The sequence below is a fragment of the Corynebacterium sp. ES2730-CONJ genome (assembly GCF_024834055.1).
GTDB lineage: Bacteria > Actinomycetota > Actinomycetes > Mycobacteriales > Mycobacteriaceae > Corynebacterium.
This window is the reverse complement of sequence record NZ_JANUXZ010000007.1, coordinates 1-57671: the sequence shown is the minus strand read 5'-3', so window position 1 is coordinate 57671 and position 57671 is coordinate 1. Positions and strand designations below refer to the sequence as shown.

The following is a 57671-nucleotide window of genomic DNA, read 5'->3' as shown; positions in this document are numbered from 1 at the left end:
GCGGCTGTCACCCGTCACAGTGCCCATACCGGCCTTATCTCCGAGGGAGAACAAGGCCCAATGCTTGCCATTTCAGGAGTGAACCACGCGCAGTTGTCTCAGATCATAGACCAGAGCTGCCACGATATCCCACTGCATGAGCGGCCTCATATCGGGTTGAAAAATTCCCGCGATTCCTTCGTGCTCGTCGGACGCCCCGAGGATAATCAGCGAGTCAGGAACGCTATTATTCAAGAGGCTCAGGCCCAGGCGCAGGCCCGCGACAATAAGGAAACTGGCGGCGCTGTTTTGCAGCCGCAGATCACCGTGCTGCCGATTCTTGCCGGTTTTCACCATCCGCTTTTAGCCCCAGGTGTGGAGGACGTTGCCCAGTGGGCTGCACTTTGTGGCCTCGATGCGCAACGCGCCCGGGACATCGCGAGGCAGATTATGGTCGATCCTATTGATTGGCCCCATGTGGTGCTTGCTGCCTATGACCAGGGTGCGCGTTGGTTTCTCGATATCGGCCCCGATAGCGGCATGGTGCCCATGACCGAGAAAATCCTCGAAGGATTGTCGGCGCGCAGTTTCGCGGTTGCGCCTGTTCACGGTCAAGCTTTACTTTTTGATGCCGGTGCCGATATTCACCTCCCGCAGCCTTATTCCGACTTCGCCCCGCAGCTTGTCGAGCGCAATGGCACGCTGTGTGTGTCCACTAAATTTACTCGTCTTACGGGCTATTCACCCACCCTTCTAGCCGGAATGACACCGACAACAGTAGATCCAGAGATCGTGGCAGCCGCAGCAAATGCGGGTCACTGGGCGGAATGGGCTGGTGGTGGTCAGGTGACCGAGGAGATCTTTGCAAGCAATTTAGCTAAGCTTACAGCGCTCCTAGAGCCTGGGATCAACGCACAATTTAATGCTATGTTCTTGGATCCGAAGCTGTGGCGACTCCATGTGGCAGGTAAGGGGCTCCTTCTCAAGGCCCGTGCCGCCGGCGCTCCGCTCGATGGCATTACCATCTCCGCTGGAATACCAGAACCAGATGAGGCGGTGGAGGTGATCGCACAACTGCGTGCGGCAGGCTTGCCGTGGATTTCCTTCAAGCCAGGAGCCGTCAGGCATATACGCAAGATCCTCCAGATTGCTCGGATGGTCCCGGACACCGATATCATCATGCAAATTGAAGGAGGTAAAGCAGGCGGACACCACTCGTGGGAAGACCTCGATGATTTGCTCATGACAACCTATGCTGAGATCCGCCAGACTCCTAATATCACCCTCTGTGTAGGTGGCGGCATTGGTACTCCGGAACGCGCCGCGGAATACCTGACCGGCTCGTGGGCACGCGCTTATGATCTTCCCCTTATGCCTGTCGACGGTATTCTCATCGGTACCGCTGCGATGGCCACCTTAGAGGCTAAAACCAGCCAAGCGGTCAAGGAACTATTGGTGGCAACCCCTGGTATTTCAGGCTGGGTGGGGGCAGGCGACGCCCGGGACGGTATGGCCTCAGGTCGCTCGCAACTAGGTGCTGATATCCACGAAATTGATAATTCCTTCGCCCGCACCGCCAGGTTGCTCGACGAAGTCGCTGGTAATGAAGAGCTCTGCCAGGAGCGTCGTGAAGAAATTATCGCCGCACTCAACCGAACAGCAAAACCCTATTTCGGCGATGTGGAAGACATGACCTATGCGGCGTGGCTTAATCGATATTGTGATCTATCGGGGCCCTATCAGGGGCGCTGGGTTGACCACACATGGTTTAGCCGTTTCGCGCAGATGCTCAGTCGCACCGAGGCCAGACTCAGCCCCGTCGAGCATGGGGAATTCACCCCAACGATTACTGCAGACGCGGACCAAGACCCGCGAGAACTCATTGAACAACTGCTGAGCACCTACCCAATCGCCACCACCGAACTGCTGCATCCTGCGGACTGTGCATGGTTCTTTGACCTATGCGCTGGGCGCGGAAAGCCAGTAAATTTCGTTCCGCGCATTGACGCGGAGGTGCGACGCTGGTGGCGTTCGGATTCGCTCTGGCAAGCCCAGGATGAACGATACCCAGCCGACCAAGTAGCCATCATTCCAGGTATTAGCTCTGTAGCTGGGATCACCGCACTCAATGAGCCCGTTGCCCGTCTACTTGCCCGCTTTAATGCCACCACCATCGATCAGCTCCAAGCAGCAGGTGTTGCCGCCCAGCCGGATAATACCTGTGTGGTTGAGAAGGTACTGCGAAGCCCTGGTATTTTCTGGGCAGGGCACCACCATATTTCCCTCATCGAGCGCCTTGGCAACCGCGACCAGTGGGTGATGGGAGCAGATAGCGCTTACCACGAACCCTCCGGCGCCCACCTCGTGGCACTCGATCCTGAGCTTGCTCACCTGCGGATCCCCCTGGACACCAGCGGTACGCTGCGCCAAGAACTCGCCATTCGGATCACCGTTCCTAAAAACGCACCAGCGAGCAGCCTTCCCATAGTGGAATATGCTGACGCCGAAGCGGCTATGGAGCACCTCGCCAAGATTGCCTCCGGTGGGTTGTGGGGCGAGAAGATCGGCGAGACCTACCACCACCACGCACGCCTGAGTGCCCTAGACTGTACTGACTACCTCACCATCACCGCAGGGCATATCCGATCGCAGGTGAAATCGGGGGATATCCCAGGCACCATCAGTGGTACCCATCTTAATCCCGATATCCTAGTCGGCCCCGCATGGCCAGCTATTTTCCGGGCTTTGAGTGAAGCTAAAGTCCCCGATCATCCCTTATGGCGGGCAGTCGAGGGGCTGCTCAACCTCGTTCACCTCGACCACCATATTGAACTGCACAGAGAGTTAGTTCCCCCTACTGCAGGAGAGCACGTAGACCTCGATATATCGGCCACAATCCTCTCTGTGTCTGACACCACCAGTGGGCGCGTGATTGAAGTGCGCGCTGAGATTACTGAGCAGGGGCGCATACTTGCGACTCTGAGGGAACGCTTTGCAATTCAGGGCCGCACAGGTTCGCAGCCCCTGAGCCTCTCGCAGCCGGCTTTCCACCCCACCCCCTCTTCCTTCAGGGCCCATGCCCGTATTGTCGCTCCGCACTCTATGGAAGCTTTCGCAAAGGTGACTGGGGACCATAACCCGATCCACCTAAGTGATACCGCCGCCAAGCTCGCAGGCCTTCATAAGGGCGTCATCGTCCACGGTATGTGGACCTCAGCGATTGCGCAGCACATAGCGAGCGCGCAATTTACCGAAGGAAGTATTTCTACGCCCGCAGCAGAGATCCTGGACTACCACGTCTTTATGCAAAGCCCCCTCCTCCCCGGTGAAACCGTAGACTTCACCGTTGTACGCATCGGGGTCGATGAACGCGACGGTTATGGGGAAGTGCGAGAAATTACCGCCAGCGTTAACGATCGCCCCGTGCTCAAAGCTACGGCCACGATGAAGTCGCCGAGCACCTTCTATGCTTTTCCCGGCCAAGGCATCCAGAGCGTTGGTATGGGCATGGTTCAACGGCAAAAATCGGCAGCAGCCCGTCGCATCTGGGATCGCGCGGACCATCATACGCGCACCCAATTAGGGTTCTCGATTCTAGAAATTGTGCGCAATAACCCCCCTGCCATATCAGTGGGTAACGAGGTATTCACCCACCCTGAGGGCGTTCTCTATCTCACGCAGTTCACCCAGGTTGCTATGGCTTGTTTAGCAGTAGCGCAGATCGCAGAGTTGGACGAGGCGCACACCTTAGAAAATAACGCCTATTTTGCTGGGCACTCGGTTGGGGAATACACTGCGCTCGCTGCCTATTCCCATGTCATTACCCTCGAGAATGTTGTCGAGATTGTATATCAACGAGGCCTCACCATGCACCGCCTGGTGGAAAGAGACGAAAAAGGTAATTCCCAGTACGGATTAGCGGCTTTACGGCCTCATAAGATGGGGTTGAGTGAAGAAACGGTCTTTGACTATATCTCCACCCTGTCGCAGTCGTCAGGTGAGTTTCTTGAGATCGTGAACTACAACCTCGCTGGTAAACAATATGCCGTCGCCGGCACCATGAAGGGCTTGCATATCCTGGCAGCGGATGCGGAGCAAAAGGCCCCAGGCCAGCGGGCTCTAATTATCATCCCGGGCATTGATGTCCCCTTCCACTCCACGCATCTTCTCAACGGGGTAGCTGATTTCCGTGAGCATTTAGAGAGCCTCCTGCCTGAGGTGATTAATACTGAGGTGTTGGTAGGCAAATATATTCCCAACCTCGTTGCCCGTCCCTTTGAACTCACTCAAGAATTTGTGGGCGCCATATTAGATGTGGTGGATGCTCCAATTTTGCACACTGTCCTAGAACAGTGGGAGGATCGCATACACAATCCTGGGGCCTTAGCGCGCACCATTCTGGTGGAGCTCTTGGCCTGGCAATTCGCCTCTCCGGTGCGTTGGATTGAAACCCAAGATCTCATTCTGCGCCCCAAAAAGGCCCACGGCCTAGGCATCCAGCGGTTCATCGAAGTTGGAGTTGGCCATGCGCCCACCCTGGCTAATCTCATGGCGCAAACCGCAGCGATGGATAAATATCAGCCCACACACGTTGATATCCTCAACGTCGAACGTGACGCGGCGCAGGTTTTTGCCCGGGAAGAATACCCCGCACCAGCCATATTTACCGATGCTTCAGTAGAGGACAAACCAGAGACAGAAGCACCACAGCCTGCTGTCATCCCCGCGCCGCAAGCAGCCATCCCGGCGCATTCCACGCAGCCGCGCCCTGAGGATTTGAATTTCGGTGCCGCAGAAGCAACGAGAACGCTCATTGCCTTATGGGCTAAGGTCCGCCCCGATCAAATGGCAGCAACCGATACCATCGAGCAACTCGTTGAGGGTGTCTCCTCGCGCCGTAACCAGCTTCTTCTCGATCTCGGCCTGGAGTGCAACTTAGGTTCCATTGATGGGGCCGCAGACTCAGAGCTCAGTGACCTCTATGCCACCACAACGAGACTGAGCAAGAATTACCAGCCCTTCGGTCCAGTGCTCTCAACCGCGATCGAGGATGCCCTCAGGCGGCTGACCGGTCCCGCATCCCAGCGTCCAAGCTATATATCCGAGCGGATTACCAAAGTCTGGGAGCTGGGGCCAGGGTGGGTTTACCACGCCACCGCCGCCTTAGTACTAGGCGCCCGCGACGGTTCATCTATACGCGGCGGAGATCTAGCCACTCTTAAGCCCAGCTCGCCCAATTCCAGCAGCGAACTCGATCAGCTTATCGACGCTGCCGTGCAATCAGTGGCCACAGATCACGGCCTCACCGTGAGCATTGCACAATCGGATAATACCGCTGGGGCAGGAGTTAACCAGGAAGCAGTGCGAGAATTCACCGAGAGTATCACCGGAGATTCCGGGGTACTCGCCGCCACTGCACGCACTATCTTGACGCATCTGGGTCTAGAGGATCATTCCCACAGAGTCGACCTTTCAGCAGACGCGACTGATCAAGAGCTTTTCGATCTAGTAGCCAGCGAGCTAGGCTCGGATTGGCCGCGCACGGTGGCTCCCCGCTTTGATCCTGCCACCGCCGTGCTCATCGACGACCGCTGGGCATCAGCTCGCGAAGATATAAGCCGCGTTCATTTGGGTCATATATCAGCCGAAGACCTCGATCTTCGGGGCGCCGGCGAGAGCGTTGCGCAGCAAGCCGAATATTTCGGCCTCGATGAGCTCGCTGCTCAAGCGCGCGATATGCGACCCCTACAGTGGGAAACCGACATTGCCGTGGTCACTGGTGCCTCCCCGCAATCAATAGCCGCGCGTGTGCTGGAAGGCCTCTTGCACCACGGGGCCACAGTTATCGCGACGACCTCCTCGCTCGATCACCAGCGCTTGGAGTTTTACAAAGAGTTGTATGCGCGCTCCGCGCGGGGGAGTGCGGCGTTGTGGGTAGTGCCAGCCAACTTGAGTAGTTTCAGCGATATCGACCAATTATCAGAATGGATCGCTACTCAGCGTACCGCCCAAGTCAACGGCGAAACGAAGGTAATCAAACCAGCCTATAAGCCCACCGTGCTCTTCCCCTTCGCTGCCCCGCGGGTGAGCGGAACCGTAGCAGACGCAGGCCCCGAAACGGAGAAGCAAATGCGTCTCTTATTATGGTCCGTCGAGCGACTGATAGCCACGCTATCGCGCATTGGGATTGACACCCATATCGGTCAGCGCATGCACATCGTGCTGCCAGGATCGCCCAACCGCGGCATCTTCGGAGCTGATGGTGCCTACGGAGAAGCCAAGGCAGCTCTCGATGCACTGGTGAACCGGTGGGTAGTGGAAGATAACTGGAAAAATCACACCTCCCTCGCTCATGTCCTTATTGGCTGGGTACGCGGAACTGGGCTCATGGCACACAACGATCCACTGGTCAGCGAGGTGGAGCGCGCCGGGGTTAGCACATTTAGCACCACCGAAATCGCGTCCATTCTCCTCGACGCGATCAGTACACCAATCCGAGATAAAGCCTGCCACGCTCCCCAAATCATCGACGCGACTGGAGGTTTGAGCGATGCTAACCTGGATCTCGCAGCTCTGGCACGCGCTCAGCAACGCGAGGACAAGCAGGAGATAAGTGATACGCCCTCCACGATCAAGGCGCTGCCTAGCCCCTATCGACCACTGGGAGCAATCCATCCCGACTTCACCAACCAAGTGAGCCAGAATCTTGATGAGATGGTTGTCATTGTGGGTGCGGGTGAATTAGGGCCCTTGGGCAGTTCCCGAACGCGTTTCGACGCTGAAATTTCCGGTGATCTCTCCGCTGCAGGAGTCGTCGAACTAGCGTGGTCACTCGGACTCATCCATTGGGATCACGGCTGGCTTGACCAGGATGATCACGAGGTTGATGAGGCTGAGATCTACGAGCGTTATCACGACGAAGTCCTCGCACGCATTGGCATTCGTCGCTTCTACGACGATTTCGGAATGGTGGATAACCTCGCCCCCGAGCTCACCACCATCCACCTTGACTCCGATGTGAGTTTCCACGTTGCCGATGCTGCTACAGCTAAAACCTACGTTGACTCAGCGCCAGAGACGACCAGTGCAGAATGTGATCCTGAAACAGGGGAGTGGCGCATTGTTCGCCACTCCGGATCGCCTATCTACGTGCCGCGGCGTATGGCGATGTCACGCTTCGTGGGCGGCCAAATCCCTGAAGGCTTTGATCCTGCCACCTACGGTATCCCCGCAGATATGATCGATAACCTCGATCGCGTGGCGGTGTGGAATCTCGTTGCCACCATTGATGCCTTCTTATCATCTGGATTTAGCCCAGCAGAGCTCCTCGGATCCCTCCACCCAGCTCGAGTCTCTTCCACCCAGGGAACGGGATTGGGCGGAATGCAGGCAATGCGCTCACTCTATATTGATGGGCTCCTAGCACAACCCCGAGCCAACGATATTTTGCAAGAGGCACTGCCCAATGTGATGGCCGCGCATGTGATGCAGGGATATGTTGGCGGATATGGGCAGATGATCCACCCCGTTGCGGCCTGCGCCACGGCAGCTGTTTCGGTGGAAGAGGGCGTGGACAAGATCAAACTCGGCAAGAGTGATTTCGTTGTTGCCGGCGGATATGATGATCTCTCGATTGAAGGCATCACCGGTTTCGGGGATATGGCAGCCACCGCCAATAGCAAAGACATGGTGGCTCAAGGTATAGAAGAGCGTTTCTTCTCCCGAGCTAATGATCGTCGCCGTGGGGGATTCGTGGAATCCGCAGGAGGCGGCACCATCCTTCTTGCTCGTGCTAGCTTGGCCTATGAGATGGGCCTGCCGGTTCTCGGTGTTGTAGGCTTCGCAGAATCCTTCGCCGATGGTGCTCATACCTCCATCCCCGCTCCAGGACTGGGAGCGCTAGGTGCCGCCCGAGGTTCACAGGAATCTCGTCTGGTTACACAGCTTGCCGCAGTGGGAGTGAGTGCAGATGATATCCGCATTATTTCCAAGCACGATACATCCACCCACGCCAATGATCCGAATGAGTCCGATCTGCATGAAAAAATCGCTCATGCCATCGGCCGCAGTCCAGGCAATCCCCTCTACGTGATCTCGCAGAAGAGTCTCACCGGGCACGCTAAAGGTGGAGCCGCTGCATTCCAAATTATTGGGCTCACCCAGACGCTGCGCACGGGCATTATTCCGGCCAACCGCAGTCTCGACTGCGTAGATCCGGTCCTGCGCCAGCATCAACACCTAGTATGGTTGCGCTCTCCTCTTGATCTCAGCGAGCAGCCTGCTAAGGCAGGACTTGTGACCTCGCTCGGATTCGGGCACGTCTCGGCACTGATCGCTATTGTCCACCCCGCAGCCTTCGTGGAAGCGGTGCGACGACAGTATGGTGAAGATCGAGCAGAGCACTGGCAAGAAATATCCGAGGAACGAGAGATAATGGGCTTACGCCGGATACTCAATGCGATGCACGGAGGCAAGAAGCTCTACGAGAGGCCAGTTGACCGCAATCTAGGCGCCACCGGAGAGCACGCTAAACAGCGTGAGGCAGCGGTTTTGCTGAGTCCAACGGCGCGTCTTGTTAATGGAATTTTGGAGGTCTAGAAATGGGTAGCGGGTTTATTGGAGTCGATATGGTGCACATTCCGGGCTTTTCGGAACAGCTGCACACAGTCGGTTCGCAGTTTTCCCGCAGCTTTTCACCGAGGGAATTACGTATTGCCTCCACCAAACCACTACGAGACGCCCATCTGGCGGGGCGGTATGCGGTGAAAGAAGCTTTTATCAAAGCGTGGTCGCAGTCGAATTATGGGCAACCCCCCACCATCGATTCCCTCGACTTCTCAGATATCGAAGTTGTTGTCGATGTTTGGGGGCGGCCTCGTCTCGAGCTGCAAGGCCGAGTCGCTGAGGTTTTCCCCTCTAGTGATATCCAAATCAGTATCAGCCACGATGGAGATTATGCGACGGCAATATGTCTCATTAACTTGTAGCAACCGCAAAGAGGTAGGCCACCGCCATGCGCTTAATCTCCCCTACAGTGCGATCAAAATCGGCTTCGGACACGTGGGGATCGTGGACCGCATAGTTGAGCAGCGATACCAACATATGCATGAGCAGCGCGGCAATGACGTGGCGTTCCTCAGCGGTGGCTGTGGGAGCCAAGGGCTTTAATACGGTTGCTAAAATATCCAAGATGGGCCGCTCCGTTTCAGCTGCGGTCGCACGCGTGGCTGGTGTGGATTGCACGGCGTGCCAAACGGCACGCCGAGAGGGGTCGGCGCGCCATAAATCTGCGAGGTGACCGATGAGCTCATTGAGGATATCGGGCCACTGCAAAGCGGGAATTTGTTCGGCAAATTTCTTTAATTCCACCACGCTTTTGGCGGTATCTTCTCGATCTAATTCGCAGATGAGGACATATTTGTTGGCAAAGAATTGATAGAGCGTACCAATGGGGACCTCGGCGCGCCGGGCAACTTCGTCAAAGGTAAAGGACTCGAAGCCGTATTCCACCAGAACAGTTCGTGCTACCTCCAAAATTCGAGAATATCGCTCCTTGGAGCGTTGCTGAGCCGGCCTTCGTCTAGGCTGCAGGATAGGGCCAGTGGGTGCGGGGGAGGAATCATTCATTGCGTAATTCCTTGAGTACTCGGGCGGCGTGTCCTTTAGCCCGCACATTGTACATGGCCTTTTCAATACGACGATCAGGCCCGATGATCAGGGTGGACCTGATCACGCCTTCGACGATTTTCCCGTAATTATTTTTCTCCCCATAAGCCCCGTATTGGCGCATCACCGTGGTGCTGGGATCCGAGAGGAGAGGGAAGTTGAGATTGTGGGAGGCTTTGAAAGAGCGCAGCTTATCAATGGAATCGGGAGAGACGCCCACCACAACGACGTCATCGAGATCAGCGACGAGATCGCGAAAATGTGTTGCCTCCACTGTGCATCCTGGAGTATCGGCTTTGGGGTAGAAGTAGAGGACCACCCGTAACCCCACAAAGTCCGACAGGCTGATCGTGACGCCTTCGTCGCTGGGGAGGGAAAAATCAGGAGCGAGGTCGCCTTCATTCAAACGGTTGTGGGTATCCATAGTTTTTAAGTTTACCTACTTCTCTGCAAAGCGAATAAGCTTAAAGCACGATATAGTGAGAATATAGTTATTAAATAGCAATAACCCCGATCAACGAGGAGTTTAGAAAAACCGTGGCTCGAAATATTGATGATATCCAGCGGGAAATCGAGCGTAGCCGGCGCCAGCTTGCCGCTACTCTTGACGAAATCGCCAACCGCACCAAGCCCGCCCACTTGGTCGAAGATGCAAAGCAGTCCCTGAGCGCGCGCCTCAATGATCCGCAAGTACAAAAAGTTCTCGGCGTTGCCGGTGCAGTTGTGTGCGGCATCGTCGTTGTGAGCTTTGTTGCAAAACGCCGGCGGAAAGCAGAAATTCGCGAGCTCAAGGAACTCCTTGCCACCCGCTAAAGATTAAAAACCCTGCCGGAACCGGCAGGGTTTTATTTCTTTGCCAGGGAGCACCCCAGGTGATGGCGATGTGCGGCAATAAAACGATATCCCGCCCCGGCGAAAGGGGTGTGGTCGACCACAGGGGCGAGATGCGGCCACGGGAAAACCATATGGCGCATCAACGCGGCGATAGCGTGGTTTTCTACTAGTTCGGCACCACCAGGCTCGGCTATATAAATGGCGGTCTGGCTGGGATCAGCGTTGAGGGGGTGGGGCCACGTGGTAGCAGGGATGAGAGCCATATCGTTTCTTGCGATGCGCTGGCGGGCGAAGTGAGCGAGCCGAGTGCACAATCTGCAGTCGGGATCATATAAAAAGCTAGCGGTCATTACACTAACTGAGCCCCGCGCGAGAGCATTTCTTTATAGGCGGCTGCCCCAGATTCTTCGCTCACAGGGGCACAGAGATCACTCAGGACGCGCACCTCGAAGTCGTGCGATAGAGCATCTAAGACCGTCGCTTTAACGCAGTAATCGGTGGCAATGCCGCAAATATCGAGGATCTCAATATCACGCTCGCGCAACCACTGCGCTAATGGCTGAGAGGTATCATGAGATTGGCCCTCAAAACCGGAATAAGCAGGCTCATACTGGCCCTTGAGAAAAACCTCATGAAGGTAGATCAGTACCGAATCGAGAGCCGGGTGAAATTCCGCTCCCTCGGTACCAGCCAAGCAGTGCACCGGCCACGTTTGCTCAAAATCGGGCTCGGCGGCGAAGTGTCCCGCGGGTTCAATATGCCAATCTTTGGTGGCAACCACCGCATCGTAAGTGCGGTGGCGCTCAGCGAGATGATCTGCAATGGCTTCTGCTACCAGCTCCCCCCGGGCGGTAGCTAAACTACCACCGGGGCAAAAGTCATTTTGAACGTCAACAATAATGAGGGCTCGTTTCATATCCCCCACTCTAGGTCAAAAGTCCCAGCTGGGGGTAAAAAAACTAAGGAAGTTGGCAGAGAGGGGTAGTATCGGCTCGCCCGTTGATCGTCGGGGTAGTCAGGAATGCACACGACCACCAACCACGCTGCTCAATCAATTGACGAACCTCACGCCACTTCTCATCACTGATATGGGGGGTGCGCGAAAGAACGAAGCCAGAACTACGGTTCGGGCTACCGACAATAGCCATAGAATAATCAGGGGCTAAATAGGTTATCCGGTAATTCCCGGGACGATTGGGCCGCTGGAAGGGGATGCCACGGAAATCCACCCGGAGGGTGGCGTCGCTACGAATTTCGGCAGAGCCATCAACAATCGAGGGCCCGAAAACGGTCGAGCAGCGATTAACCACACTGACGGCATCCTCACGGATACGCTCATATGTGGCCGTGGTATCAGTCAGGCACATGATCGTATACGGCTGTGGAATGGCGGCTAGCTGATACCACGTTCCCTGATAGCGGTCGAGATCTACAGTGCCTCCAAATTCCGGTAGCGGGGGGCCGGGTGCGGGGAAGAGCTGCGCATAGAGATCGGAGGAGCCACCGGCGAAACGGCCCCCATTAAAAATGTCTTGAGCATGAGTTGGTGTGATTAGACCTGCGCTCATCACGAGGGCGGCACAGATACTCAGTAGGCGACGCTTCATAGAAAATCCTTTCGAAGGGAAAAGCTTATAAACCTTAAGCTTACACAAGATATGAGAGAAGACTCGTGCGTTAAACTGGCCACATGACTGTGACAATAGCGAGTGTGAACGTCAACGGAATCCGTGCAGCGAGTAAAAAACGCAATGAGTCCAATCACGGCATCAACCCATGGTTGAATGACACTGAGGCCGATATCGTCCTCATCCAAGAAGTACGCGCAACCGAGGCTCAAACCCGTGCGGCTCTCGCCCCAGCCCTCGAATCGGGATGGAATCTAGTTATGGCGGAATCCCTCCTACCCGGCACCAAGGGGCGCGCTGGGGTGGGTATACTCTCCCGCGGCGAGCTTACTAATACCTCGATCGGATTCGGAAACTTTAGTGAGGCGGGTCGCTGGATCGAGGCCGATACTCTGGGCATTCATATTGCTTCGCTCTATCTCCCATCCGGCGAAACCAACTCCCCGAAATTAGATGAGAAATACACTTTCCTTGATGAGTTTGCCGATATTCTCAGCGAGCGGGCCAAGAGCCACCCAAATATGGTGATCGGTGGGGACTGGAATATCTGCCACCGTTCAGAAGATCTCAAAAATAATAAGCCCAATGAGAAAGTATCCGGCCACCTCCCCGAGGAGCGCGCTTTTCTTGATCATGTATTTGGTTCCTTCCCCGATGCCACCCCTCAAAATAAAGAGCGACTATGGCAATGGCAAGGAACTGTGAATTACAGCGCAAAAACTATGTGGCAACCAGCACAGGATCCGCAATGGTTTGATATCAGTCGCCGCCTGGCTCCTGAGGTGCCAGGCCCATATACCTGGTGGACATACCGCGGCCAAGCGTTTAATAACGACGCCGGGTGGCGCATCGACTACCAAGCAGCAACGAAGGCAATGCTCGACCGAGCAGAAAAATGTTGGGTAGAGAAGGCCCCCAGCGTCGAGCAACGTTGGTCCGATCACGCACCCTTGCTGGTGCGATACGCATAAGGGCGACATAAAGAAGTCCGCTCGGGCTCCAACCCAGCGGACTGTTTCTTTGGTGCGCCATCAGGGACTTGAACCCCGAACCCACTGATTAAGAGTCAGTTGCTCTGCCAATTGAGCTAATGGCGCAAGAGTGCGTAATTAAACACGCAACGAAGAAAGACGCTACACCACATATTTTTAATTAGGCAAATCCTCAAGATCGTCTCGGGCTGAATATAATGAAGACCTCGTTGGATTCATATCCAACGAGGTCTTGACGTATCTGGTGCGCCATCAGGGACTTGAACCCCGAACCCACTGATTAAGAGTCAGTTGCTCTGCCAATTGAGCTAATGGCGCAAGGTTGCGCTAAGCAACGAAGAAAAATATAACAGTTTCTTCCATTCCGCGCAAAAGTGCTCGTCAGAGGCGGTATTAGAGATAAGAGCGATAGCGGCTGGAAATGGGCCAGGGACTTAGAAGCTGCTATCGCCTCAACCTCGGTGTGCTTGTCCATCTTCACACCAGAGTAGTGGATAATAATAAAGTGCAGTTCATTGTTTAGGATGTTTAGGATGGATATCTAAATCAATAATCCACCTATAAACGCACTCTATTCGTCCAGTAAGTCCCACGTCGTCGAAGGAATCCCGCATTTTTATGGCTTTTACGCGCGCATTTTCCACCCTCTTATTAGCAGGATTGGTGATGGTTCAGATCACTGCGTGCACCATTGATCAAAAGACCGATGGTGCAGCCCAGTCCGTCGCGCCCACCACGTCTGTCGTTGTCGCCCAAGCGCCCCAAGCGAGCGTTAAGGACGGAGCGAGTAAGGTCCCGCCCAATAAGCCCGTGTTAGTGAAATCACTCGGTGACGGACTCTCGTCGGTAACTATGACCAATGAAGAGGGGTATCAGGTCAAAGGCGAGATGGATGCAGATATGATGGGGTGGACCACAGCCGAAGATCTCGGATTCAACCGCGAATATACACTGGTTGCTACTGATAAAAATGGAGAAAAAACAACAGCTGCTTTCTCCACCATCAAACCCAACTCCCTGGTGAACACCTCTCTGGCCCCGCTCGACGGCGCCGAGGTGGGCGTGGGGCAAACAATCGCCGTCATTTTTGATTCCTACGTGGAAAACCGCAAGGCTGTGCAGGACGCTATTCGTATTACGACCGAGCCAAAGGTTGACGGGGCATTTTATTGGATCTCTAATCAACAAGTGCGCTGGCGACCCGAAACATTCTGGGAACCAGGAACCAAAGTGTCGGTGGATGCGAATCTCTACGGTATTGAGCTTGCCGATGGTGTCTATGCCAATAATGGCAATAAGGCTGACTTCACCATTGGTTCCCGAGTCGAAGCCATTGTCGATGATTCAACGAAGGCGATGACCATTTTCAAGGACGGTGAGGCTGTAAAGACGATGCCCGTCTCCTTGGGCTCCGATAAATGGCCGACCCCCAATGGCATCTATATCATCGGAGATCAGTATGAATCCTTGTTAATGGATTCATCAACGTTCGGATTATCAGTCGCAGACGGGGGATACCGCACCCCGGTATCCTATGCCACCCAAATGTCCTATTCGGGTATCTTCGTCCACGCCGCCCCCTGGTCACTTGGGGCTCAGGGAAATTCCAATGTTTCTCACGGCTGCGTGAATGTCAGTACCGAGAACGCTGCGTGGTTCCAGAACTTTGTTAAGCGTGGCGATATAGTCACGGTGAAAAATACCAAAGGCGGTATCCTCTCCGTCTACGACGGTCTGGGTGATTGGAATATCGAGTGGGAGCAGTGGAAGGCTGGCAACGCCTCCATCTCCTAGTACAAAACTCCCCCTTTAGAGATGAGGGGGAGTACAAAAGTGGCCCCCGTGCATATACGGAGGCCACTTCTATCTATTGGGGGTGGCTGACGGGGCTCGAACCCGCGACACCCAGGATCACAACCTGGTGCTCTACCAGCTGAACTACAGCCACCACGCTACCGTTTAAAGCAGCGAGGACTATATTAACCCGAGCCTTCTATTTTTCCAAAAATGACTGGTAGCGTGCGGTGGCAGCCTCCTGTGCGGCTGAGATATCCGGTGACGATAGATCGGTGCTCATCAAGCTGCGGCGGTAGTAATCTAGTTCTCGAATAGACTCCACGATATCGGCCAACGCGCGGTGCGCGAGCCCCTTTTTCGGCTGATGAAAATATACCGGCGGGGCCCAGCGACGGGAGAGCTCTTTGAGAGTTGAGACATCAATCATCCGGTAGTGCAGAGCTTTATCTAAGCGCGGCATATAGGCGCGAATAAAACTGCGATCGGTGGCAATCGAGTTTCCCGCAAGAGGTGCTGGGTGCTCTGGATCGCAGTGCTGAGCAATAAGGTCGAGGATGGCCTCCTCAGCTTCGGCCATCGTCACAGGGGAGTCCATGATGTCCTGAAGCAGCCCCGACTCGGTATGCATAGTGCGTACAAAATCATCCATATGCGCCAGTTGAGCGGAATCGGCGTGAACAACGATATCGACGCCGTCGCCGATGATATTGAGCTCGGCATCGGTGATGATCGCTCCAACTTCAACGATAGTGTGAAGGTTAGGGTCGAGCCCGGTCATCTCCAGATCGATCCACACCAAGCGGTTATTTTTCGCAGCTATTTCACTCATACTTTTCTACCTTAGTAACTTTGCCAGACAACAATGACATAGACAGCCGTTTCTTCGGCAACGAAGCAGGTAGGCTTAGGCAATGAGATTCCCATTGGCAAGAACCAAAAACCAAGAATCTAGAACCAAGAGCCAAGAACTCTGACACGTAGCGACACGTAGCTACGCGTAGTGACAAATAGCCGAGACACCATATCAAGACCTCAAGGAGAATATAATGAGCTTACCTGCACCCACCTTAGAATCTCGGGCGCTCATCACCGGCGCAAGCCAAGGGATTGGGCGTCAGATGGCCAAAGATCTGGCCGCGCGGGGCTATAATCTCATCTTGGTTGCCCGGCGCTCAGATGTTCTGGAAGAACTAGCGGAATCTTTGCGTAAACAACACGCGATTACTGCAGAGGTCTATCCCTGCGATCTCTCCGATACCGCCCAGCGCGCCCAGATGATCGAAGACGTATTCACCCAGCCTATATCTATCGTGATTAACTCTGCTGGCATCGCCAGTTTTGGCCCTTTTATCTACCAGGATTGGGAATACGAGACTGCGCAATTTGAGCTCAACGCCCGAGCAGTATTCGAGATCACTAAGGCCGCCGTAGACAATATGCTCAAGCGCGGATCCGGAGCTATCTGCAATGTAGGCTCCGCGGCCGGCAATATCGCCATTCCCAATAATGCCACCTACGTATTCACTAAAGCGGGTGTGAATGCATTCACCGAGGCTCTTCACTATGAGCTTAAACCTCTTGGCATAAGCTGCACACTTCTTGCCCCTGGGCCGGTGCGGGAGGCCACTATTGATCCTAGTGAGCAGTCGATTGTGGACAAGGTCGTCCCCGATTTTCTGTGGACCACCTATGAATCGTGTTCGGAGGAGACCTTGGAGGCAATGGCGAACAATAAGCGTCGCGTTGTCCCGGGACCGCTATCTAAGGCTATGAATACGCTGTCTCAGATTATCCCGGGGGCAGTTCTTAGCCCCGTAATGGGATGGTTCTATTCCAAGATGGCTTAGCTTGAGACAAAAAATCCCGTGGGCTGAACCCACGGGATTTTTCTATGGTGCCCCCAGAGGGACTCGAACCCCCGACCAATCGGGTAGAAGCCGACCGCTCTAATCCACTGAGCTATGGAGGCAAACTCTGCTAGCTAGACTAACCCACAACCCGTGCGGAACAAAAACTTCCCAGCCCTAGATACCTAAAGCCACTCATTGAGATTAGGGTGTTAAGCATGCAGGAACAGAAATCGGGGGCACAGGTGCGCCCCATGTGGCCACTGTATGTGTTGTGCTTCTCTGTGGCGGGCCTCATTGGGGCGGTAATCGCTTGGGGGTTTCTTTCGGAATCGCTCGCGGCCCTCGGCATTCCGGATCCAGGCCCCGCCACCACAGCAGGATTTCCTTTCTTAAGGGCAGCGGCATGGTTTCTCGCGGCCCTAAGCTCTGGATCCTTCCTTTTCTCGGCCTTTTTACTCAGTCCCAGAAAGCACGATCTCTACCAAGCTCCGCTTACTGTAGACGGTGTAATCGCAGCCCGTACCGGCATGGTGGCGGCGTGGTGTTTTAGCGCTGTTGCTTTAGTGATGGTGCCCATGGTGCTCTCCGATATTTCGGGGCAACCCTTTATTGAGGCGCTACGCCCTGCTAACTGGCCAGTGGCAATTTCCCAAGTAGCGGAATCCCAAGCGTGGTTGGGTTCAGCCGTTATTGCAGCGCTGGTGGGGATAGCAGCATTCTTCTCCAAGAATTGGCGCTCTCAACCGCTTTTATGCGCCGGAGCTCTCTTGATTGTCTTGCCACTCGGTTTGGAAGGGCACTCGGCCGCGGGCGGAGATCATGACTACGGTACTAACTCATTGCTGTGGCATTTGCTTTTTATGCAGCTCTGGGTGGGCGGGCTCATGGCACTCATAGCCCACGGCCGCAGACTGGGGCCCCAGATGGTCCAAGTAGTAGGTCGCTATTCCCATATCGCCCTCGTCTCGGTGATCATGTTGGCACTATCAGGCTTTATCAATGCCGCTATCCGGGTACGCCCTGAGCACCTTCTCACCACCGGCTATGGGCGTGTCATAGTAGCTAAGGCGGTATTAATAATCGCCCTCGCACTGTTCGGTTTCTGGCATCGTCAGCGCACCATACCTGCTTTAAGAAGTGGGGATCACACCCCGTTTCTGCGTGTGGCTATCGGTGAGGCAGTAGTCATGGCGGCCACCATCGGGGTGGCAATCTCACTAGGCCGAACGCCACCCCCGCCACCACGTGTTTTCGATCTCAGCCCTATGGCCTTGGAGATGGGCTACGACCTCACCGTCAAACCCACCATCATCTCCATCTGGACGGTCTGGCGTTTCGATATTATGTTCTCCTTCTTCGGCCTGGTGCTCATTGGCCTCTACCTCTGGGGTCTGGTTCGAGCCAAAAAGAAGCAGATTCGATGGTCAAAATTCCGCACCATGTGGTGGATGCTGGGCGCAGGAGCTCTGGTGATCTGCATGAGTTCTGGAATAGGGCTCTATATGCCGGCGCTCTTCTCCATGCATATGGTGACCCATATGTTGTTGTCCATGGTGATTCCTGTATGTCTAGTTCTGGGCGCTCCTTTGCGCCTGTTAATGAGTGTCACCGAGCCAGGGCACGGGGGAGTGCGAGAATGGGTTGAAGCGTTACTGCAATCACGTATTCTCACCGTAATCATGTACCCAGCCGTCAATACCATTCAGTTCACTGGATTCTTCTACGTGCTTTATATCACCCCGTGGTACGACTATGTGGTATCCGAACACGCCGGCCACCTATTGATGAACTGGGTCTTTCTCATCTCTGGCTATATTTTCTACTGGGAGATGATCGGTGAGGATCCCAAGCCGCGTGAAAATTCTGTGCTCTCGCGGCTCTTGTGGCTGGTTTTTGCGATGCCCTTCGATCTCTACTTCGGGGTATACCTCATGCAGCTATCGACCATTCTGGCCGAGGACTTTTATGCATCACTTAATCTTCCTTGGGGCGTGGACTTGATGCACGATCAGAATGTAGGTGGCGGTATCGCGTGGGGTTCCGGTGCCTTCCCGCTCATTATTGTTTTCGGAGCATTGTTTAGACAATGGCTCAAAGAAGACCGCAAGCAGCAGCATATCTACGACGAAAAGGCGGATCAAGATGATGACGCTGATTTAGAGGCCTATAACCAGATGCTGGCGTCGATACGCACGAACGACGGGAAACCCCAAGGCTAGGAAAATCTCAAGCTGGCATATTATCCACAGGATCCAGTCACACCTACTGACTCGCCGCGACGTGGGGATCACAATCAACGACACTGAGGGTATCGAAAACTCTGCTCAATCAGCAGCTCACGCAAGGGATGGCGCTGGGCAGTGTGGAAACGGGCAGGGACGGTGATCCACTATTCGTATCCCATGAAAGGGGATTAGATCCTTATGCTCAGCACAACCACTATCGTTGGAAATCTCACCAGCGATCCCACTGTCTATCATTTCCCGTCCGGCGCAATGCTCACCAAATTCCGCATTGCTTCCTCTCGGTATCGTCGCGACCCACACCACGCCGATACCGGCAACTCCGAGACCGCTAGAGATTCTGCTCAATCCGATCACAGCCGGGTCGAGAATTCTGGGTTTATCAGCTATAACCAGCTCTATATTGATGTAGAGTGCTGGGGGAACTTGGCCCATAACGCTCATCTCGCCCTAGGGGAGGGTGGTAAGGGCACTCAGGTGATTGTACTCGGGGATCTCATCCACAAAGAATGGGAGCGGGAAGGCAAGACCGAATCTCGGATTGTGGTTCGAGCAACGCATATCGGGGTGGATATGCGCAAATATGCCTGTCGCTATCACCGCAGTGAGTTGGATAAAGCCCGGAGAGCCGAAACCGTGAGCATTGAGCCAGAGAGCGAACAGATTGTGCGCGACGTCATTCAGCTCGATGAGGTTAACGCTAAGGAAATCACAACCCCTACGAGTAAAGGGAGAGCTCATACGCCAACCGTTGTGAGTGCCTAGGCATTGCCCATCTATAAGACCGACATGAGGTATCGGTCTTATAGATGATGTGGTGCGCTTTTTTTTGTAGTGATGTACTGTTTTGGGTGATCTGATAGTTATAAAACGATTGACATATAAGGGGCAGATAACGTGGGTGAATTCATCTATACGATGAAGAATGTGCGCAAAGCCATTGGCGATAAAGTCATCTTGGACAATGTGACCATGGCTTTCTACCCAGGCGCAAAGATCGGTGTGGTAGGACCTAATGGTGCCGGTAAATCCTCCATCTTAAAAATCATGGCCGGGCTCGACCAGCCCTCCAATGGTGAGGCATTCCTCGACCCAGGTGCGACCGTTGGTATCCTCCTGCAGGAACCACCCCTGAACGAAGAAAAGACCGTCCGCGAGAATGTGGAAGAGGGTCTGGGCGAGATCTTTGAAAAGAAAAATCGTTTCGAGGCCATCGCCGAAGAAATGGCCACTAATTACACTGATGAGCTCATGGAAGAGATGGGTAAACTCCAGGAAGCTCTCGACGCTGCCGATGCCTGGGAAATCGATTCTAAAATCGAGCAAGCTATGGAAGCTCTGCGCTGTCCTCCCTCTGATGCGCCCGTCACCCACCTCTCCGGTGGTGAAAGGCGCCGTGTTGCTCTAGCCAAGCTGCTCCTCTCTGAGCCAGACCTGCTGCTTCTCGACGAGCCCACTAACCACCTCGACGCTGAATCCGTTCTGTGGCTCGAGCAGCATTTGGCCAAATACCCAGGGGCCGTTTTGGCGGTTACCCACGATCGGTACTTCCTAGATCACGTAGCTGGGTGGATTTGTGAGGTCGACCGCGGCAAGCTCTACCCCTATGAAGGTAACTATTCCACTTACCTCGAGAAGAAAGCTGAGCGCTTAGAAGTTGCTGGTCAAAAGGACCGTAAGCTGCAAAAGCGCCTGAAAGAAGAGCTTGCTTGGGTACGTTCTGGTGCGAAAGCTCGTCAGGCGAAGAATAAAGCGCGTTTGGCTCGCTATGAGGAAATGGCTGCTGAGGCCGAGCAATATAAGAAGCTCGACTTTGAAGAGATTCAGATTCCTACTCCACCCCGCCTGGGTGCCCAGGTGGTGGAGGTCAAGGACCTAGTCAAGGGCTTCGATGGTCGCACCTTGATTAAGGATCTCTCTTTCACGCTTCCGCGCAACGGTATCGTGGGTGTTATCGGCCCCAATGGTGTGGGTAAGACTACTCTCTTTAAAACTATCGTGGGCCTCGAGAGCCCCGATGCTGGTGAAGTAAACGTGGGCTCCACCGTGCAGCTGTCCTATGTGGACCAGGGACGTGAAAATATCGATCCAGAGAAAACCGTATGGGAAGTAGTCTCGGATGGTTTGGACTATATCCACGTAGGCCAGAACGAGATGCCCTCACGAGCCTATCTCTCCGCATTTGGTTTCAAGGGCGCCGACCAGCAAAAACCTTCTAAGGTTCTCTCCGGCGGTGAGCGCAACCGTCTCAATCTAGCGTTGACTCTTAAGCAGGGCGGGAACCTGATTCTGCTCGACGAGCCCACCAACGACCTCGACGTTGAAACCCTGTCCTCTCTGGAAAATGCTCTCCAGCAATTCCCAGGCTGCGCCGTGGTGATTTCGCACGACCGCTGGTTCCTAGATCGCACCTGTACCCATATTCTTGCCTGGGAAGGCAATGTTGCCGAAGGCCAGTGGTTCTGGTTCGAAGGTAACTTCGAAGATTACGAAAAGAATAAGGTGGAACGCCTCGGCCCCGAGGCCGCCCGCCCTTCGCGGGTAACGCACCGCAAGCTTACCCGCTAATGGATAACCGCCGTGAACACCCACGGCGGTTCTTTTTAAACCCAATCAGCCTCAACACTGTTAGCCTAGAGAGAGATTAATAACAGATGAGAAAGGCTCCACCTACGTTATGACCAGTGATAGTCACCACGGTGTACATATTGAAAAAATACCCACAAGATGGGGCGATTTTGATCAATTCCACCACATCACAAACTCTGCCTATATTGAATTGGCTCAAGAGGCTCGCCTCATTTACGCACAACGCGAATTTGGCAAGCGCGGACTCGATATTCCAGCTGCATTTGTGCGCAAGATTGAAGCTGAATACCTCCGACCCATCCTTTCCAATACCAAAGAGGTGACAGTAGAAACTCAGGTCATCGAGATTGGGAATACCTCCTTTTGTACTCGGCAAGTCATTAGAGATGCCGATGGGACAGTGGCATGCACCATCGACGTTGTTCAAGTGGCCGTCGATATTGTCACGGGGAGCCCGCGTCAGCTTAAAGATAGCGAAGTTAAGGTTCTTTCTCTTGCATAACAGCAATATATCCCTCGTTGTTACCGGAGGTTTAGGGGGACTTCGGTCCCTCATTGAGCGAGCGATACTTTTTGATGAGCACACATTCGTACGTCTTCAGCAAGTTGAATCAGGTGTCGAAGCTTTTGTACCCACGGGTTTTGGGGTACTTATCTCCAGAAGGGTGTCGGGCAGTATTAGCCGGAGTGGGGCGGTACTGCGCGCTGCTGACCTTTTCGGGCAAGGACCATACCCTACTCACGATGCCTCCTGGTCCGCGGGTGCGCTGCCTCGCGTCGAGGATTTTCAGCTGATCGACGAGATCCCCGCCGCTGCGGTTTATCAGCTCGCTACTCAAGGAAGCGCGCTGGCCCGACAATTCTCTGGTCCGCTTGGGCCACCACAATCGCTGATGAATCAAACCGTTATCACTGTGAGCAATGCCCACACCCAGGTAGAGATACCAATGCGAATGATTTTTGCTCTCCAAGCATTCGGACTCATTCCCACTGATAGCGCACCTATTGATATTCCGCGACACCTTCGCGTCTCCGGCTTAGGGGTGTGGATACGAGTAGACGCCCCCTATGGGAGCGCCTACTATACCTCTGCCGCAAATCTTTTGGGCCTTTAACGTTGGTTGATCAGCATATATGCTACCCGTGTCATATGAGAGTCGATAGCTTCACGAAGAGTGGGATCCAGATTTTCTTCTTCGTTAAGAGCGTTCGTCATCATCTCTAACCAACGTTTAGCCTCGACCTCTCCTATAGCAAAAGGTGCGTGACGCATCCGCAGCCTGGGATGTCCGCGGTTATCGCTATAGGTAGTGGGCCCACCCCAGTATTGTGCAAGGAAGGTCCTCAGACGCTCCTCGGCGCCCTCGAAATCGTCTGCAGGATACATTGGTCCGATGAGATCGTCAGTGCGAACCTGATGGTAGAAGCGGCGCACGACGCGGGTGAAAAACTCATTCCCACCCACTGCCTCGTAGAGAGTGCGGGGGTCTGTGTGGCTTGAGGGAGTATCGAGAGGAGAGGACATATTATTCATCTTCGATCTGATAGAAGTGACGGTAGGGTAGGGCAATATTGGCGGACCTTAGATTATTGAGTACACGTTGGTGAATATAGCGTTCGACGGTCCACTGCTTATCGGGGAGGGTGCGTACCCGGATGCGTAACTGGATATAATCCGCACCAATTTCGTTGACACCATCGATAAGCGGCTTATCCAAAATGAAACCCTTTAATTTCTCGGACTCGATGGCCTCGAGGGTGGTAGCCGCGAAGATCTCCATAGCACGCTCGATATCGGCGCGGTAGCTTATCGGCGCTGTGAGGTGAGCGATGGAATAATCTTGGCTGTAATTACCTATCCTCTGAATTTCACCGTTACGGATAAACCACAGTGTACCTTTGACATCGCGCACGGTAGTAAGGCGTAAAGATACCGCCTCGACTGTTCCGATTACTTCACCAGCATCGATAAAATCGCCCACCCCATACTGGTCCTCAATGAGCATGAAAATACCGGAAATAAAATCCTTCACCAATGTTTGGGCGCCAAAACCTAAGGCAACACCCGCGATGCCTGCAGAGGCAATTAGCGGGGCCACATTAACCCCGAGGATCCCTAAAATCGAAAGAGCCGCCCATGTCCACACGACAATACTCACTGCGCTTCGTGCGACGGAACTGAGAGTGCGGATCCGTGACTCACGCTGAGCCTGCTTCGTGACTTCCAGGGAGCTAAGAGCTTTGGTGAGCGCAGCGTATTCGTGCTGCGGTCTCGTCGAGCGGCTTAAGTGTACTTTCGCAGCTTTTTGGATGGCAAAGCGTAGTCCAGCGTGGAGAGCAACAGCTGCCACCAAGGTCAATATGATCTTGAGGGGAGCATTGACGAGCCAGTGCCAGATCACCGGGTGATCGGCTATAAATTGAGAAATTGTGTCCATGATTTACGCCATAGTAGTAAATATTCCCCGCCGCTTCTTAATAAGAGCAGCGACGGGGGAGTACGAGCTAGGCGGCATCGACAGCGCGATTTCTTATGGCGCGCTCCACCAGAGCCTGCTGCTCGGTAAGAATACGCCGGATACCGGCACTGATCGTATGTGAGTCGAGGAAGTTCTGGGTGCGCTTGACCCCTTCGGGGCTGATATCCCACGCGGGATACAGACCTGCGAGCACACCCTGGGCCACCTCGGAGGTGAGGTTATCCCATAACCATGGCACCTTTTCGAAGTATCGGTCATTGAGTTGCTGGAGCAGTTCTGGGCGGGCAAGACCCGTGAGTCCGGCCATTTTATAGCGCAGGGTGGTATTACTCAGCCGGTGGCCCTCTTCGGTGATTTCAGTAAAAACTGCAGCTTTATTGGTGGCGGTATTTTCAGATGCCCGCACTAAATGCGCATATAGTTTCCCCGTCGCCGAGGGATCAATGGTGCTCAGAGAAAGGATCTCTGCCTCCAGATCTGCCACTGCACCCGCCGCAACAAGCGCACGCAAGGCGCGCCACTGGAGTTGGTGATCGGCTACGAGCCCATTTAGTTCTGGTTCACCGTCGACGATGCTGCGCATGAGAGCCCGCCCCCTATCGTCTAAGGGGTTGGCGCACAGCTCTTGAACGAAGGCGAGTTGGGTATCAGATCCCGCTTCAGCGGCAGCAGCGGCGTCGATCAGTGCATTGCTGAAACGCGGTGCACCGGTGTCCTTGACCCACTGTGGATCGGCATAGACTTCGAGTGCCTGGGTGGCTTGGCCGAGAACGCGCTGGAGGACCGAGATTTCCGTTTCAATGGGAGCGCCGGTGATCACCAGGTCGACAAAGTCGCGGGCGCGCATGTCGCCTGCTCGTACCATTTCCCAGCACGCCGACCAGATAAGGGTGCGTGCCATGGGATCTGCAATTCGGTCGATATTTTTGGCAGCAAAGTCTCGAGAGTCCGCATCGAGCTTCATGAGACAGTAGGTGAGATCGTCGTCGTTAACGAGGACGAGATCGGCAGCTTGGTGGCCTATTAATTGGTCGAGTTCGACGCGCTCGCTGTCGATATCGACCTCGAGACGATCGGTGCGTACTACCTGCCCGTCGATCAACGAATAGAAGCCAATGGCAACGCGGTGTGTACGATATTCGCCGGCCCCTGGGTGCGCCCCAGACTGGGTAAGGGCGAAAGAGGTATAGCGATTATCCTGGACACTAAAATCCGCGCGCAGTTCATTAATTCCGGTAGTTTTGAGCCACTGCGCGGCCCAATCAGAGAGATCGCGTCCGGAACTGGCACTAAGAGCGTGTAAAAGATCAGCGAAAGTAGCATTACCGAAGGCATGATTGGCAAAGTGTTGGCGTACTCCAGCGAAGAATGCCTCACGGCCTACATAGGCCTGGAGCTGCTTGAGGACGGATGCGCCCTTGGCATAAGTTATGCCGTCAAAATTCTGTTCGGCGGTTTCCATATCGCTGGCATCGGTGGATATAGGGTGGGTTGACGGCAGCATATCCTGCTTATAGGCCCAGGCCTTGGTGTCGGTGGCAAAGGTGACCCACGCGGTATCGTATTGGGTGGCTTCCGACTGGGACACGCACGCGGCCCAGGTAGCAAAGGACTCGTTGAGCCAGAGGTCGTCCCACCACCGCATAGTAACCAAATCCCCAAACCACATATGAGCCATCTCATGCAGAATAGTTTCGCAACGTCGTTCGTAGGCGGTTCGTGTATTCTTCGAGGTGAAAATATACTCGTCGCGGAATGTGACAGCTCCGGCATTCTCCATGGCTCCCGCGTTGAATTCGGGGACAAAAAGCTGGTCGTATTTGCCGAAGGGGTACGCCATCCCAAAATTCTCATGGTAGAAGTCGAAGCCTTGCTTGGTCTCGAGGAAGATAGCATCGGCGTCCAGGTGATCACTTAAAGATTTCCGGCAGTAGATGGCCAACGGTATCTCTAACTCGGTGTGCTCAGCAGCAGGTGTCTCTTGGTGGTGGGTGAGAGTGCCGTGCCAGAGATCGGAGGCCATATGATAATCACCAGAGCATATGGCGACGAGGTAGGTAGACAGCGGGTAATCAATCTCGGAGGAGAAGGTTGCTACGCCCTTATCCGCTTCACTCATGACTTGCGGTGCATTGGTGATCACCTTCCAGTGCGCTGGGGCCGTGACATGGATGGAGTAGGTGGCTTTTAGATCGGGTTGATCGAAACACGCGAAGACGCGCTTGGCATCGGCTGGCTCAAACTGGGTATAGAAATATACTTCCTCGTCAACGGGATCAACAAAGCGGTGCAGACCTTGACCGGTATGGGAAAACTCCATGGTGGATACCACTGTGAGCTGATGGCTGCCCACCGAGAGATTATCGAGGGAGAGCCCGTTGGTAGCGTCGTACACGTTATCATTGCGCACAGCTTGGCGAGTGATATCCTCCCCATCCAACGTTACGCTGGACACCTCGGAGGCAACCAGATCGATGAAGGTGGATCCTTCCTCTTTGACCTCGAAATCAACAGTGGTGGTGGCGGGGAAGTGGGTATCACCAGTGATATCGATGTGGAAATCATAGTGCTTAATATGCAGCATTCGTGAGCGTTGAGCTGCTTCTACTTGAGTGAGATTGATAGAGGACATGATTCCTTCCACGTGGCTGATTATTAGTAGTCATTCTATTCTCCTCTAGGCGGGGTGCAAAGACTCGACGGTCATCGCTCGCCTGAGGCAAAAGGTCACTAGAGTGGTGATATACCCAGAAAATATAGAAAATACAGAAAATACAAGGATCAGAAAGGTCCCCTATGTCTACTCAATTGCTAAGTTTTTGGTTCGATGTCTCGTGCCCCTTCTGCTGGATCACCTCGCGATGGATTAAGGAAGTGGAAAAGGTTCGAGATATCGAGGTGACCTGGATTCCTATGTCGCTCTCGGTTCTCAATGAGGGCCGCGATCTCGACCCCGCATATATGCGCAAAATGGAGGCCAATTGGGGTCCTGCGCGCGTTTTTGCACAGGTTGCTGATACTCAACCTGAGAAAGTCGATGCCCTTTATACGGCACTCGGCACACTGATCCACCCAGGAGGTGAGGGTGCTAAGGAAGGTGACGGTGCCTACGATGAGCTCATTGTCAAAGCCTTGGAAGACGTTGGCTTAGATATATCTCTCGCCGATATTGCCCATTCCACCAAGGCTGATGAGAAATTGCGCGCCTACCATCAGTCGGCGATGGATGAGGTGGGCAATGATGTAGGGACCCCGGTAATCAAGTTGGGCGAGACTGCATTCTTTGGGCCAGTGTTGACGCGAATTCCACACGGGGAGGAAGCTGGCAGGGTTTTCGACGGTGCAATGGCGTTAGCGAATTACCCCCACTTTTTCGAACTGAAGCGCTCGCGGACAGAGTTCCCCGATTTTGATGAACGAAGAGGTTAGACTCATCGATATGCGTATTTATCTCGGAGCAGACCATGCTGGTTTCGCTATGAAAACACTCATCATTGACCATCTTAAGAATAATGGGCACGACGTCGTCGACTGTGGCGCCTTCGAATATGATGCCCTAGACGATTACCCTGCCTTTTGTCTCGCTGCGGCTAAGGCTGTGGTGGATGATCCAGGTTCCCTCGGCATTGTCCTTGGGGGGTCTGGAAATGGGGAGCAAATTGCTGCTAATAAGGTACCGGGTGCGCGCTGTGCTTTAGCGTGGAGTGTGGAGACGGCTAAGCTTGCCCGCGAGCATAATAATGCGCAACTCATTGGCATCGGCGGCCGGATGCATAGTGAACAAGAGGTTCTAGCCATCGTAGATGCTTTCCTAGCCCAATCATGGAGCGAGGAGCCCCGACATCAGCGCCGTATTGATATCCTGAGCGAATTTGAAGCAACCGGGCATTACCCAGAAGTGCCAGGAGCATAATAAAAAACCTCGAAGAGTAGTTCTTCGAGGTTTTTATTAAAAATCGAATCCGCCGCCGTCGAAAAATCCGCCGCCCATATCTCCGTCGAAAAATCCGCCACCGCCATCGTCGGGGAGAATATCGCCGTTACCTACAGTATCGCCACCAATATCGTGGCCGCCGTCGTAGGCGGCAGCGTCGGCGGCAGCGTCGGCGGCAGCGTCGGCGGCAGCGTCGGCGCCTGCCATTCCCCCAAACATGGATGAGAAGAGGACAGCCGAGCCCACGGCCCACATGCCCGTGTGTAGTGCACCCGCCCACCATGCGGTGGAGTACCAGCCGGCGGGAACCGGGCGCCCAGCCACCACACCACCTGGATAGTAATTGGGGGTGCGGTGCGTCGGGCGTGGGGAGGCGGTAATAGCCTGCCCCTCAAAGGTAATGGTACGCTCCTCGGTCACGCGACCGGCCTTTTGTTGCCCTTCGAGCAATGGGAGCGCGGGTCCAGCCGGTAGTTCCATGATCTCTCGAGCAGCTTGTATATAGTACAGACCCTCGAGGGCGGCCTCGCGAGCTAATGCTGCCTGTCTGGGAGTTTGGGCGGATTGAATTTGAGCGCTAGAGGCAGTGTGGCGCTCGGAGGCATCTGCAAGTGCTTGGGTGGAAGCCTTATCGGTACCAGATAGGGTCAGTATCTGGGAGCCCAGACGCTCATTCCAGTGCCGAGCTTCTGCGATGGCGTCGGAAAAGTCGGTAGCACTCAGTTCTGTGCTAGCGCTATTGCTGCGTAGGAGGACAACGATGAGAGCAATTATGAAGCCTAAGAGAATGGCGAATAACACAAATAATTCCTTGGATTGGTGTGAAAATCGTCTATTAATAAGAAGAACGTTTAACAGATAAAAAAGTTCCCCAAACGCGCCCAGTAGCACCGTTCGGGGATCGGATCAATTATAGGTTCGTCCTAAGAAACGCTATCCTTAGAGGGCTTCGCCGATTGTCGTTGATCGGTCCACTGCCTGATCTCCTCAGAGTCCCAGAGCGTGAGGCCGTGGTGCTTAGTCACTGGTTTGGGTGCGCGACCGCGACCGGCATAGCTTGTGAAGGTGCCCCTGGCGGTACCAGAAAACTGGGCGCACTCGATTGCGGTCCAGAGTTCGCGACCCGTATCAGCGTCAATGATGGTTGGCTTCATAGGAATAAATAATAATCCATCAAGGTCAAAAATAATAATACTTTACTAATTTATTATTTACTTCCCAGCTCAGCGAGATATATTCAGCATCGAGTGGTCTTTTTAGTGATTTTGCAGCGGTAGTAGCGGCAATGAGCAGTGCACGCCTGTGATGTAAAACGCCTTTATATGCGCCTACGTGTGCGCGTGGGCGTTAACTCGGCGGATACTGGGAAGGGTGGATGTGGCCGGTCGTGGGTCGCCCACCTTTACTCGGTCTTGTCGCGCGTGCTGCGTCCTCGAATTTTGCAAAATTTTCCGCTGTCGTTTAGGCTATTTCTGTGTTGCACAGAAGCGCAGCAAGTATATAGCAGAATATGGGAATGTCGTATAGTGGCTATTACCCCAGTCTTCCAAACTGGTGACGCGGGTTCGATTCCCGTCATTCCCTCCATAACTTAAGCCGCCTACAAGTAGACCACCGTCTTAGTAGTCGGCTTTTTTCTTTGCGCAACCCTCTTGGGCTATGAGGAAATAGCCCGCGTCAACGCCTGCAGTGTCGTCGAGGTTGTCAGGTCGAGAGGGACTATCCACAGGGTGGTTAGTGTATCAGCGGCCAAATATCACCGTCTGCGGCTTATCCCTATCTGTGTATTTAGGTGCGAGTCGTGGAGGCGGAAAGTACGGCGCGGCACGACATGCAATTCTCAAGTCTAAAATCTTCAAACCACTCCAGAAACTGTGGAGAAGTGGATCAAAACTAAAGTGCACGATGAACAGCGGTTTTGGTTTTTAATCTAATCCGTGGCACAATTCTTTACGTCGCTCAAAGCGGCTTGTCTGTTTAGGCAATCGGGACGTGGCGCAGCTTGGTAGCGCACCTGTTTTGGGTACAGGGGGTCGCAGGTTCAAATCCTGTCGTCCCGACCATAACCCCCGAGGAGCATATTTAACGAAATGCACCTCGGGGGTTTATAGTCAATATGCCCATATAATCTATATATAACAGGAGAGATCGCTCGTGAAGAGTTCCGTCGAAAAGCTGAACGATACCCGAGTCAAGCTGACTGTCGAGGTTCCGTTCGAGGAACTAAACAACGAGATCGACAAAGCTTATAAGGCTCTGGCCGCTCAGGTGAATATTCCCGGTTTCCGTAAAGGCAAGGCGCCACGCAAGCTTATCGACGCTCGCTTTGGACGCGGCCCAGTTTTGGAGCAGGTCATTAACGATATGCTGCCCGTACGCTACCAGCAAGCTGTAGCAGACAATGATCTGGCTGTTATCGGTCAACCCGACGTAGACGTTACCAAGATGGAAGACGGCGAACTCATCGAGTTCACTGCTGAGGTTGATATCCGCCCAGAGATCTCCCTCCCAGACTTCTCCGCTATGTCTGTTGAAGTACCAGCATTGAGCGATAACGCAGCCGAAGAGGCTGTGGAGGCGGAAATTGATCGTTTGCGCGAGCGCTTCGGCGAGCTTAGCGATACCCGACGCAAGCTCAAGACCAACGACTTCGCGATCATCAACCTGGTAGCTAGCGTTGACGGTAAGGAGATCGAGGAGTCCAAGGCTGATGACCTCACCTACCAGGTAGGCCAAGGCGATCTCATCGACGGCCTCGATACCGCTCTGCGCGGACTGAAGACCGGCGAAGAAGCCGAGTTCACCACAACACTCAATATCGCCGAGTATAAAGACCAAGAGGCCACCGTGAAGGTGACTGTCGTACAGACCAAGGAGCGCAAGCTGCCTGAACTCAATGACGAGTTCGTGCAAGAAGCCTCTGAATTTGACACGGTCGATGAGTTGCGCGAATCAACCGCTTCCCAGGTAGACGATCGCCTGAAGGCAGAGCAAGCCTCCGCCATCCGCGACGCTGTCTTAGAAGCAGCACTCAAGCAGTCAGAGTTCCCATTGCCTGAGTCCTTGGTTAAGGAGCAAGCCGAGAACGCTCTGCGCGGTACCTTCGGAGAAGCTGCTTCCAACGAGGCTGTTATCGATGAATACCTCAAGTCACAAGGTTCTTCCCTGGAGCAGTTCAAGGCAGAGGCTCATGAGAACGCCGAGAAGAATGTTCGCAACCAGCTCTTCCTAGACGTGTTGGCCGAGCAAGAAAATCCTGAAGTATCCCAGTCCGAGCTCACCGATCATATTCTGTTCACTGCGCAGGCCTATGGCATGGACCCGAACCAGTTCGTGCAGTCCTTACAGCAGGCTGGCCAGATCGGAGCGCTCTTTGCTGACGTCAAACGCGGTAAGGCCCTTGCGGCTGCTATCTGTCGTGTCACCGTCACCGACGACTCCGGCGCCAGCATTAACCCCGAAGACTACTTTGGTCTCGAGGACGAGCCCGAGGAAGAAGAAAACTAAAGCTCTCCCCATAGCCCGGAAGATTTCCCATTACCAGTAGCTGGGAAATCTTCTGGGCTTTTTCCTTAGCTATCCGCTTATAGCGAACAAGGAGGTGTATTACCCTTCTTGGGCGGTAAGGTGGAAGAAACTAGAGAAATTTCACGATACAAGGAGTTTAATCATGAGCGAGCAGTTAACGACGATGTCCGCCCAGCCGGGTTTAAATTTAGGCGATTCCGTATTCGAGCGTCTCTTACGCGAGCGGATTATTTTCCTCGGTACCGAGGTGAACGACGAGATTGCCAATAAGCTCTGTGCGCAAATTCTGCTGCTCTCCGCAGAAGATCCCACGCGCGATATTTCGCTCTATATCAACTCCCCTGGTGGCTCCGTCACTGCGGGTATGGCCATCTATGACACCATGAAATATTCGCCGTGTGATATCGCAACCTATGGCATGGGGCTTGCAGCTTCGATGGGTCAATTCCTGCTGTCCGGTGGAACCCCAGGCAAGCGCTATGCGCTGCCCCATGCGCGTATCATGATGCACCAGCCATCGGCAGGTGTTGGTGGTACCGCTGCTGATATCGCTATTCAAGCCGAACAGTTCGCCCAAACTAAGCGCGAAATGGCAGAACTGATTGCTGAGCACACGGGCCAGTCCTTTGAGCAAATCACCAAGGACTCGGATCGTGACCGTTGGTTTACTGCCACAGAGGCTAAAGAGTACGGCCTCGTGGACCACGTCATCACTCTGGCACAGGGCCCGATTGCTAACTAGAAGCACACCGTAAAAGGAAATTGGAGAAATGAATTCTATGAAACACGGCCTCGAGATGCCTTCCGCCCGTTACGTGCTTCCCAGCTTCGTGGAGCAGTCGGCCTATGGGACAAAAGAAACCAACCCCTATGCCAAACTGTTCGAGGAACGCATTATCTTCCTGGGCTCGCAGGTGGACGATACTTCAGCTAATGATATTATGGCGCAGCTCCTCGTCCTTGAAGGTATGGATCCGGACCGAGATATCACCATGTACATCAATTCGCCCGGCGGTTCTTTTACCTCGCTGATGGCCATTTATGACACCATGCAGTATATCCGACCCGATGTGCGGACCGTGTGCCTCGGCCAGGCAGCATCCGCAGCCGCGGTACTACTCGGTGCCGGCGCCCCAGGTAAGCGTGCAGCCCTACCAAATGCCCGTATCCTCATTCACCAGCCCGCTACCGAGGGCTCACGCGGCCAAGTTTCTGATTTGGAAATTCAGGCTGCCGAGATCGAGCGCATTCGAACCCAAATGGAGCAGACGCTAGCCCGTCACACCGGACGCACACCGGAACAGATTCGCATCGATACAGACCGAGATAAAATTCTCACCGCAGCAGAGGCCAAGGATTATGGTCTTATTGATGAAGTCTTCGACTATCGCAAGCTCAATCCGTAGACTCTTGCTAGAGCCAGCCCGCCACGTGGATATTCCCGTGGCGGGTTGTTTCGATGCTGCCTCATCCAGGTAGCATCGACTAAAGTAAGTAGAGCACCCTTCAACGATGTGAAAGCGAAATCTTTATCTCTTATGACAACGCACAAGCACAGTAGCTCTGACCTCCTCAAGTGCTCTTTCTGTGGAAAGAGCCAAAAGCAAGTGAGAAAACTCATTGCTGGCGGTGGCGTATTCATTTGTGATGAATGTGTGGAGCTGTGTAATGAAATCATGGAGGAGGAGCTAGGATCCGGCCATGAGAGCGAGGAAAAGGATTCCAGTCTACCTAAGCCCTCGCAAATCTCTGCCTTCCTCGACGAATTTGTGATTGGACAAACCGCTGCCAAGCGCACATTGAGTGTGGCAGTGTACAACCACTACAAGCGAATCAAAGCAGAGGAAACCCGCTCGCTGTCTTCGCGCAAGGCTGAAGAAGAGACGGAGCTCGAGAAGTCGAATATTCTTCTGCTTGGCCCCACCGGATCCGGTAAGACATATTTGGCGCAAACCCTGGCGCGCAAACTCGATGTGCCCTTTGCTATCGCCGATGCCACAAGCCTGACTGAGGCTGGCTATGTGGGCGAAGACGTTGAGAATATTTTGCTGAAATTACTGCAAGCGGCTGATTTCGATGTGGAGCGGGCTCAACGCGGAATCATCTACGTTGACGAGATTGATAAGATTTCACGCAAATCCGAAAACCCCTCAATCACCAGGGATGTGTCCGGTGAAGGCGTCCAGCAGGCATTGCTAAAAATTCTCGAAGGAACGGTGGCTGCCATTCCGCCCCAAGGTGGACGCAAGCACCCCAATCATGAACTTATTCACATGGATACGTCAAAGATTCTCTTTATCGTGGCAGGTGCTTTTGCCGGCCTCGACAAGGTCATTGAGGAACGAGTATCTAAGCGCAGCCTAGGCTTCGGCGCTGATATTAAGAGCCGGGAGGAACGGGAGAACTCTGATATTCTGCGCCAGGTTCAGCCAGAAGATCTGGTTAAATTCGGCCTCATCCCAGAATTTATTGGCCGCTTGCCCATCGTGGCGTGGGTCGATCACCTTGATAAGCAATCATTGGTAGATATCCTTACCAAGCCGCGCAATGCTTTAGTTAATCAGTACCGTCGTCTCTTCGAGATGGATGGTGTCAATCTTGAATTTGAGCCGGAAGCCTTAGAAGTTGTGGCTGAGCAGGCTCTAGAGCGTAAAACCGGAGCTCGTGGCCTGCGCGCCATCATGGAGGAGATCCTCGGGGAAACTATGTTTGAAATTCCCGACTCCTCAGATATCTCTCAAGTTGTGATCACAGCAGAGGCGGCCCGCAAAGAGGGCTCACCGAAGATCGTCAACGCCGACCCCTATCAGTTCATCGCCTAAAAGAGATCAGATCCGAAGTTGTAGTTTTCGCTCCCAGTGTCATAGTGAGGAAAATCCAATACCTCGCCGGTCTCCAAATTGGCACTGGAGCTTAAATAAGAGGTTTGCTCTGGGGTTTTGAGATGTGAGGTGAGGAAGGCCAACACGCTGTCAGCGGCCATGCGCGCCATTCCTTGAGTATTAGCTTCGTTGAGCAGATCCACGTTATACAGATTAATGGTGGTCTCATGGGTGATCACGCGGAAAACGGCGAGCGAAGAAATGAGCGTAAATACGTCCTGGGCTGAGATACCGGGGCGGAATGCTCCGGCGTCCTGACCGAGCATCAGGAGTTTGTCCAATTGGAGAGTGATCGCTGATTGGTCCATGAGTGGGGGGAGTTCATGGATATGGAGGTAGTGCATGATATTTTCCAGGCACAGAAGGCGAATTGCCTCCGGGTGCTGACAGAAGCGAGTAAATACTGCTTCTACCACCTTGCGAACGCCGTCGACTGGCACCTGAGAATCTAACTCGAGCTCCTCAACGGGAGGTCGGAGGTAGTGGATGCAGAGGGCGAGGCTGCGGTGGTAGAGCCCCTTTTTATCGCCGAAGTGATAGTGAATCATGCGCTTGGACATGCCAGATTCTTTAGCAATAGCTTCGAGTTTCGTATCGGTAAACCCCAGTTCGGAGAATTTCTTTAGAGCGATATCGAGAACGAGTTCAGGTGTAGCTTCGGAGACGGAAGAATCTGAGGCCGCCTGGGGCTCCGAGGGATGAGTGATGGCCTTGTCCTTGGACACTCCGGATCTCCTTGGGTTGAATGGGATATAGATGATAGTCAGGGAGAAGCGCAATAATCGTGGATTATCCCTGATAATGCGGTGACATAAGTCGATGCGATCGTCGAAGCGATCGCGAAAGAGATCACCGTAAAAACTAGGCTTCTGCCCTAAATGTAATTTAGCTGATGAGTCTTCTTTTGTACTTATGGGAACCGTTGCGTCCTATTATAGGACGTCTTTCGGGGGTGATTTTCAACTTTTCGGCCGGTAGTTAAGAAATTTTTGGGAAATAGTTCTTCGTTTCTCAGATAGCATGTTTTATTGACAATGGGGTGTGAGCAATCTCTTAGCGGCAATAGCTGGCATTCGGGGCTTCTTCTAGTTTTTCCCTCACCACACTATTAGGCTGAAAGTTGTCATGTGCGCGCCAACTATGCGCCGACGCCTTATTGCCTAAGACAGGTAGATCAACCAGTCTTTAACTATTTTCCCAAGGAGTATCCATGAGTCATCAGACTAAGAAGATCGCCGTTACTGGTGGAGCAGGTCAAATTTCCTATTCGCTTCTGTGGCGCATTGCCAACGGCGATGTCTACGGCCCCAACACCCCTATTGAGCTGAACCTTCTGGAGATCCCACAGGCAGTCGGTGCCGCTGAGGGCGTAGCTATGGAGCTCAACGACTCAGCCTTCCCCCTACTGAAGAAAGTGACTGTCAGTGATAAAGCCGACGTGGCCTTCGACGGCGTCAGCGCAGCCTTCCTGGTTGGTGCTAAGCCACGTGGTGCCGGAGAAGAGCGCGCTGATTTGCTCGCTGCCAACGGCAAGATATTTGGACCACAGGGCAAGGCCATTAACGACCATGCTGCCGATGATATTCGCGTTCTGGTCGTGGGTAACCCCGCCAATACCAATGCGCTCATCGCTATGCATGCCGCCCCTGATGTCCCCAATGACCGCTTCAATGCCATGATGCGCCTCGACCATAACCGCGCTATTTCTCAGCTTGCTGAGAAGCTCGACTGCGATAAGACCGAACTCGAAAAGGTCGTTGTGTGGGGTAACCACTCCGCTACTCAGTTCCCGGATATCACCTATGCCACCATGGGAGATAAGAAGCTCACCGATCTCATCGACCACGAGTGGTACGTTGACCAGTTCATCCCACGAGTAGCTAAGCGCGGCGCTGAGATCATCGAGGTTCGCGGCAAATCCTCAGCCGCCTCTGCTGCATCATCCGCCATCGACCATATGCACGATTGGATTAACGGCTCCAAGGGTTGGGCTACCGCCGCAATTCCATCCGATGGCTCCTATGGTGTGCCCGAGGGCATTATCTACGGTTTCCCCACAATCTCCCACAATGGACAGTGGGAGATTGTGCAGGATCTCGAGCTGTCCGAGTTCCAAAAAGAGCGCATTGCTGCCAATGCCAAGGAGCTGCAAGAAGAACGCGACGCTGTCGCTGACCTGCTCAAGTCCTAGCGAGTAGATGAGATGGTGCCCAGGGTTTTCCTCCTGGGCACCTTTTCTTTGTCCCCCATAGGGAATTATCTAAGATGGTGGGCATGGCTGAAAATAATCGTGCAGATAAGTTGCCCAAAAATTGGGACCCGCAAGCGGTCGAATCCGAGTTATATGAGAATTGGGTCAACAAGGGATATTTCACCCCTGATGCCCACTCTTCAAAGCCCGGCTACTCCATTATGATTCCGCCGCCCAATGTCACCGGCCAACTGCATATGGGCCATGCCCTCGACCACACCCTGATCGATGTGGTCGCTCGCCGCAAGCGCATGCAAGGCTATGAGGTCCTCTGGATGACAGGTATGGACCACGCTGGTATTGCCACCCAGTCCAAGGTGGAGGCCAAACTCTTCGAGGAGGAGGGGAAGAAGCGCTGGGATTATGAGCGCGATGAGTTTATCGCCAAGGTCTGGGAGTGGAAAGAGCAATTCGGCGGAACCATTGGCACCCAGATGCGCGCCTTGGGTGACTCAGTTGACTGGTCGCGCGAACGCTTCACCCTAGATGCGGGGCTATCGCGCGCTGTGCAGACTATTTTCAAAAGCCTTTTCGATCGTGGCTTGATTTACCAAGCTAATCGCCTCGTCAACTGGTCTCCAGTACTGGAAACAGCTATCTCCGATATCGAGGTCGTGTACAAGGACGTCGAGGGTGAATTAGTGTCCATCCGTTATGGCTCACTCAACGATGATGAACCCCACGTTATCGTAGCCACCACGCGGGTAGAAACAATGCTTGGCGACGTCGCCGTGGCCGTACACCCCGAAGACGAGCGATACCGAGAGTTGGTGGGCACCACTTTGCCTCACCCATTTCTCAACGATCGCCAATTGATCGTTATCGCCGATGACTACGTCGATCCTGAATTTGGCACCGGCGCTGTCAAGATCACCCCCGCTCACGATCCCAACGACTACGCCATGGGTCAGCGACATGATCTGGAGATGCCCAATATTTTCGACTCCACGGGGCATATTGCTCATACTGGCACTGAGTTTGATGGCCTGGATCGTTTTGAGGCGCGGGTAAAAATCCGTGAGGCACTTGCCGCACAAGGGCGCATTGTCAAGGAGCAACGCCCCTATATTCACTCGGTAGGTCACTCCGAACGCTCCGGAGAACCCATCGAGCCGAGGCTGTCACTGCAGTGGTACGTCAAGGTTGATGAACTTGCTCTCATGGCGGGCGATGCAATTCGAGAGGGCGATACCGTTATTCACCCGAAGTCAGCGGAGCCGCGCTATTTCGAGTGGGTCGATGATATGCACGACTGGTGCATTTCCCGCCAATTGTGGTGGGGCCACCGTATTCCCATCTGGTACGGCCCGAATGATGAGATTGTCTGTGTTGGTCCCGATGAGCAACCCCCAGCAGGCTACACACAGGACCCCGATGTTTTGGATACCTGGTTCAGTTCGGCACTGTGGCCGTTTTCCACCCTAGGTTGGCCGGAAAATACCCCAGAATTGCAGAAATTCTATCCCACCTCGGTGCTCATGACCGGTTACGATATTCTTTTCTTCTGGGTCGCCAGAATGATGATGTTCGCGACCTTCGCATCGTCGATAAGTGAAGAGACCCTCAATGGTGGGGCAGCGGGGCGCCCGCAGATACCATTTACCGATATCTTCTTACACGGACTGGTGCGCGACGAGCACGGCCGCAAGATGAGTAAATCGCTCGGTAATGGCATCGACCCCATGGACTGGGTGCGCGATTACGGCGCCGATGCACTGCGCTTTACCCTAGCTCGTGGTGCCAACCCTGGCGTAGATTTGCCTGTTGGAGCCGATTCCGCTCAAAGCTCGCGAAACTTCGCCACCAAACTCTTCAACGCCACCAAATTTGCACTCCTCAACGGTGCTCGCATTGGTGACCTTCCCGCCCGCGAGGAGCTGACAGACGCCGATCGATGGATCCTAGACCGCCTCGAAGACGTGCGCGACCACGTTGATTCCTATCTTGACCGCTATCAATTCGCCAAAGCTCACGAGCTGCTGTACCAGTTCACGTGGGGAGAGTTCTGCGACTGGTATCTCGAGATCGCCAAGGTGCAGATTCCGCGCGATTTCTCCCAGGCAAGTCCTAGCGAGCAGCAGCGTGGCAAGAATACCCAGGTAGTTTTAGGTCGCGTGCTCGATGCCGTGCTGCGATTGCTCCACCCAGCTATGCCGTTCGTGACTGAAACCTTGTGGAAGGCTCTTAGCGATGAGGAATCACTGGTTATCAGTGCCTGGCCCACCACAGAGCTCACCAATGGGGGAGCACCGCGGGATGATATCGCAGCTCGTCGGATCGCAGATATAGAAAAACTCGTCACCGAAATTCGCCGCTTCCGTTCCGATCAAGGCGTTAAACCGAGCCAAAAGGTACCCGCTGCTGTTGATTTCGCCGCCGCTGACCTGATTGATCAAGAAACCGTGGTGCGTACCCTCGCTAAACTCGATCACCCGAATGAGGATTTCCAGGCCTCAGCCACCCTCGAGGTGCGCTTAGAGGCGGGAACAATAACGGTCTCCCTCGATACCTCTGGAACCGTGGACAAGGAAGCAGAGTGCAAGCGCTTAGAGAAAGATCTCGCCTCAGCTACCAAGGAATTGGAAGGAACCACGAAGAAACTCTCCAACGAGGCCTTCCTCGCTAAGGCTCCAGATGCTGTGGTGGAGAAGATTCGCACTCGCCAGCACCTCGCTGCGGAAGAAGTAGCTAGGATCAGCCGCAAACTGGAAGAGCTACGCTCATGAGTTCACCCTCCGACCAGCCAGATACCAGCCAAGAAGCGGGCTATGCGCACCTTGCTGAAGCAGATTTAGGGGGTGAGGATTTCCAGGTCAGTGCCGCGCTTGCCGGTGAGGAAGGCGAGCCTGTGACCTTAGGTGATCTCACCCTTAAGGAGTCGGGCCTCGAGTTGCCATTGACGATCGCAGCGAAACCCGAGCCGCCAGCCCTCGAGATCACTCATGAGGATATGCGCGCGCTTAAAGAGGTCGAAGCCGAGCTTGACCAGCGTTTCAATGAAACAATAATCGATCCGACCTTAGATCGGATCGAATTCCTCATGGATCTCCTCGGACACCCAGAGCGCAGTTTTCCAGCTATCCACATCGCTGGCACTAACGGAAAAACCTCCACAGTTCGAATGGTGGAATCACTACTTCGGGCTTTCCACCGGCGCACTGGGCGCACCACGAGTCCGCATTTGCAGTTGGTTACTGAACGCATTGCTATCGATGGACGCCCGATCCACCCCCGCGATTATGTGCGTATTTTCGAAGAAATCCGCCCCTACGTGGAGATGGCTGATGCCCACAGCGAGGCAGCTGGAGGGCCAAAGCTCTCCAAATTTGAGGTCCTCACAGCCATGGCCTATGCAGCCTTTGCTGATGCTCCGGTGGATGTGGGGGTAGTAGAAGTCGGTTTGGGGGGTCGGTGGGATGCCACCAATGTGATCAATGCTGAGGTGGCCGTGATCATGCCCATAGGCATCGATCACACAGAATACTTAGGGGACACCATCGCCAATATCGCCCAGGAGAAAGCGGGGATTATTAAAACTCGATGGGATCTCGACGATCTACTCGCCCCTAAAGAAAACGTTGCTATTATCGCTGAACAAGAGCCCGAAGCGATGCGGGCGATCTTGGAGTATGCCGTAGATATCGACGCATCAGTCGCTCGGGCAGGGCAGGAATTTTCGGTCATAGAATCCCGCGTTGCTGTCGGAGGTCAGCAACTCACCCTACGCGGACTGGCGGGAGACTATGAGGACATTTTTCTACCACTCTCAGGTGAGCACCAAGCTCGCAATGCAGCTGTAGCCCTCGCCGCGGTGGAGGCCTTCTTTGGGGCCGGCCCTGGCCGCAGCCTCGATCTCAACACGGTAAAGGAAGGCTTCGCCACAGTTCAAAGTCCGGGTCGGCTGGAGCGGGTTCGATCGGCCCCCACAGTATTTATCGACGCCGCCCATAATCCCCACGGGGCGCGTGCACTCGCAACCGCTCTCGAGCGAGACTTTGACTTCCAGCGTCTTATCGGAGTGCTAGCGATCTTAGGCGACAAGGACGCCCGAGGAATTCTTGCAGCTCTAGAGCCCCACCTCGATGAGATCGTCGTCACCCAAAACTCCAGCCCAAGGGCCCTTGATATGAGGGATCTTTACGACCTCGCGGTGGGAATTTTCGGCGAAGAGCGAGTCCATACGGCTCGCGGTCTCGATGGTGCCATTGAATTAGCCGTAGGATTAGCTGAAGACGCCGATATCCAATCTGGTTCAGGGGTTCTTATTACTGGATCAGTTGTAACCGCCGGTGAGGCACGTACCCTGTTTGCAAAGGAGCCAATCTAATATGGCAGAAAACCCCGCCCCCGTTGGCCCCTTAGGAATGGGGCACAAGCCCGTCAACGATCCCCTCAAAGGCCTTCGCGGCGTGATGGCGGGGGCCATGGGGATGGAATCTATTACGTTCTACCTCGTCCTCACCGTCATTCTACGGGTGGATAACGGGGCCTACTGGACCACCTTTAACTGGGTATCGGTTGTGGTTGTCGCCACGGCGATGCTGGTCATGAGCTTCTTGCAGGGAAAGACATGGGCAATTCCAGTCAATATTGGGCTTCAGGTGCTGGGCATTCTCGGATTCTTTATCCACCCATCAATGGGCATTATAGGTATCTTCTTCGCTCTCGTGTGGTGGTATATTCTGCACCTGCGCAAGAATCTACTTGAACGTATGAAGCGCGGACTCTTGACCACCCAGCACCTTTAGCATTCCCTAGAATAGTGTTTCCTAGAAGCGGAGAAGCTGGGGGTTCCGCTGAATAAAAGCGATGATGCCACCTATCAACCCTAGCCCCGACAGAACGCTCAAAATGATGCCGATAATGCTCGAGGTTGAGGAAGTCTGGGCTCCAGGCTTCTCACCACGTCCATCGTCTTCATTCTTGTCCTCCGGCTCCGACTCCGGGCGCCTATCCAGAGTGAAGGCATCAACGAGCGAAGCGTCTGCACTGTTATAGGTGCTCAAAGTCAGCGTCTGAGAATCCACCTCAAGATGGGAGAAATCCGGGGTGGAATCTTGATTGCTGATCGCAACAAATTCCTCGCTTCCTTTCGGCTGCGCAAAATTCGCACCAGTAGGGGAATTTAGCGTCACATAGATGACCTCATTAGCCTCACCAGGTTCAGCTTTTTTGGCAACTCGCAGTGTCTGTCCGGGCCGTGGGGCAAAGCCAGGAGCTGGAGGAACCACCTCAGCACCCTTTAAAAGATGTGTGCGGGTATAGATATCCGCACCGCCAGAAAGCACGAGATCCACGTTGAGCTCCTCGAAGAGAGGACCAAGCTCGGCGCGAACCCGAGTATCAGAGGTTGCGGCCGAATATGGGGGACGCTGGAGCCCAATAATGATCCACTCATGCCCAAACCCGTGGGCTGTGACGGTTTGGCGCAGCCACCCCTTCAGCGTTGCCCAGTCATTGCCAGTCAGAGGTTGATTGCTTAGGTTGAGGCCGATATAGAGGGCGGGGCCGGCGGAGAAATAATAATTTCGAGTGGAGCGCCCCACGCCATTAAAGCTTTCATGAGGGAGCGAAAAATAATAATCAAAATCGGTATTAGGGCTAGACGTGTCGTCGGCAAGCGGCGCAGTTTGCAGACGTGGCATTACCGAGTTGTCGAGAAAGGCTGGGTATTGGGTGCGCGCATAATTCGGATTATTAACTTGGTTACCCAGTGTGAGCAAGGTCGTGGCATTCTCAGCAAAGCCCTCCGCGCGGGCTAATGCCTGCTGCCATTTAGTTCGATCAACGTCGATATCCCGGGCTCCGATTTTAACGTCGCCGAAAACGAGAGCATTAAATTGATCGGCTGAGCCCGTCGTGAAGTAGCGCACCTCGGTCCACTTCGTAGCGCCAAAACCAATGCGATAGGCGTAGCGGGTATCAGGCTGCAGTCCCTCAAAAGTGAAATAGGACTGCGCGCCCAAGAGCTTTTTCTGCGCGTCGCCGTACGCTGCACTGGGGCGAAAATACCCGTTATATAAGTTTGAGGCTTTATCCCACTGAACCTGGATGCGGCCGGTTTCGCCATGTTGGAAACTCAGGCGTGCTGAGGAAGCATTAGTGCCAGGTAGTAAAACCAAGGACGATACCTCGGGGGCTGGTGCCGCCTGGACGGGGGTGAGCAGGGAAGAGCTGAGCGCAAAGCTCGTGAGCGTTGCGGTGAAAAGACGCGTGCGCATAATTCCTTCATATTCGCTATGGGTGGCTGGACGAGGTGAAATAAGGATATCTTAATTGCGCTGGAAAAGACCAGGAAATACCCCATCCTACGATTCTCGAACTCACCATTAAAAAAGGCTAAAATCAGAACGCATGAACGAACGTACACTCATTCTCATTAAGCCCGACGGCGTCGCCCATGGCCATATCGGTGAGATCATCAGTCGCATCGAGCGCAAAGGGCTAAAGATTATAGCTTTGGATTTGCGCTTGGCCAGCGAGGACACCGCCAAGCAGCACTATGCAGAGCATGCGGATAAGCCCTTCTTTACCGAGCTTGTCGATTTCATTACCTCCGGCCCCCTGGTTGCTGGTGTCATTGAGGGGCCGCGAGCAGTGAGCGCCTGGCGACAATTAGCCGGTGGCACCGATCCTGTGGCCAAGGCAACGCCCGGTACAATCCGCGGTGACTTTGCCCTCGAGGTGAATTCCAATGTCGTTCACGGCTCCGACTCGGTTGAATCGGCAGCCAGAGAGATCAAGATTTGGTTCCCCCACCTCTAGAAAGATAAAGCCCAGGATTACCCTGGGCTTTATCTCTTCTTGAATATCGAAGTTAGCTGAGAATAACCTCTGCGAGCATAGTACCTGTAGGTTGTTCCGAACCCGTCATGGGTTCCTCCGTGAGGATCACTTTGACCGTGTGACCATCAAGGGGCATCCACACAGACTGGTGGTCTTCCGGACCAATGACTCCGGCGCTGATCATTTCACCGGCCTGGGTTTGGCTCCACACCTGAATACCCATACCGGGTTGTGTCGCCGCCGCCCCCTGCACCATGGCGCCGGCTTTTTCCATCTGCTTCGAGGCCACAATATCGAGCTGAGCACCGGCCGCATTGACGGTAACCTTCGCCATATCTTCAGATTTCATGATTTCATGCATCTCTGCATGTGGATCTCGGTAGTCCACGGGGGCGGTGGATGGGTTTGTCGACTGGGTTATAGTCGGCACGATCAGCGAGCCGCCGATCACCAGCACGCTCACGGCTGCTAACGAACCCGCGATCATGCCAGAACGATAACGTAGTCCGCCAGGCTTTAGCGTCCGAGGAAGGGGGAGAGGGGCAGCAGGTCTGGTCTCTCGGATCACCGATATATCGGTATCGGCTGGTTCTGAGGCATCCTCACGTGCCAGTTCCGCAAAAATAGCAGCTTTTAGCGAATCGCTCGGCATATGCGGAGGAACCGCTTCAAGAAGAGTTTCGTCTAGAAATTCCTCGTCTGAAGATCGGAGATCTTTATCGCACATAGTGTCCTCCTTCCGGGGTTGAAAGCAGTGCTTGACGGAGTTTCTTAAGGCCATCGCGCACTCGGGTCTTAGCAGTCCCCAAGGGGATATTGGTATGGGCGGCTAGTTCGGGATTGGAAAGGCCACCGAAATAAGATAGGAGCAGAGCGCTACGGTGGGGCTCGCCCACCCGATCGATTGCCCTCCTCAAACGTACAGCTTCGACGCTTGCCAAAGCGGCATCCTCGACACTGTCGAAACGAGTAACGGCATTAAGAGTGGCATCTTTGTGCTCTCGTGACATCTCAGCAGTCATGGAACGCAAACGATCAATCGCGCGGGACCGAGCCATTCTGAGTACCCACGTGCGGGCTGCCGCTTTTGCTGGGTCAAAGCTACCGGCTTTCCGCCATATTTCGATAAAGACCTCTTGAGCGACTTCTTCAGCTAACTGCGGGTTGCGCAATATATGCATACAGACACCCATGACATTCGGCGAAAGTTCGTCATAAAGATCACTGAAGGCACGTTTATCGCCTGCAGCAACGCGCTTAAGCACATCGTCATGGGTGGGGTGCATAGTTTCTGATTGTAAACTCAGATCTGCTAACTCGCCTATCGACGCGCGCACAGACCTGAGATCCTCGCTGGCTGGAGGGGTATAGATCTATTTTTCTTTATCCATTTTGTCGGACTCCATCTTATCCATTTTGTCCATCTTGTCGGACTCCATCTCATCCATCTTGTCCATTTTGTTGGAGTCCATTTTGTCCATCTTCTCCATGGTATCTGACTCTGTAGTGACGGCGGGTGTGCTGGTTGCATCATCACCACAGGCGACGAGCCCAGTGGAAGTGATGGCCATGGCGATGGTGGTTGCTGCAAATTTACGTGAAATCATGAAAACTCCTTAGAGAGCTAACGAGGTGGGAATAGTGGTACGAAGTTTTCTCTCAGCCTGTACGTGCAGAGCAAGGACTTTCTAAGAGAACAAGCACAGCACGGAAAGTGCTTGCCTTTTAGGTAACTTCATATCTATAGGTACGGAGAGCTCGGCACAACGGATTGCGCTTGTGTTAAAAAAAGTTCTTCGCTTTCGCACTTAGGCTCCCATAGGAATGATTGAACAGCGGTGGAGCATATATTTTCTCGTCTTCTATTCATCCTATAAGTGCACGTCAATAAGGTTCTTCCGAAGGGGGCCTGGAAGGGGTCTTGCAACGAGAATCAATCTCTTTCCTTTAGTTCTCCGAATATATGGGTAACGGCCTTTCACAACGATTCTCGTTATTTGGGTGAAAGCTACGTTGAACCATCATCTTCACCATATAAAAGGACACCCTATGATTTTCTCCATGGTCTTTATTGGCCTCCTCGGCGGTATTCTCACCAGCCTGTCGCCATGTATTTTGCCCGTGTTGCCTTTGATCCTTGCTGTCAGTGGCGGCAATAGATGGCGTCCTTACCTCGTTCTCAGTGGGTTGGCCACGAGTTTCGCAGCGCTCACCTTAGTGGGGTCCGTAGCACTCAACGCCTTAAGTTTGCCAGGGTCCACGGTGCGTTGGGTTGGTATCAGCCTGCTCGTTCTTGTTGGTATCGGTATGCTCATCCCTCGTCTTGGCGAGTTGATTCAGGCTCCTTTTGATAAAATCCCGAAGCCGTATTTCCTGCAAAATAAGGTGCGCAACCGCGGCGGCTTCGCTGTTGGTCTTGTTCTTGGAGCTGTGTATGTGCCATGTGCAGGCCCCGTACTGGCAGCGATAACAGTAGCCGCTGCCACAGGGGAGCTCGATGCTCGCATCTTCGTTCTCACTATTTCTTTCGCAATCGGTGCGGCACTCCCTCTTCTAGCTTTCGCGATCGGTGGCAATAAAGTAGGGGAGCGCGTGGATTGGTTCCAGCGTCACCAGGCGGGGATCCGTCGCGGCTCTGGCTTATTAATCATCCTGCTCGCTGTTGCACTGATCTTCAACGCCCCCGCCGCTATTCAACGCGCCCTCCCGGATTGGACCTCTTCAGCACAGCACGCTCTCGGGGAGCAGGTTGATAAGGTTCGAGAATCAGGCAATACACCGCGCCAGAAGGGTGACCTTGAGTACTGCCGTCGACAAGAAGACGCGACCCACGCTCACGACTGCGGCAAGTTACCCGCCTTCGAGGGGCTAGAGAACTGGTTCAACACTCCCGGTCCGATCGACCCGCACACATCCGGCAAAGTCACCTTCGTCGACTTCTGGGCCTATGCATGTATCAACTGCCAACGCGCAAACGAGCACATAACGAAACTCTATGACACCTATAAGGACTATGGCCTCGACGTGATTGGCATTCACGCCCCCGAATACTCCTTCGAGGAAGATATCAACAATGTTAAGGCCGCGGCTCGCGATACTGGCATCAACTACCCCGTCGTACAAGATAATGATTTCCGTACGTGGAAGAATTTTAATAACAGGTACTGGCCAGCCCACTACCTCACCGACCACACGGGTACTGTGGTGCAGATCCACGAAGGCGAAGGCAAGTATGCCGAGACTGAAACCCTGATTCGCCAGCTCCTTGTGGATCGTGACCCCACCATCACACTGCCAGAACCAGTAGAGAATAACGTGGTGGAGGCTCTACGCGAGCCGAGAAGCCCAGAAACCTATCTCGGTGCCCGCCGGTCGAAGTACCAAGCTAACCCGAGTGCTGGAACTGGGCTCATCGACTATGGGTCTGCTCAGACGCCGCAGCTTGGCTTTTATTCCCTCGCAGGGACATGGGACATAGGGCCAACGAGTATCAAGCCCGCATCACCCGAGGCAGCAATCAAGTTGAACTTCCAGGCCAAGTGGGTCCAGCTGGTGCTCTCTGGCACCGGAACAGTAACGGTCGAGCGCGAAGACGGCACAGTTAAAACCTTCACTATCACAAGCGATGGCAGCCTCGATATAGTCCGGGATCCTAATAACCACACGGAGCTCATCACTATTACCCCCACCGCAGGTCTGGAGCTCTACTCGTTCACTTTCGGTTAGATAAAAAATTTTAGGGGCGTGGCGTGGATACGATCACATCACGCCCTCTTGTGGTCTCTAGACACGTGCGCATGAGGTGTAGTTTCTCTCAGGAAGAGTGTTAGCTGCACAAAATTTTTGGTTCTATGGAACAATAGGCACTGGCGCATCACCACTGCCACTTTCTAATTAAGGAAAGGGACGAGCCTGATGGAAATAATCATCAGGGATTCCGAGGAGATCGCTTTTATAACTGAATATGACCACAACGACCGTGTAGTAGCCGAGGTGACAGAATTGCTCGGATGAGCACAGCGTTGGAAAAAACTTATAAAAATATAGGCTTCGAAGTGTGCAAGCTGCTCTGCGATGGCTGCAGATTCTGAGATAACTAGCAGGATTTGCGCCCGGGGAATTTAAGGCGGCACATTCATTCCTAGCACTCAAGAATACGGTGCCGGGCTATGGGCGCGAGAATCATCGCGCTAGTTGGATGAGTTTTTGCTCCCGCGCGCACCAGTTGCTCAATCCCCGCTAAGGCTACTCCCACACAATTAATTTCGGGAGAACGTCAATCGTGATTGACCTAAAACATATTAACGAATCTGCACTGCCAGAAAAGATTCGAGTCTACGCACTTGCCCAAGAACTAGGATTAAAATCCGGCGAGCTCATCAAGGAGCTCAAGGCCGTGGGCGTGAACAAGGCTGCTCAGTCTAACCTGTCACGTGCTGAGTACACGCAGCTTTTCGCTGCCCTGCGCTCGGGCGGAAACCAGGGCGAAAGCTCAAAGGACAAGACCGACGATTATACCGACGAGGAAAAACTGCGCTACCGCGTTGAGAAGAATGTAGAAAATGAGATCCACCAGATCGAAGAGAAGGTGGATAAGGAACTGCAAGAATCGCTACCGGCCACCGAGGAAGATGATCTCAGCACCATACTCGCCGATATCGACTCCGAGGTTAATTCCGGGGTTGATCTAGAACCGATTATCACCCCGCCACCAGCGCGTGTGGAGTTCCAGGTTCCGCAGTTCCTAGCACCCGCTGTCGAAGTAGACGCTGAGGTAGAAGATGTAAGTACCGCTGACACCGAGGACGACGAGGATGCAACCTTATCGAAGAAGCGTCGCCGTGGTAAGCGAGGTACCGGCCGTGGGCGCAAAAATGCCAGCCCAGAATCAGTAGAGGTCGATGACGATGATGTGGAATTACCGGATGAACCGACAGCCCTGAGAGGATCTACACGTCTCGAGGCGCAGCGCCGCCGACGCGTGGAAATGCGCGAAGAATCCCGCAAGAAGCGACATATTGTGTCCGAGGCTGAATTTCTAGCGCGCCGGGAATCCGTCAAGCGGACCATGGTGGTGCGTGAACGTGAACGCTTCGATGCCGTGGGTATGGTAACTCAGGTAGGCGTACTAGAAGACGAGCTGCTCGTGGAGCATTTTGTGACCTCTGATGCGCAGGCCTCCATGATCGGGAATATTTATCTAGGACGTGTTCAAAATGTCCTACCATCAATGGAAGCGGCATTTATAGATATCGGACGAGGCCGCAACGGAGTGCTCTATGCAGGCGAAGTAGACTGGCGCTCGGCTGGACTTGGGGGGCGTCAACGCAAAATCGAGCAAGCCCTCAAATCCGGCGACCAGGTGCTCGTGCAAGTGGTCAAAGACCCTGTGGGCCACAAGGGTGCGAGGTTAAGCACTCAAATTTCGCTCGCCGGACGCTATTTGGTCTATGTTCCAGGCGGACGCTCAGCAGGAATTTCGCGTAAACTTCCAGCACCGGAGCGCAAACGTTTGAAGCATATCCTGCGCAAGGTGGTCCCTGGTGACGGAGGTGTCATTATTCGCACGGCCGCCGAGGGAGTATCCGAAGAGGCAATCTCAGCCGATGTGAAACGTCTGCACCAACTCTGGGAGCAGATTGAGCACACCACACAGGCTGAAAAAGACTCGAAGGGAGCCAAACCGGTAACGCTCTATGAAGAGCCAAATATGCTGGTCAAGGTAGTCCGAGATCTCTTCAACGAGGATTTTTCCACGCTGGTGGTCGACGGTGCGAAGGCATGGAATACCGTTCACGCTTATATTAAATCCGTAGCCCCTGATCTACTGGATCGGCTAGAAAAATTTGATCGCAATGCTCATGACGGTAACGATGCTTTCGAAGCTTTCCGTATTAATGAACAGATTCACAAGGCCCTCTCTCGCAAGGTGTGGCTGCCTTCTGGCGGCACTCTCGTCATTGACCGCACCGAGGCGATGACTGTCATCGACGTGAATACCGGTAAGTTCACCGGTCAGGGCGGCAATCTTGAAGAAACCGTAACGAAGAATAATCTGGAAGCCGCTGAAGAGATTGTGCGCCAGATGCGGCTGCGTGACCTCGGCGGCATGATTGTGGTTGATTTCATCGATATGGTGCTTCCTGAAAACCAGGATTTAGTCCTCCGACGCCTTACTGAGGCACTCGGGCGTGATAGGACGCGCCACCAAGTCTCCGAGGTAACCTCGCTTGGCTTGGTGCAGATGACGCGTAAGCGGCTTGGCACCGGTTTGTTGGAAACCTTTGCTACAGACTGTGAGCACTGCGAAGGTCGTGGTGTCATTGTCCACGATGACCCAATTGAACACCGCGAATCGGTTCACGAATCCCGCGGCTCTCGCAGCCCTAAACAGCAGGATCCGAAGCAACACCCCGCAGTGGTCGCAATGGACCACCACGAGGAGACGGAAGATCACGCGCCAACTATCGAGGAGCTAGCTGCCGCGGTAGTGGCTGTGCCCATGGAGGACGAAAAGCCTGCAAAGACCAGGCGTCGTCGGGGCGTTAAAAAGCATGCTGAGCCGGAGATCGAAGAATTCGAGGCCATTATCGAAAGCGCCATCGATATAGCTGATGCCGAAGATCCCGATCAGCCGACGGGCGCAGACTACCTGCCGCACACTTACGAGGAAGCGATCGCTGATTTTGAGAAATCGCCGCGCCGGAAGCGCAAGGTGCGTGGGAACTCTACCAGCGACACTCCGCCGCAGCGTAGTGACTTCGCCAGTGAGCTCGCAGCCCAGGCCGAAGAACGAGACCCCAAGGAAGTAGTCCAAGAAAAATCCACACCTCAGCCTTCGCGCGGTCGGCGCCGGGTGAAGAAAACCCACCTAAATCCGAGCGCAGAGAACTCATCGGTAGCCGCAAAGACGACGCAATCTGCGGAGACCGCTGAGTCGCATGACGCCACCCAGGCACCAGACTCACATCATGATGATGCAGTGGTGAGGCGGCGGAAAACGAAGCGAAGAGTTGTCAAAACCCAGCGGCCTCAAGAGTCCCTGCGCGAGGAGTCCAGTTCCACCCGCGAGGAGACCAACTCCAGCCAAGACAAGTCTCAGGCAATGGTGGCGGATGAAAGTGAGGTGCCAACTCACACCAAGCGTCGCGGGAAACGTCGCGTGGTGCGAAAGAAAGCAGAGATGAGTACTCCTCCAAGCCCAGGTGTGAAGGAAGAAGAAACGGTGACAAAGAGCGCCCATACCCGCGGCCGCCGACGCGCTGTGCGTCGTGGGAAGCGCTAGAGTGCTATTTGTCTTTTACTGCCTCTAAAGGGTAGTCTTTGACAGTCGCTGTTTTGAGAATACAATACGACTTGCAAGACCCTCACCTTTGCGGTGTAAGTCCTGTTAAGTAGTGAAAAATCGAAACAGATAAATAAAACGTTAAGTTCACTAGGGGATCTTATCCTCTAGTCCGAGAGAGATAAGGGGTAGCCCTCGTATGTACGCGATCGTCAAGACCGGCGGCAAGCAGTACAAGGTTGCTGAAGGTGACCTCGTCAAGGTCGAGAAGATCGAGGGTGAGCCAGGTTCGTCCGTGGCTCTTACCCCGATTCTGCTCGTCGATGGCGCATCTGTTGTGTCTAAGCCCGAGGAGCTCGCTAAGGTGAGCGTTAATGCTGAGATTGTGGACCTGGTTAAGGGTCCAAAGATCAAGATCCTCAAGTACAAGAACAAGACTGGTTATAAGAAACGTCAGGGTCACCGTCAAAAGTTGACCGTGTTGAAAGTAACCGGCATTAAATAAGGCTCACCGGCCTTTCTAGATTCCTAAAGGAGGGAAACCACATGGCACATAAGAAGGGTGCATCTAGCTCCAGTAACGGTCGCGATTCAGAGGCAAAACGCCTTGGTGTTAAGCGATTCGGTGGCCAGCGGGTCAACGCCGGCGAGATCCTCGTTCGCCAGCGCGGAACCAAATTCCACCCCGGCGAGAATGTCGGACGTGGTGGAGACGATACCTTGTTTGCTTTGGCAGCAGGCTCCGTCGAATTCTCTATCAAGCGTAACCGCCGCACTGTGAATATTGTTCCTGCGGCTGAGACTGTCAGCGCGTAGTATATTTTCTTCATAAAAGCCAAGATCGCCGTTAACCGCGGAGATCTTGGCTTTTATCCTTGCTAGACTATGGGGCGCGCATAGTTATGGATAGTTAAAGGAAGATACCGCCTAGGCCCCTCGTAAGATAGGGGAGCAGGCGATTAGAACGCGCGCAGCCGATAATGCGTTCGCAAACGAAAAGGATGAGAGTTTTTCCATGAAGATCAACCGTGTGGTTCTCAGCACGCTCAGTGCCATTGCCCTCGCTTTGCCGATCTCTACCACTCCCGTTACCGCTGAGTCTATAACCACTTATGCCGCGCAGGCTTCAGGTAGCCACAAGGCTGGCAGTAGCGATAGGCCCCGTACCGACAACGGTAAAACCTTAGAAACTGTTCTTTTAGCACTGGGGGGAACCGTCGGTGTCTTAGCCTTCCTCGCTCTTTTTGCTGCCCCCATTCTCAGGATTATCGGCGTTCGCATTTAAATCGTAGAACGCGAAAGAACCAGCCTAGCGCTGGTTCCTCCTCGTATTTGGCGCTTGACTCACTCTAACTTTGTCTGACCTCGCCTGAGCAGGGACTAGTTTTATGTGCCAGCCCTGTATCCGTCACGTTCTCATGCTCGGCTAGGGGAGAAAGTAGCTGAGCCGTGGATAGCTGAAGTGTGGGAATTCATGGGCCTATCAGGCAACCCTCAGTTGTCGTCCATGTAACATAGTAGGTATATACCTCGACTTATTAGTTAATCCACTATGGAATTATCTTCCAAGAAAAGACGTGATGCCCTATGCATTCAGCTCGATCTCTCTTCACGGCTATAGTTTCGGTGAGCGCAGTAGCTGCCACTCTCTCCATTCCAGGAGCGAGCGCGGCTGTGCGTACATCGACAGTACCCGTGACTTTCCACTGCGATGCTCGTCCGAGTAACGGAGGTCTCTATTTCCCCGTCATGGGCAATTATCCTAGCGATGATTATCATTTAGAACTGCAAGCTACAGTGACTGCTCCCAGTGCTGTGCGTGTGGGGGGAAGCTTCGAGTACACCATCGACCCTACCGTGGCTGGCATCCCCGATCCGCTATATATTCCCTATTTGGGAAGCAATGAAACTCTTGAATTGACCAAGATTTCTCGCGGTAAGATGAATATCACGGTACCCTCTGAGACATCGCTTGAATCAGTAGCTCTCGGGGTGAGCCCCATTGGAACAGTGTCTAAGTTCGATCAGTCTTCGCATACGGTCTCTATCCAAGGCGACAGCGATATTGATGGGATCAATTTCGATCGCCCAGCAGCCTTGATCACCTCGTATGCGGTGAGCAAGTTGAAGCACGCTGGCTTTGAAGGCGCATCCAACGGGAGTCACTCCGGTGTAGATTTCCCAGCCGTAAGCTTGCGGCTTACCGCCAATTCAGCCGGCACGATCGCACCCGCCTTCCCGGTGGGGACGAGAGTCATGAATGGGTACACGAGCGATAATTTCTTTTCTTTCTTCGCTTCAGCGTCGTTGCGCAGTCCTAATGATCGTCGAAGCGTGGGAACTGTCGCAGTTCGCTGTGGCGTAGCCCAGGGAGAACTCCCCGCGGTAGAAGTAGTAGAAACCCCTGCTAGGCAAGTTGTTCAGCTCCAGGTGGATGCTAAGGAAAAGGCTGTTAAAGGGGAAACTCTTGCCATGTCGGTGCTTGCTACCGACGCTGAGTCCAACCCCCTAGCCGGTCAAGACGTTTCCCTTATGGTCGGGGACGTAATACTCACTGGAGTTACAGGTAGTGATGGGCGTAGTACCTTCGATTACCGCGCAGATGCGGTCGGTTCCTTCCGCGTTATTGCTACCAGCGATAAAGTAACGTCTGCTGCCCGTACCTTGAATGTTGAAAAGCCTGTTCTCACATTGAGTGTTCCCACCAATTCGGCAACAGTGACTGATTTTATTCCGGTAACCGCGAATGTCTACCAGGCTGACGGTTCGACACCAGCACACCTAGATTCTCTGGATTTATGGGTCAATGATCAGAAAATAACGCTTCATCGTGCGCCTGATGGCTCCTTTAAGCATCCTATTTCGTCTCGCACTCCGGGTCGGGTTATCCTTCGTGCTCAATCAGGTGACTCCTCCAGCGAAGAGTTGGCGCTCTATTTCGATCCACGCAGTGGGATCGTAGCTACTAAGCTCATCCTCGAGGTACGGCCCGACGTTCTCTTCGCAGGTCAGCCCGCTACGTTTATCGCGCGTGCAACCGATGATTACGGTCGTCCGGCGACCCCTCGGAGCGTTAGCTTCTATATAGATGGTGATGAAATCGCGGAAGTAACGCCCAATAGTGATGGAGAGTATCGGTATATTTACTCCACCTTGCCCGCCCGTAGTTTCGAGCTCATTGCTCGAAGCGGCGATCTAGCATCAGCACCGTATTCGGTCGTACCAACGATCCCGCGGCGAGATCCGAATATCCCCCTCGACGAGGCGAGCGAGGTTGAAGTAACGCAACAGACCGGTACCAACTACCTTTCCTATCGAGGAACTGTGCTAGGTCCGAACGGAACTCCCTTGAGCGGATACCGCGTCGATGCCTATGTAAACGGGGCAATTGTCGATAGCTTTAATACCTCCGCAAGCGGTACCTTTAGATATCGTGTGCCGATCGTCGCAGGGGAGCAGTACACCGTGAAATTTGTATCCGGAACAGTCTCATCGAAGGAATTTACCTACCCAGATTCTCAGGCTAGCGATCCCTCTGACTCTTCATCGCAGGAGTCCTCCACAATATGGGCGATTCTCGGTTCCCTTCTGGGGGCTGGGGGATTGTTAGCAGCGATCTACGCTGTGGCACGTCACTTCGGATTAGTAAACTAATGAATAGGAAGGTTATCCACGAGTGAAAAGGATCCTAAGCGCGAGTATCTCATCTTTGCTCGCCGGCCTCTTGATCGCGGCCCCACAGGCTCAGGCCGTAGAGAGTACCACCGATATAGATTTTGGGTGCCACTTATACAATCCTTCAACCTTATTGCTTAACGGATTCTGGGGCGAGAAATACGGCTTTATATTTCGAGCAAAGGTCTCAGCCCCACAGACCGTCGCAGTAGGAGTACCCTTCACCTATACGGTTGAGCCTGGACGGATAGAATTACCGGCTACGTGGTCCTATTTAGCCGAGCGGCCTCAGGTCACAGAGTTTTCTCGAATTTCTCTAAAGATAGCAGCCCCCTCCCAAACAGAGCTCGTCAGTGTGGAAAAATCTGCGGGCGGAACAAAAGGCTTAGGGATCACCACCGAGCAAAGAGAAATAACAATTGGAGGCGACCTGACTGTTGCCGACGACGATGCCTTTTCTCGTCTCGATAGCTACGAATCGGGGGGAGTATATGCTAGTGACACCGGTTCGAGCTTTGCCGTGGACATCCCCCCGATTTCCCTGACAATGAAAGCTACTCAGCCGGGTGATCTCGCTCCGGCATTCCCCAAGGCCGCCGACAACCGAAATATCGGACCGGGAAGCTTTTTCAGCGGTTTAGCCAGAATGAATTACCAGGGTCGCCAACAGAATTTCCTAGTCCGCTGCACTCCGATAGCAGCTAATCTTCCGGCGGTAACCGCGGTCGAGCAAGATACCCGCCGCGCGGTTGCCGCAATTTCCTTGGAGTCATCCCTCGATACCCTCGAGGCTGGAAACGAGCTCATGCTCCGTTCGCGGGTGACAGATGCCGCGGGTGGCGGAATACCCGGGCGCTCGGTTGAGTTTCATATCGGGGGGCGTATATTTACCGAAACCACCGATGCCTTAGGGTACGCCCAGTACCAGTTCCGACCCCTCATCCCAGAAGACTACCGCGTGCTCGCTCGCGCTGGCGGTAAAGAGGCGTCGGTAACCGTGAAAGTTCTGCCCAACAACGCAGTAAAACCCAAAGCTGCTCAGCCCGCACGCCTCCACCTAGACCCTCCACAATCCAGTTACGAATTTGGAACTCGCATCGAGCTCTCTGCCGACCTAACCTCAGCAGATAATCAGCCAGTTACCAACTATCCCGTCTATTTCAATATCTACCGCGCAGAAAGCGGGGCGGTGTATAGAAGCTTTGTGTCCCGCTCGGACACGTTCGGGATGATTTCTCAAGCCATTGAACTCGGTATACCTGGAGCCTTCGAAGTTCAGGCAGTAGCGGGCCTGCAGGGCGAAACCACTTCTCAGGTACTCAGCGATAGGTACGCCTTTACCATTCGCAGCGGAGAAGCCCCCGCACCACCCGCGGTTGAAGGCTCTCGCGAGCCTAGCGCGAGATATACCTCACCACTGGGAAAGATCCTTATTAGTATTGGGTCAATTCTGGGAATTTTAGGAGTGGGAGGAGTGCTATTTGCTATCGCGCGTCACTTCAACCTCGCTCTGCCTAATTTCCCACAGTTGCCGCCTCTGCCACCATTATTCCCCTAGGCAAAAATCAGCGGAAAGAGGGGTACAACTACGATGAAAGTTGTACCCCTCTTTCCGCTTTTTCTTTGACTATTCAAAGGAAGTTTCTGCTGTTTAAGCCTATAATAAGCGCAAGAATCGTCCAGTAGAAAATGTGATGAAATAAAATTCTTCAGCAGTGTAATAAAAATGCCCAATCTAGTGATTAATGTATATGAGGGAGCTTAAGAATTTTGCCCCCGGAATTATCTACGAGAAAGCTAGGTTGTGGCCTCATTGAATACCCCCAAAAAAATTCTCGCCGCACTGCTGGGACCGGTTCTAGCAGCCGGAGTAACCGCGGTACCTGTTCACGCTGATAGTGTCAGCTCCTCACTCGAGATTCCTTTGCGATGTCAAATGAAAGCCGACGCGACGGGTCGTAACCTGAACTCTGGACTTTCCGGCAACTACTCTTCAAGTATCATTTCTTCGGCCACGGTTGATATCGAAGCTCCAGAAACGGCACGTGTAGGTGTGCCTTTCGAGTACAAGTACACCGTCAAAGATCTTGCGGTGACTAAAGAGTATAAATTTGCTGGGTCATTCTGGACCACCAAGTTTGACCTGATTCCAACGGAGATCTCGCGAGCCAGCATCAATATTCATAATCCTTCTGATACGTCTGCGAGTGCGGTTGTGGCCCAAAATGCAGATGATATTAGCGCCACGGTCACCCCTACTGCGGTACGGGTAGCGGCCTATGTCGCTAATGAAAACAACAGTGTCGACGGCCTCACGAGCGCCCCACTGCGCGGGACTCGCAACAGCGACGGCGCTTTGCAGCTTGACTTCCCTGAGACAACTGTCACCTACACCGCCGCGGAAGCTGGAGATGCTACCCCATCTCTACAGCCTTCGTCAGCGTCCTATGACAATGCTTTCTTTACCGCAATGCTGAGTGCCGATGTGAAAAATGGTGGAGCCGATGCGGTACCCATCAATTTCCTCCTGTGGTGTACCCCCGGAAGCGGGGCCCCAGCGCTGCCGAGCGTCAGTATCCAAGCGGCAGCAACCCCTGAGAAGATCACCCTCGAGGCTCCAGAGTCAGTGGTGACGGACGATCCATTTACGGTCAATGGCCAACTCTTCGATGCGGCTGATCAGGCCGTGGCTGGAGCTGGGGTTACCATCCGCTACGGCACAGAGGAACAGCAAGTACGCAGTAACGATCAAGGTGAGTACACCGCCGAGTTCACAGCGCAAGGTGAAGGTGCTCAGCAAATAGAAGCCGTTGTCACCGATCACCCCACCGTAACCGAGCAAGCGACGATCACCGTCAAAGCTAAAGCTGCTGTGGAGTCGGTTTCAGTGACGGCAACACCAGACCAAGTGGAATCTGGTTCTCCCGTAACGCTACGCGCCGAAGTGACTTATACCCCTGGCGACATCGTCCCAGCGGACAATGTCAGCTTCCACATTGGTAGCACGAAAGTTTCTGCCACCCGCGCGGGCTCCGTGTACACCGCTACCTGGACTCCTCCGCGCGCTGGCACATTTGACGTTAAAACTACTATCGGCGGTGTCGAATCGAACACGGTGTCGTTAGTAGTAACTGGAGGGCAGACTCCTGTTGTTCCTGCGAGTGTTGTGGGGTCTCAGGTGGAGTCTGCGGATTCGTCGGTTGTGACTTTTGTGGTGGCGGATAAAGATGGTGCGCCGCTTGCGGATCAAGAGGTTGTTGTGACTGTTGGTT

46 protein-coding genes and 6 tRNA genes (1 of these 52 running past the window's edge) are annotated in these 57671 nt (G+C 53.9%); 32 read left to right on the top strand and 20 right to left on the bottom strand.

What is annotated here, in order from left to right; genetic code table 11:
• Positions 1 to 8577, top strand: partial view of a type I polyketide synthase gene (locus tag NXS13_RS08690; protein ID WP_259289636.1) — the 3' portion only. The gene continues 474 nt to the left of window position 1, outside the view; the window shows 8577 of its 9051 coding nt (coding positions 475–9051); its start codon lies off the left edge, out of view; the stop codon is at positions 8575 to 8577.
• A gap of 2 nt (positions 8578 to 8579) precedes the next feature.
• Entirely contained in the window at positions 8580 to 8966 is a 387-nt protein-coding gene (locus NXS13_RS08685) for a holo-ACP synthase (RefSeq protein WP_259289635.1), read from the top strand.
• Here NXS13_RS08685 and NXS13_RS08680 read toward each other — a convergent pair.
• A complete protein-coding gene (locus NXS13_RS08680) occupies positions 8956 to 9606 on the bottom strand; it encodes a TetR/AcrR family transcriptional regulator (protein WP_259080182.1) in 651 nt (216 codons plus the stop codon). The two genes, NXS13_RS08685 and NXS13_RS08680, sit on opposite strands and share 11 nt — an antisense overlap.
• Positions 9599 to 10069, bottom strand: coding sequence for a thioredoxin-dependent thiol peroxidase (gene bcp / locus NXS13_RS08675; RefSeq protein ID WP_259289634.1), 471 nt, complete (start codon positions 10067 to 10069; stop codon positions 9599 to 9601). Before bcp ends, NXS13_RS08680 begins: the two co-directional genes overlap by 8 nt.
• A 113-nt stretch (positions 10070 to 10182) precedes the next feature.
• On the opposite strand from bcp, the gene NXS13_RS08670 reads away from it, so the two are divergent.
• On the top strand, positions 10183 to 10458 hold the full coding sequence (locus tag NXS13_RS08670) for a DUF3618 domain-containing protein (protein ID WP_259080186.1): 276 nt from the start codon (positions 10183 to 10185) through the stop codon (positions 10456 to 10458).
• Positions 10459 to 10490: 32 nt separating this feature from the next.
• Here NXS13_RS08670 and NXS13_RS08665 read toward each other — a convergent pair whose 3' ends face one another.
• Genes NXS13_RS08665 through NXS13_RS08655 form a run of 3 tightly spaced genes read right to left on the bottom strand, consistent with a single transcriptional unit; the run spans position 10491 to position 12086 of the window.
• Positions 10491 to 10829, bottom strand: coding sequence for a DUF393 domain-containing protein (locus NXS13_RS08665; protein ID WP_259158750.1), 339 nt, complete (start codon positions 10827 to 10829; stop codon positions 10491 to 10493).
• Positions 10829 to 11395: a nicotinamidase gene (locus tag NXS13_RS08660; RefSeq protein WP_259080190.1), complete on the bottom strand. Its 567-nt coding sequence runs from the start codon at positions 11393 to 11395 to the stop codon at positions 10829 to 10831. The genes NXS13_RS08665 and NXS13_RS08660 overlap by 1 nt, the downstream gene beginning before the upstream one ends.
• A 43-nt stretch (positions 11396 to 11438) precedes the next feature.
• Entirely contained in the window at positions 11439 to 12086 is a 648-nt protein-coding gene (locus NXS13_RS08655; protein ID WP_259158752.1) for a lipocalin family protein, read from the bottom strand.
• Between the two features lie 83 nt (positions 12087 to 12169).
• Between NXS13_RS08655 and NXS13_RS08650 the strand changes: the two genes are divergently transcribed.
• Positions 12170 to 13078 (top strand): exodeoxyribonuclease III, encoded by a 909-nt coding sequence (locus tag NXS13_RS08650; protein WP_259080193.1) that lies wholly within the window; start codon positions 12170 to 12172, stop codon positions 13076 to 13078.
• 50 nt (positions 13079 to 13128) lie between these two features.
• Here NXS13_RS08650 and NXS13_RS08645 read toward each other — a convergent pair.
• Positions 13129 to 13204: transfer RNA gene (locus NXS13_RS08645), tRNA-Lys, on the bottom strand.
• A gap of 137 nt (positions 13205 to 13341) precedes the next feature.
• Positions 13342 to 13417: transfer RNA gene (locus NXS13_RS08640), tRNA-Lys, on the bottom strand.
• 300 nt (positions 13418 to 13717) lie between these two features.
• On the opposite strand from NXS13_RS08640, the gene NXS13_RS08635 reads away from it, so the two are divergent.
• Positions 13718 to 14893 carry an Ig-like domain-containing protein gene (locus tag NXS13_RS08635; RefSeq protein WP_259158755.1) on the top strand — a complete coding sequence of 392 codons (1176 nt, stop codon included), beginning with the start codon at positions 13718 to 13720 and terminating at the stop codon, positions 14891 to 14893.
• Between the two features lie 81 nt (positions 14894 to 14974).
• Here the strand turns inward: NXS13_RS08635 and NXS13_RS08630 are convergent.
• Both NXS13_RS08630 and orn read right to left on the bottom strand, forming a co-directional pair.
• A tRNA-His gene (locus NXS13_RS08630) sits at positions 14975 to 15047 on the bottom strand.
• Between the two features lie 45 nt (positions 15048 to 15092).
• Positions 15093 to 15725, bottom strand: a complete 633-nt coding sequence (gene orn, locus NXS13_RS08625) for an oligoribonuclease (RefSeq protein WP_259080198.1) — start codon at positions 15723 to 15725, stop codon at positions 15093 to 15095.
• Positions 15726 to 15942: 217 nt separating this feature from the next.
• On the opposite strand from orn, the gene cmrA reads away from it, so the two are divergent.
• Entirely contained in the window at positions 15943 to 16743 is an 801-nt protein-coding gene (gene cmrA / locus NXS13_RS08620; protein ID WP_259080200.1) for a mycolate reductase, read from the top strand.
• Between the two features lie 45 nt (positions 16744 to 16788).
• Here cmrA and NXS13_RS08615 read toward each other — a convergent pair.
• A tRNA-Arg gene (locus NXS13_RS08615) sits at positions 16789 to 16865 on the bottom strand.
• Between the two features lie 96 nt (positions 16866 to 16961).
• On the opposite strand from NXS13_RS08615, the gene NXS13_RS08610 reads away from it, so the two are divergent.
• From NXS13_RS08610 to NXS13_RS08590, 5 genes are all read left to right on the top strand, one after another.
• A complete protein-coding gene (locus NXS13_RS08610; RefSeq protein ID WP_259080202.1) occupies positions 16962 to 18965 on the top strand; it encodes a bifunctional copper resistance protein CopD/cytochrome c oxidase assembly protein in 2004 nt (667 codons plus the stop codon).
• A gap of 204 nt (positions 18966 to 19169) precedes the next feature.
• Positions 19170 to 19754, top strand: coding sequence for a single-stranded DNA-binding protein (locus NXS13_RS08605; protein ID WP_259080203.1), 585 nt, complete (start codon positions 19170 to 19172; stop codon positions 19752 to 19754).
• Between the two features lie 132 nt (positions 19755 to 19886).
• A complete protein-coding gene (gene ettA / locus NXS13_RS08600; RefSeq protein ID WP_259080204.1) occupies positions 19887 to 21557 on the top strand; it encodes an energy-dependent translational throttle protein EttA in 1671 nt (556 codons plus the stop codon).
• A 109-nt stretch (positions 21558 to 21666) separates the two neighbouring features.
• Entirely contained in the window at positions 21667 to 22080 is a 414-nt protein-coding gene (locus NXS13_RS08595) for a thioesterase family protein (protein WP_259080205.1), read from the top strand.
• Positions 22073 to 22693, top strand: coding sequence for a hypothetical protein (locus NXS13_RS08590; protein ID WP_259080206.1), 621 nt, complete (start codon positions 22073 to 22075; stop codon positions 22691 to 22693). The genes NXS13_RS08595 and NXS13_RS08590 overlap by 8 nt, the downstream gene beginning before the upstream one ends.
• On the opposite strand, the gene NXS13_RS08585 is transcribed toward NXS13_RS08590, so the two are convergent.
• The 3 genes from NXS13_RS08585 to pepN all read right to left on the bottom strand — a co-directional run bounded on the left by NXS13_RS08585 (position 22690) and on the right by pepN (position 26690).
• Entirely contained in the window at positions 22690 to 23103 is a 414-nt protein-coding gene (locus NXS13_RS08585) for a globin (protein ID WP_259080207.1), read from the bottom strand. The two genes, NXS13_RS08590 and NXS13_RS08585, sit on opposite strands and share 4 nt — an antisense overlap.
• A 1-nt stretch (position 23104) precedes the next feature.
• Positions 23105 to 24016, bottom strand: a complete 912-nt coding sequence (locus NXS13_RS08580; RefSeq protein WP_259080209.1) for a mechanosensitive ion channel family protein — start codon at positions 24014 to 24016, stop codon at positions 23105 to 23107.
• 67 nt (positions 24017 to 24083) lie between these two features.
• Entirely contained in the window at positions 24084 to 26690 is a 2607-nt protein-coding gene (gene pepN / locus NXS13_RS08575) for an aminopeptidase N (RefSeq protein WP_259289633.1), read from the bottom strand.
• Positions 26691 to 26854: 164 nt separating this feature from the next.
• Here pepN and NXS13_RS08570 point away from each other — a divergent pair, with 164 nt between their 5' ends.
• Both NXS13_RS08570 and NXS13_RS08565 read left to right on the top strand, forming a co-directional pair.
• On the top strand, positions 26855 to 27487 hold the full coding sequence (locus NXS13_RS08570; RefSeq protein ID WP_259289632.1) for a DsbA family protein: 633 nt from the start codon (positions 26855 to 26857) through the stop codon (positions 27485 to 27487).
• A 10-nt stretch (positions 27488 to 27497) separates the two neighbouring features.
• The gene (locus NXS13_RS08565) at positions 27498 to 27971 is read left to right on the top strand and encodes a ribose-5-phosphate isomerase (RefSeq protein WP_259080216.1); all 474 of its coding nucleotides are present in this window, start codon (positions 27498 to 27500) and stop codon (positions 27969 to 27971) included.
• Between the two features lie 36 nt (positions 27972 to 28007).
• Here the strand turns inward: NXS13_RS08565 and NXS13_RS08560 are convergent, their stop codons facing one another.
• Both NXS13_RS08560 and NXS13_RS08555 read right to left on the bottom strand, forming a co-directional pair.
• On the bottom strand, positions 28008 to 28793 hold the full coding sequence (locus NXS13_RS08560) for a DUF1542 domain-containing protein (protein WP_259289631.1): 786 nt from the start codon (positions 28791 to 28793) through the stop codon (positions 28008 to 28010).
• A gap of 122 nt (positions 28794 to 28915) precedes the next feature.
• Positions 28916 to 29146 (bottom strand): AlpA family transcriptional regulator, encoded by a 231-nt coding sequence (locus tag NXS13_RS08555; protein ID WP_259080218.1) that lies wholly within the window; start codon positions 29144 to 29146, stop codon positions 28916 to 28918.
• A gap of 358 nt (positions 29147 to 29504) precedes the next feature.
• Here NXS13_RS08555 and NXS13_RS08550 point away from each other — a divergent pair.
• From NXS13_RS08550 to clpX, 6 genes are all read left to right on the top strand, one after another.
• Positions 29505 to 29579 (top strand) — tRNA-Gly (locus NXS13_RS08550).
• 399 nt (positions 29580 to 29978) lie between these two features.
• Positions 29979 to 30055, top strand: a tRNA-Pro gene (locus NXS13_RS08545).
• A 91-nt stretch (positions 30056 to 30146) separates the two neighbouring features.
• Positions 30147 to 31499: a trigger factor gene (gene tig / locus NXS13_RS08540; protein WP_259080221.1), complete on the top strand. Its 1353-nt coding sequence runs from the start codon at positions 30147 to 30149 to the stop codon at positions 31497 to 31499.
• Between the two features lie 163 nt (positions 31500 to 31662).
• Positions 31663 to 32262 carry an ATP-dependent Clp protease proteolytic subunit gene (locus tag NXS13_RS08535; RefSeq protein WP_259080223.1) on the top strand — a complete coding sequence of 200 codons (600 nt, stop codon included), beginning with the start codon at positions 31663 to 31665 and terminating at the stop codon, positions 32260 to 32262.
• A gap of 37 nt (positions 32263 to 32299) precedes the next feature.
• On the top strand, positions 32300 to 32926 hold the full coding sequence (locus tag NXS13_RS08530; RefSeq protein WP_259080261.1) for an ATP-dependent Clp protease proteolytic subunit: 627 nt from the start codon (positions 32300 to 32302) through the stop codon (positions 32924 to 32926).
• Positions 32927 to 33058: 132 nt separating this feature from the next.
• A complete protein-coding gene (clpX, locus tag NXS13_RS08525; RefSeq protein WP_259080225.1) occupies positions 33059 to 34342 on the top strand; it encodes an ATP-dependent Clp protease ATP-binding subunit ClpX in 1284 nt (427 codons plus the stop codon).
• Here the strand turns inward: clpX and NXS13_RS08520 are convergent.
• A complete protein-coding gene (locus tag NXS13_RS08520) occupies positions 34339 to 35109 on the bottom strand; it encodes a TetR family transcriptional regulator (RefSeq protein ID WP_259080262.1) in 771 nt (256 codons plus the stop codon). The genes clpX and NXS13_RS08520 overlap by 4 nt on opposite strands.
• Before the next feature lie 503 nt (positions 35110 to 35612).
• Between NXS13_RS08520 and NXS13_RS08515 the strand changes: the two genes are divergently transcribed.
• From NXS13_RS08515 to NXS13_RS08500, 4 genes are all read left to right on the top strand, one after another.
• Positions 35613 to 36593: a malate dehydrogenase gene (locus tag NXS13_RS08515; RefSeq protein ID WP_259289630.1), complete on the top strand. Its 981-nt coding sequence runs from the start codon at positions 35613 to 35615 to the stop codon at positions 36591 to 36593.
• An 83-nt stretch (positions 36594 to 36676) separates the two neighbouring features.
• Positions 36677 to 39379, top strand: a complete 2703-nt coding sequence (locus NXS13_RS08510; RefSeq protein WP_259080230.1) for a valine--tRNA ligase — start codon at positions 36677 to 36679, stop codon at positions 39377 to 39379.
• Positions 39376 to 40980: a folylpolyglutamate synthase/dihydrofolate synthase family protein gene (locus NXS13_RS08505; protein ID WP_259289629.1), complete on the top strand. Its 1605-nt coding sequence runs from the start codon at positions 39376 to 39378 to the stop codon at positions 40978 to 40980. The genes NXS13_RS08510 and NXS13_RS08505 overlap by 4 nt, the downstream gene beginning before the upstream one ends.
• A gap of 1 nt (position 40981) precedes the next feature.
• A complete protein-coding gene (locus NXS13_RS08500; RefSeq protein WP_259080233.1) occupies positions 40982 to 41401 on the top strand; it encodes a DUF4233 domain-containing protein in 420 nt (139 codons plus the stop codon).
• Positions 41402 to 41422: 21 nt separating this feature from the next.
• On the opposite strand, the gene NXS13_RS08495 is transcribed toward NXS13_RS08500, so the two are convergent.
• Entirely contained in the window at positions 41423 to 42874 is a 1452-nt protein-coding gene (locus NXS13_RS08495) for a metallophosphoesterase family protein (protein WP_259289628.1), read from the bottom strand.
• Positions 42875 to 43007: 133 nt separating this feature from the next.
• Here NXS13_RS08495 and ndk point away from each other — a divergent pair, with 133 nt between their 5' ends.
• Positions 43008 to 43418, top strand: a complete 411-nt coding sequence (ndk, locus tag NXS13_RS08490; protein ID WP_259080237.1) for a nucleoside-diphosphate kinase — start codon at positions 43008 to 43010, stop codon at positions 43416 to 43418.
• 52 nt (positions 43419 to 43470) lie between these two features.
• On the opposite strand, the gene NXS13_RS08485 is transcribed toward ndk, so the two are convergent.
• The 3 genes from NXS13_RS08485 to NXS13_RS08475 form a co-directional block, all read right to left on the bottom strand.
• The gene (locus NXS13_RS08485) at positions 43471 to 44166 is read right to left on the bottom strand and encodes an anti-sigma factor (protein WP_259080239.1); all 696 of its coding nucleotides are present in this window, start codon (positions 44164 to 44166) and stop codon (positions 43471 to 43473) included.
• A complete protein-coding gene (locus NXS13_RS08480) occupies positions 44156 to 44725 on the bottom strand; it encodes a sigma-70 family RNA polymerase sigma factor (protein WP_259158762.1) in 570 nt (189 codons plus the stop codon). Before NXS13_RS08480 ends, NXS13_RS08485 begins: the two co-directional genes overlap by 11 nt.
• A gap of 87 nt (positions 44726 to 44812) precedes the next feature.
• A complete protein-coding gene (locus NXS13_RS08475) occupies positions 44813 to 45046 on the bottom strand; it encodes a hypothetical protein (RefSeq protein ID WP_259158763.1) in 234 nt (77 codons plus the stop codon).
• 445 nt (positions 45047 to 45491) lie between these two features.
• Between NXS13_RS08475 and NXS13_RS08470 the strand changes: the two genes are divergently transcribed.
• The 8 genes from NXS13_RS08470 to NXS13_RS08435 all read left to right on the top strand — a co-directional run.
• Positions 45492 to 47165, top strand: a complete 1674-nt coding sequence (locus NXS13_RS08470) for a cytochrome c biogenesis protein CcdA (protein ID WP_259080263.1) — start codon at positions 45492 to 45494, stop codon at positions 47163 to 47165.
• A 556-nt stretch (positions 47166 to 47721) separates the two neighbouring features.
• Positions 47722 to 50724, top strand: a complete 3003-nt coding sequence (locus NXS13_RS08465; RefSeq protein WP_259080245.1) for a translation initiation factor IF-2 N-terminal domain-containing protein — start codon at positions 47722 to 47724, stop codon at positions 50722 to 50724.
• A 199-nt stretch (positions 50725 to 50923) separates the two neighbouring features.
• Complete coding sequence (rplU, locus tag NXS13_RS08460; RefSeq protein ID WP_259080247.1) at positions 50924 to 51229, top strand: 50S ribosomal protein L21; 306 nt, start codon at positions 50924 to 50926, stop codon at positions 51227 to 51229.
• Between the two features lie 41 nt (positions 51230 to 51270).
• Positions 51271 to 51540, top strand: a complete 270-nt coding sequence (rpmA, locus tag NXS13_RS08455) for a 50S ribosomal protein L27 (protein ID WP_259080249.1) — start codon at positions 51271 to 51273, stop codon at positions 51538 to 51540.
• 199 nt (positions 51541 to 51739) lie between these two features.
• On the top strand, positions 51740 to 52009 hold the full coding sequence (locus NXS13_RS08450) for a hypothetical protein (protein ID WP_259158765.1): 270 nt from the start codon (positions 51740 to 51742) through the stop codon (positions 52007 to 52009).
• 302 nt (positions 52010 to 52311) lie between these two features.
• On the top strand, positions 52312 to 54378 hold the full coding sequence (locus NXS13_RS08445; RefSeq protein WP_259289627.1) for a hypothetical protein: 2067 nt from the start codon (positions 52312 to 52314) through the stop codon (positions 54376 to 54378).
• Between the two features lie 22 nt (positions 54379 to 54400).
• Entirely contained in the window at positions 54401 to 55957 is a 1557-nt protein-coding gene (locus tag NXS13_RS08440; RefSeq protein ID WP_259289626.1) for a carboxypeptidase-like regulatory domain-containing protein, read from the top strand.
• Between the two features lie 246 nt (positions 55958 to 56203).
• The coding region (locus NXS13_RS08435) for a hypothetical protein (protein ID WP_259289625.1) at positions 56204 to 57671 on the top strand (1468 nt) is incomplete at its 3' end.

What these genes read in the sequence shown, in the direction of transcription:
- NXS13_RS08685 (WP_259289635.1), top strand. Translation starts at nt 8,580, where the DNA reads ATGGGTAGCGGGTTTATTGGAGTCGATATGGTGCACATTCCGGGCTTT.
- NXS13_RS08680 (WP_259080182.1), bottom strand. Translation starts at nt 9,606, where the DNA reads ATGAATGATTCCTCCCCCGCACCCACTGGCCCTATCCTGCAGCCTAGA.
- bcp (WP_259289634.1), bottom strand. Translation starts at nt 10,069, where the DNA reads ATGGATACCCACAACCGTTTGAATGAAGGCGACCTCGCTCCTGATTTT.
- NXS13_RS08665 (WP_259158750.1), bottom strand. Translation starts at nt 10,829, where the DNA reads ATGACCGCTAGCTTTTTATATGATCCCGACTGCAGATTGTGCACTCGG.
- NXS13_RS08660 (WP_259080190.1), bottom strand. Translation starts at nt 11,395, where the DNA reads ATGAAACGAGCCCTCATTATTGTTGACGTTCAAAATGACTTTTGCCCC.
- NXS13_RS08655 (WP_259158752.1), bottom strand. Translation starts at nt 12,086, where the DNA reads ATGAAGCGTCGCCTACTGAGTATCTGTGCCGCCCTCGTGATGAGCGCA.
- NXS13_RS08650 (WP_259080193.1), top strand. Translation starts at nt 12,170, where the DNA reads ATGACTGTGACAATAGCGAGTGTGAACGTCAACGGAATCCGTGCAGCG.
- NXS13_RS08635 (WP_259158755.1), top strand. Translation starts at nt 13,718, where the DNA reads ATGGCTTTTACGCGCGCATTTTCCACCCTCTTATTAGCAGGATTGGTG.
- orn (WP_259080198.1), bottom strand. Translation starts at nt 15,725, where the DNA reads ATGAGTGAAATAGCTGCGAAAAATAACCGCTTGGTGTGGATCGATCTG.
- cmrA (WP_259080200.1), top strand. Translation starts at nt 15,943, where the DNA reads ATGAGCTTACCTGCACCCACCTTAGAATCTCGGGCGCTCATCACCGGC.
- NXS13_RS08610 (WP_259080202.1), top strand. Translation starts at nt 16,962, where the DNA reads ATGCAGGAACAGAAATCGGGGGCACAGGTGCGCCCCATGTGGCCACTG.
- NXS13_RS08605 (WP_259080203.1), top strand. Translation starts at nt 19,170, where the DNA reads ATGCTCAGCACAACCACTATCGTTGGAAATCTCACCAGCGATCCCACT.
- NXS13_RS08595 (WP_259080205.1), top strand. Translation starts at nt 21,667, where the DNA reads ATGACCAGTGATAGTCACCACGGTGTACATATTGAAAAAATACCCACA.
- NXS13_RS08585 (WP_259080207.1), bottom strand. Translation starts at nt 23,103, where the DNA reads ATGTCCTCTCCTCTCGATACTCCCTCAAGCCACACAGACCCCCGCACT.
- NXS13_RS08580 (WP_259080209.1), bottom strand. Translation starts at nt 24,016, where the DNA reads ATGGACACAATTTCTCAATTTATAGCCGATCACCCGGTGATCTGGCAC.
- pepN (WP_259289633.1), bottom strand. Translation starts at nt 26,690, where the DNA reads ATGTCCTCTATCAATCTCACTCAAGTAGAAGCAGCTCAACGCTCACGA.
- NXS13_RS08570 (WP_259289632.1), top strand. Translation starts at nt 26,855, where the DNA reads ATGTCTACTCAATTGCTAAGTTTTTGGTTCGATGTCTCGTGCCCCTTC.
- NXS13_RS08565 (WP_259080216.1), top strand. Translation starts at nt 27,498, where the DNA reads ATGCGTATTTATCTCGGAGCAGACCATGCTGGTTTCGCTATGAAAACA.
- NXS13_RS08555 (WP_259080218.1), bottom strand. Translation starts at nt 29,146, where the DNA reads ATGAAGCCAACCATCATTGACGCTGATACGGGTCGCGAACTCTGGACC.
- NXS13_RS08535 (WP_259080223.1), top strand. Translation starts at nt 31,663, where the DNA reads ATGAGCGAGCAGTTAACGACGATGTCCGCCCAGCCGGGTTTAAATTTA.
- NXS13_RS08530 (WP_259080261.1), top strand. Translation starts at nt 32,300, where the DNA reads ATGAAACACGGCCTCGAGATGCCTTCCGCCCGTTACGTGCTTCCCAGC.
- clpX (WP_259080225.1), top strand. Translation starts at nt 33,059, where the DNA reads ATGACAACGCACAAGCACAGTAGCTCTGACCTCCTCAAGTGCTCTTTC.
- NXS13_RS08515 (WP_259289630.1), top strand. Translation starts at nt 35,613, where the DNA reads ATGAGTCATCAGACTAAGAAGATCGCCGTTACTGGTGGAGCAGGTCAA.
- NXS13_RS08510 (WP_259080230.1), top strand. Translation starts at nt 36,677, where the DNA reads ATGGCTGAAAATAATCGTGCAGATAAGTTGCCCAAAAATTGGGACCCG.
- NXS13_RS08505 (WP_259289629.1), top strand. Translation starts at nt 39,376, where the DNA reads ATGAGTTCACCCTCCGACCAGCCAGATACCAGCCAAGAAGCGGGCTAT.
- NXS13_RS08500 (WP_259080233.1), top strand. Translation starts at nt 40,982, where the DNA reads ATGGCAGAAAACCCCGCCCCCGTTGGCCCCTTAGGAATGGGGCACAAG.
- NXS13_RS08495 (WP_259289628.1), bottom strand. Translation starts at nt 42,874, where the DNA reads ATGCGCACGCGTCTTTTCACCGCAACGCTCACGAGCTTTGCGCTCAGC.
- ndk (WP_259080237.1), top strand. Translation starts at nt 43,008, where the DNA reads ATGAACGAACGTACACTCATTCTCATTAAGCCCGACGGCGTCGCCCAT.
- NXS13_RS08485 (WP_259080239.1), bottom strand. Translation starts at nt 44,166, where the DNA reads ATGTGCGATAAAGATCTCCGATCTTCAGACGAGGAATTTCTAGACGAA.
- NXS13_RS08480 (WP_259158762.1), bottom strand. Translation starts at nt 44,725, where the DNA reads ATGCACCCCACCCATGACGATGTGCTTAAGCGCGTTGCTGCAGGCGAT.
- NXS13_RS08475 (WP_259158763.1), bottom strand. Translation starts at nt 45,046, where the DNA reads ATGATTTCACGTAAATTTGCAGCAACCACCATCGCCATGGCCATCACT.
- rplU (WP_259080247.1), top strand. Translation starts at nt 50,924, where the DNA reads ATGTACGCGATCGTCAAGACCGGCGGCAAGCAGTACAAGGTTGCTGAA.
- rpmA (WP_259080249.1), top strand. Translation starts at nt 51,271, where the DNA reads ATGGCACATAAGAAGGGTGCATCTAGCTCCAGTAACGGTCGCGATTCA.
- NXS13_RS08450 (WP_259158765.1), top strand. Translation starts at nt 51,740, where the DNA reads ATGAAGATCAACCGTGTGGTTCTCAGCACGCTCAGTGCCATTGCCCTC.
- NXS13_RS08445 (WP_259289627.1), top strand. Translation starts at nt 52,312, where the DNA reads ATGCATTCAGCTCGATCTCTCTTCACGGCTATAGTTTCGGTGAGCGCA.